General features: G+C 70.3%; 46 protein-coding genes and 1 tRNA gene (2 of these 47 cut by a window edge). 23 read left to right on the forward strand and 24 right to left on the reverse strand.

Annotated elements, in window-relative coordinates:
- The 3 genes from IPH07_33530 to IPH07_33540 all read left to right on the forward strand — a co-directional run.
- Positions 1 to 88: the end of a hypothetical protein gene (locus tag IPH07_33530; protein MBK6922360.1), read on the forward strand. It extends 695 nt beyond the left edge of the window; 88 of the gene's 783 nt are visible here — the last part of the coding sequence; its start codon lies off the left edge, out of view; its stop codon occupies positions 86 to 88.
- 93 nt (positions 89 to 181) lie between these two features.
- Positions 182 to 886, forward strand: coding sequence for a cupin domain-containing protein (locus tag IPH07_33535; protein ID MBK6922361.1), 705 nt, complete (start codon positions 182 to 184; stop codon positions 884 to 886).
- 268 nt (positions 887 to 1,154) lie between these two features.
- Positions 1,155 to 2,912, forward strand: a complete 1,758-nt coding sequence (locus tag IPH07_33540) for a hypothetical protein (protein MBK6922362.1) — start codon at positions 1,155 to 1,157, stop codon at positions 2,910 to 2,912.
- Positions 2,913 to 2,936: 24 nt separating this feature from the next.
- Here IPH07_33540 and IPH07_33545 read toward each other — a convergent pair whose 3' ends face one another.
- Positions 2,937 to 3,326 carry a TraR/DksA C4-type zinc finger protein gene (locus tag IPH07_33545; GenBank protein ID MBK6922363.1) on the reverse strand — a complete coding sequence of 130 codons (390 nt, stop codon included), beginning with the start codon at positions 3,324 to 3,326 and terminating at the stop codon, positions 2,937 to 2,939.
- Between the two features lie 255 nt (positions 3,327 to 3,581).
- On the reverse strand, positions 3,582 to 3,770 hold the full coding sequence (locus IPH07_33550) for an Rdx family protein (protein MBK6922364.1): 189 nt from the start codon (positions 3,768 to 3,770) through the stop codon (positions 3,582 to 3,584).
- A gap of 436 nt (positions 3,771 to 4,206) precedes the next feature.
- Here IPH07_33550 and IPH07_33555 point away from each other — a divergent pair, with 436 nt between their 5' ends.
- On the forward strand, positions 4,207 to 5,301 hold the full coding sequence (locus tag IPH07_33555; GenBank protein ID MBK6922365.1) for an FIST C-terminal domain-containing protein: 1,095 nt from the start codon (positions 4,207 to 4,209) through the stop codon (positions 5,299 to 5,301).
- 61 nt (positions 5,302 to 5,362) lie between these two features.
- On the opposite strand, the gene IPH07_33560 is transcribed toward IPH07_33555, so the two are convergent.
- On the reverse strand, positions 5,363 to 6,232 hold the full coding sequence (locus IPH07_33560; GenBank protein ID MBK6922366.1) for a sigma-70 family RNA polymerase sigma factor: 870 nt from the start codon (positions 6,230 to 6,232) through the stop codon (positions 5,363 to 5,365).
- Positions 6,233 to 6,329: 97 nt separating this feature from the next.
- Between IPH07_33560 and IPH07_33565 the strand changes: the two genes are divergently transcribed.
- Positions 6,330 to 8,807 (forward strand): serine/threonine protein kinase, encoded by a 2,478-nt coding sequence (locus tag IPH07_33565; protein MBK6922367.1) that lies wholly within the window; start codon positions 6,330 to 6,332, stop codon positions 8,805 to 8,807.
- Between the two features lie 51 nt (positions 8,808 to 8,858).
- Here the strand turns inward: IPH07_33565 and IPH07_33570 are convergent.
- The 3 genes from IPH07_33570 to IPH07_33580 form a co-directional block, all read right to left on the reverse strand.
- Positions 8,859 to 8,932 (reverse strand) — tRNA-Asp (locus IPH07_33570).
- A gap of 89 nt (positions 8,933 to 9,021) precedes the next feature.
- On the reverse strand, positions 9,022 to 9,990 hold the full coding sequence (locus IPH07_33575; GenBank protein ID MBK6922368.1) for a class I SAM-dependent methyltransferase: 969 nt from the start codon (positions 9,988 to 9,990) through the stop codon (positions 9,022 to 9,024).
- Positions 9,987 to 10,961, reverse strand: coding sequence for a glycosyltransferase family 2 protein (locus IPH07_33580; GenBank protein ID MBK6922369.1), 975 nt, complete (start codon positions 10,959 to 10,961; stop codon positions 9,987 to 9,989). Before IPH07_33580 ends, IPH07_33575 begins: the two co-directional genes overlap by 4 nt.
- Before the next feature lie 155 nt (positions 10,962 to 11,116).
- On the opposite strand from IPH07_33580, the gene IPH07_33585 reads away from it, so the two are divergent.
- Positions 11,117 to 12,505 (forward strand): phenylacetate--CoA ligase family protein, encoded by a 1,389-nt coding sequence (locus IPH07_33585; protein ID MBK6922370.1) that lies wholly within the window; start codon positions 11,117 to 11,119, stop codon positions 12,503 to 12,505.
- A 9-nt stretch (positions 12,506 to 12,514) separates the two neighbouring features.
- Positions 12,515 to 14,413 (forward strand): asparagine synthase (glutamine-hydrolyzing), encoded by a 1,899-nt coding sequence (asnB, locus tag IPH07_33590; protein MBK6922371.1) that lies wholly within the window; start codon positions 12,515 to 12,517, stop codon positions 14,411 to 14,413.
- On the opposite strand, the gene IPH07_33595 is transcribed toward asnB, so the two are convergent.
- From IPH07_33595 to IPH07_33610, 4 genes are all read right to left on the reverse strand, one after another.
- Positions 14,370 to 15,350 (reverse strand): hypothetical protein, encoded by a 981-nt coding sequence (locus tag IPH07_33595; GenBank protein ID MBK6922372.1) that lies wholly within the window; start codon positions 15,348 to 15,350, stop codon positions 14,370 to 14,372. The genes asnB and IPH07_33595 overlap by 44 nt on opposite strands.
- 322 nt (positions 15,351 to 15,672) lie before the next feature.
- Complete coding sequence (locus IPH07_33600) at positions 15,673 to 17,865, reverse strand: hypothetical protein (GenBank protein ID MBK6922373.1); 2,193 nt, start codon at positions 17,863 to 17,865, stop codon at positions 15,673 to 15,675.
- Positions 17,862 to 19,325, reverse strand: a complete 1,464-nt coding sequence (locus tag IPH07_33605) for a hypothetical protein (protein ID MBK6922374.1) — start codon at positions 19,323 to 19,325, stop codon at positions 17,862 to 17,864. The genes IPH07_33600 and IPH07_33605 overlap by 4 nt, the downstream gene beginning before the upstream one ends.
- 204 nt (positions 19,326 to 19,529) lie before the next feature.
- On the reverse strand, positions 19,530 to 19,691 hold the full coding sequence (locus IPH07_33610; protein ID MBK6922375.1) for a hypothetical protein: 162 nt from the start codon (positions 19,689 to 19,691) through the stop codon (positions 19,530 to 19,532).
- Positions 19,692 to 19,977: 286 nt separating this feature from the next.
- On the opposite strand from IPH07_33610, the gene IPH07_33615 reads away from it, so the two are divergent.
- The 3 genes from IPH07_33615 to IPH07_33625 all read left to right on the forward strand — a co-directional run bounded on the left by IPH07_33615 (position 19,978) and on the right by IPH07_33625 (position 21,930).
- Positions 19,978 to 20,880, forward strand: coding sequence for an FHA domain-containing protein (locus IPH07_33615; protein ID MBK6922376.1), 903 nt, complete (start codon positions 19,978 to 19,980; stop codon positions 20,878 to 20,880).
- A 1-nt stretch (position 20,881) separates the two neighbouring features.
- Positions 20,882 to 21,409 (forward strand): GNAT family N-acetyltransferase, encoded by a 528-nt coding sequence (locus IPH07_33620; GenBank protein MBK6922377.1) that lies wholly within the window; start codon positions 20,882 to 20,884, stop codon positions 21,407 to 21,409.
- Between the two features lie 107 nt (positions 21,410 to 21,516).
- Positions 21,517 to 21,930, forward strand: coding sequence for a hypothetical protein (locus IPH07_33625; protein ID MBK6922378.1), 414 nt, complete (start codon positions 21,517 to 21,519; stop codon positions 21,928 to 21,930).
- A 54-nt stretch (positions 21,931 to 21,984) separates the two neighbouring features.
- On the opposite strand, the gene IPH07_33630 is transcribed toward IPH07_33625, so the two are convergent.
- Both IPH07_33630 and IPH07_33635 read right to left on the reverse strand, forming a co-directional pair.
- Complete coding sequence (locus IPH07_33630) at positions 21,985 to 22,467, reverse strand: hypothetical protein (protein MBK6922379.1); 483 nt, start codon at positions 22,465 to 22,467, stop codon at positions 21,985 to 21,987.
- 71 nt (positions 22,468 to 22,538) lie between these two features.
- Positions 22,539 to 23,561 (reverse strand): histone deacetylase, encoded by a 1,023-nt coding sequence (locus IPH07_33635; GenBank protein ID MBK6922380.1) that lies wholly within the window; start codon positions 23,559 to 23,561, stop codon positions 22,539 to 22,541.
- A gap of 201 nt (positions 23,562 to 23,762) precedes the next feature.
- Between IPH07_33635 and IPH07_33640 the strand changes: the two genes are divergently transcribed.
- Complete coding sequence (locus IPH07_33640) at positions 23,763 to 25,094, forward strand: aspartate kinase (protein ID MBK6922381.1); 1,332 nt, start codon at positions 23,763 to 23,765, stop codon at positions 25,092 to 25,094.
- Positions 25,095 to 25,119: 25 nt separating this feature from the next.
- Here the strand turns inward: IPH07_33640 and IPH07_33645 are convergent, their stop codons facing one another.
- The gene (locus IPH07_33645; GenBank protein ID MBK6922382.1) at positions 25,120 to 26,028 is read right to left on the reverse strand and encodes a sel1 repeat family protein; all 909 of its coding nucleotides are present in this window, start codon (positions 26,026 to 26,028) and stop codon (positions 25,120 to 25,122) included.
- A gap of 221 nt (positions 26,029 to 26,249) precedes the next feature.
- Here IPH07_33645 and IPH07_33650 point away from each other — a divergent pair, with 221 nt between their 5' ends.
- The 3 genes from IPH07_33650 to IPH07_33660 all read left to right on the forward strand — a co-directional run bounded on the left by IPH07_33650 (position 26,250) and on the right by IPH07_33660 (position 30,451).
- A complete protein-coding gene (locus tag IPH07_33650; protein ID MBK6922383.1) occupies positions 26,250 to 28,241 on the forward strand; it encodes a glycogen debranching enzyme family protein in 1,992 nt (663 codons plus the stop codon).
- A gap of 78 nt (positions 28,242 to 28,319) precedes the next feature.
- On the forward strand, positions 28,320 to 28,946 hold the full coding sequence (locus IPH07_33655; GenBank protein MBK6922384.1) for a hypothetical protein: 627 nt from the start codon (positions 28,320 to 28,322) through the stop codon (positions 28,944 to 28,946).
- Complete coding sequence (locus IPH07_33660) at positions 28,943 to 30,451, forward strand: Tim44 domain-containing protein (GenBank protein MBK6922385.1); 1,509 nt, start codon at positions 28,943 to 28,945, stop codon at positions 30,449 to 30,451. The genes IPH07_33655 and IPH07_33660 overlap by 4 nt, the downstream gene beginning before the upstream one ends.
- A 26-nt stretch (positions 30,452 to 30,477) precedes the next feature.
- Here IPH07_33660 and IPH07_33665 read toward each other — a convergent pair whose 3' ends face one another.
- A complete protein-coding gene (locus tag IPH07_33665; protein MBK6922386.1) occupies positions 30,478 to 32,028 on the reverse strand; it encodes a right-handed parallel beta-helix repeat-containing protein in 1,551 nt (516 codons plus the stop codon).
- 292 nt (positions 32,029 to 32,320) lie between these two features.
- On the opposite strand from IPH07_33665, the gene IPH07_33670 reads away from it, so the two are divergent.
- A complete protein-coding gene (locus tag IPH07_33670; protein MBK6922387.1) occupies positions 32,321 to 34,660 on the forward strand; it encodes a catalase in 2,340 nt (779 codons plus the stop codon).
- 113 nt (positions 34,661 to 34,773) lie between these two features.
- On the opposite strand, the gene IPH07_33675 is transcribed toward IPH07_33670, so the two are convergent.
- The 5 genes from IPH07_33675 to IPH07_33695 all read right to left on the reverse strand — a co-directional run bounded on the left by IPH07_33675 (position 34,774) and on the right by IPH07_33695 (position 43,135).
- Positions 34,774 to 36,642: a hypothetical protein gene (locus IPH07_33675; protein ID MBK6922388.1), complete on the reverse strand. Its 1,869-nt coding sequence runs from the start codon at positions 36,640 to 36,642 to the stop codon at positions 34,774 to 34,776.
- The gene (locus IPH07_33680) at positions 36,639 to 37,448 is read right to left on the reverse strand and encodes a UbiA family prenyltransferase (GenBank protein ID MBK6922389.1); all 810 of its coding nucleotides are present in this window, start codon (positions 37,446 to 37,448) and stop codon (positions 36,639 to 36,641) included. The genes IPH07_33675 and IPH07_33680 overlap by 4 nt, the downstream gene beginning before the upstream one ends.
- A gap of 100 nt (positions 37,449 to 37,548) precedes the next feature.
- Complete coding sequence (locus IPH07_33685) at positions 37,549 to 40,407, reverse strand: serine/threonine protein kinase (GenBank protein MBK6922390.1); 2,859 nt, start codon at positions 40,405 to 40,407, stop codon at positions 37,549 to 37,551.
- A 155-nt stretch (positions 40,408 to 40,562) separates the two neighbouring features.
- Positions 40,563 to 42,470, reverse strand: a complete 1,908-nt coding sequence (locus IPH07_33690; protein ID MBK6922391.1) for a hypothetical protein — start codon at positions 42,468 to 42,470, stop codon at positions 40,563 to 40,565.
- Between the two features lie 68 nt (positions 42,471 to 42,538).
- On the reverse strand, positions 42,539 to 43,135 hold the full coding sequence (locus IPH07_33695) for a hypothetical protein (protein ID MBK6922392.1): 597 nt from the start codon (positions 43,133 to 43,135) through the stop codon (positions 42,539 to 42,541).
- A 243-nt stretch (positions 43,136 to 43,378) separates the two neighbouring features.
- Between IPH07_33695 and IPH07_33700 the strand changes: the two genes are divergently transcribed.
- The 3 genes from IPH07_33700 (at position 43,379) to IPH07_33710 (ending at position 46,949) form a co-directional block, all read left to right on the forward strand.
- Complete coding sequence (locus IPH07_33700; GenBank protein ID MBK6922393.1) at positions 43,379 to 45,904, forward strand: hypothetical protein; 2,526 nt, start codon at positions 43,379 to 43,381, stop codon at positions 45,902 to 45,904.
- A gap of 130 nt (positions 45,905 to 46,034) precedes the next feature.
- On the forward strand, positions 46,035 to 46,646 hold the full coding sequence (locus IPH07_33705; protein MBK6922394.1) for a hypothetical protein: 612 nt from the start codon (positions 46,035 to 46,037) through the stop codon (positions 46,644 to 46,646).
- 135 nt (positions 46,647 to 46,781) lie between these two features.
- Positions 46,782 to 46,949 (forward strand): hypothetical protein, encoded by a 168-nt coding sequence (locus IPH07_33710; GenBank protein ID MBK6922395.1) that lies wholly within the window; start codon positions 46,782 to 46,784, stop codon positions 46,947 to 46,949.
- Between the two features lie 74 nt (positions 46,950 to 47,023).
- On the opposite strand, the gene IPH07_33715 is transcribed toward IPH07_33710, so the two are convergent.
- On the reverse strand, positions 47,024 to 48,121 hold the full coding sequence (locus IPH07_33715) for a BON domain-containing protein (GenBank protein MBK6922396.1): 1,098 nt from the start codon (positions 48,119 to 48,121) through the stop codon (positions 47,024 to 47,026).
- A gap of 787 nt (positions 48,122 to 48,908) precedes the next feature.
- Here IPH07_33715 and IPH07_33720 point away from each other — a divergent pair.
- From IPH07_33720 to IPH07_33730, 3 genes are all read left to right on the forward strand, one after another.
- Positions 48,909 to 50,021, forward strand: coding sequence for a Gfo/Idh/MocA family oxidoreductase (locus tag IPH07_33720; GenBank protein ID MBK6922397.1), 1,113 nt, complete (start codon positions 48,909 to 48,911; stop codon positions 50,019 to 50,021).
- A 39-nt stretch (positions 50,022 to 50,060) separates the two neighbouring features.
- Entirely contained in the window at positions 50,061 to 50,495 is a 435-nt protein-coding gene (locus tag IPH07_33725; GenBank protein MBK6922398.1) for a plasmid stabilization protein, read from the forward strand.
- 150 nt (positions 50,496 to 50,645) lie between these two features.
- Positions 50,646 to 51,821 carry a PAS domain-containing sensor histidine kinase gene (locus IPH07_33730; GenBank protein MBK6922399.1) on the forward strand — a complete coding sequence of 392 codons (1,176 nt, stop codon included), beginning with the start codon at positions 50,646 to 50,648 and terminating at the stop codon, positions 51,819 to 51,821.
- Positions 51,822 to 51,869: 48 nt separating this feature from the next.
- On the opposite strand, the gene IPH07_33735 is transcribed toward IPH07_33730, so the two are convergent.
- Together IPH07_33735 and IPH07_33740 are read right to left on the reverse strand one after the other, a co-directional pair.
- Complete coding sequence (locus IPH07_33735) at positions 51,870 to 52,604, reverse strand: hypothetical protein (protein ID MBK6922400.1); 735 nt, start codon at positions 52,602 to 52,604, stop codon at positions 51,870 to 51,872.
- A gap of 58 nt (positions 52,605 to 52,662) precedes the next feature.
- Positions 52,663 to 52,812, reverse strand: a complete 150-nt coding sequence (locus IPH07_33740) for a hypothetical protein (GenBank protein MBK6922401.1) — start codon at positions 52,810 to 52,812, stop codon at positions 52,663 to 52,665.
- 884 nt (positions 52,813 to 53,696) lie between these two features.
- On the opposite strand from IPH07_33740, the gene IPH07_33745 reads away from it, so the two are divergent.
- Positions 53,697 to 54,584, forward strand: coding sequence for a DUF2293 domain-containing protein (locus IPH07_33745; protein ID MBK6922402.1), 888 nt, complete (start codon positions 53,697 to 53,699; stop codon positions 54,582 to 54,584).
- A 15-nt stretch (positions 54,585 to 54,599) separates the two neighbouring features.
- On the opposite strand, the gene IPH07_33750 is transcribed toward IPH07_33745, so the two are convergent.
- Both IPH07_33750 and IPH07_33755 read right to left on the reverse strand, forming a co-directional pair.
- On the reverse strand, positions 54,600 to 55,847 hold the full coding sequence (locus IPH07_33750; GenBank protein ID MBK6922403.1) for a hypothetical protein: 1,248 nt from the start codon (positions 55,845 to 55,847) through the stop codon (positions 54,600 to 54,602).
- Between the two features lie 274 nt (positions 55,848 to 56,121).
- Positions 56,122 to 57,432 (reverse strand): hypothetical protein, encoded by a 1,311-nt coding sequence (locus IPH07_33755; GenBank protein MBK6922404.1) that lies wholly within the window; start codon positions 57,430 to 57,432, stop codon positions 56,122 to 56,124.
- Between the two features lie 74 nt (positions 57,433 to 57,506).
- Here IPH07_33755 and IPH07_33760 point away from each other — a divergent pair, with 74 nt between their 5' ends.
- Positions 57,507 to 57,671: the 5' portion of a serine/threonine protein kinase gene (locus IPH07_33760; GenBank protein MBK6922405.1), read on the forward strand. Its footprint extends 2,412 nt past the window's final position; 165 of the gene's 2,577 nt are visible here — the first part of the coding sequence; it begins with the start codon at positions 57,507 to 57,509; its stop codon lies off the right edge, out of view.

Consider the following 57,671-nt stretch of genomic DNA (forward strand, 5'->3'; position numbering starts at 1 on the left):
GTCGCTGCAAGAGATGCCGCCGATGCGACTCATGCGATGGGTCTACCGCCGCGTGGCGCGGGGCGCCGAGGACGTCGGCTTCGGCTGACGATCGGCATGAAACCGCGCCGTCGCGAGCGGCAGCACACGCGCGCGGGCTTGCCACCGACGCCGTCGCTTTGATAACCAACGACGAACGATCATGCAGCTGCTGCTGGAACCACGCGACGGGGACGTCATCGATGCGACCTCGACCATGTACCCCAGCAGGCTCGTGGTCGTGCGCGGACGGCGGGAGCTGGGGCCTTCGACCTCGACCTTCTTCGGCTACGTGGTCGGCGGCAGCGGGCGCATGAAGGCCGGCAGCTTCGAGCTCTCGCTCGCGCCCGGCACGTTCTTCTGCGCGCCAGGACCGGTGCAGGTCGAGATCGACGGCATGGCGGTCGCGATCGAGCGGCTCGGCTATCGCGGCCTGCCGACCGCCGGCGTCATCGAGGACACCGGCCGCCTGACGTACATCGACGGCTGCTCCGACACCATCCTGGTGTCACCGCCCCGCCAGGGCGATCCGGTGTTCAACTTCCTGCACTTTCCGCCGGGCATCCAACAGACCGTGCACTCGCATCCGTCGATCCGCCTGGGGGTCGTTGCCCGCGGCGAGGGCCATGCGTTCGGTCCCGCGCGAGCCGACGGTCGCCACGGCGCGCAGTGGCAGCAGCCGCTGCGGCCCGGGGCGGTGTTCCTGCTGCATCCCCACGAGCTGCACGCGTTTCGCACCACCGGTGACAGCGGCGAGCACGACGGCAACGAGCACGGCATGGACGTCATCGCCTACCACCCCGACTCCGACTGGGGCCCGACCGATGGTGTCCACCCGATGTTGAACCGCACCTATCGCGGCACGTGACTCGGGCGCCCGCTGCGGGCAACCGTGATAGGCTGAACGGCTGGAGGCCTCATGCGCCGACTGGCTCTGTTGTTCCGCGGCACCTCGCTGTCCCCCGCCCTGCTCGCGTTGATCTCCGCCTGTGCGGGCTCCGATGCCGGCGACAACCCGGCGAGCTTCGGGCCCGGCACCGCGAAGCGACTCGTCGAGCGACGACTCGTCCGTCGACGGCGATTCGAGCTCCGATGGCTCGGCATCGATGACCGGCGATCCGACCACGTCGACCACGATGACGACCACCACCGCCGACGACACCAGCAGCGGCGAGTGCATGGATGGCGAGACCCGCGATTGCTACTCCGGCCCCGCGGGCACGCAGAACGTCGGCATCTGTGCCGCCGGCACCGAGTCGTGCGTCGGCGGCATGTGGTCGGGGCAATGCATGGGTGAAGAGACGCCCGGCATCGAGATGTGCAACGGCGTCGACGAGAACTGCAACGGCATGACCGACGAGGGTCTGAACGCCGGCGCCTGCAACACCGGCTTGGCCGGCCCCTGTGCCACCGGCGTCAGCATGTGCACCGAGGGCGCGATGATGTGCGTGCCCGATGTCGAGCCCGTGGCAGAGGTCTGCGGCGACGGCATCGACCAGAACTGCAACGGCACGCCCGACGACGGCTGCATGATGTCGTGCCCGTTCGTGTACGGACACGACGGCCGACGCTGGCACTACGAGGGCGCGGTCGGTGGCGCGAGCCTGATCGGTCGCCCCGAGCAGGTCGAGCGTGGCCGCGGCAAGCGCGTCGAGTTCGCGCCGCTCGCGGTGCCGCTCGCGAGCGCGGCGGTGCAGCGCGACCACGACGGCCGCGGTCGCGCGCGCGCGCTGCTGCTGGTCGGCGAGGACGAGATCGCCTACGTCGATCGGCTCGCGCTGGCAGTGGTCGAGCACGCTCGAGGCACCGAGGTCGTCGCGAGCTCGGCGCTGCAGTGGTCGGCCTCGCAGCGGGCCGAGCGAGCGCCGTTCATCGCGCTACCCACCGCCGGCATGCGCACCCCCGATCACGCGAGCTGGCGCGGTCGTGTGGACGTCACCGAGGCGATTGCACGCCGCGACGATCATGCGGTCGCCTTCGACTGCGCACACGAGAACTTCTACGAACTCGACTTCGGCGAGGTCGAGCACACCGACGCCGCCATCCACCTCGTGGTCGACGGCTGGAAGCTCAAGCACGAGCGCGCGCTCGGGCCCGATGTGCGCCGCCGCCGGCCGTTCGTGCAGGTGCAGCGGGCCGACGGTGCGTGGCACACGGTGATGCAGGTGCCTTCGCCGCGTGGCGATCGCAAGACCGTCGCGATCGATCTGTCCGCGGTGCGCTTCGACGGACCGCGGTACCGCGTGCGCCTGTGGACGGGTACCCACGAGGGTGGGCTGGCGATGTGGTACGTCGATCGCGTGCGCCTGTGCGTCGGAGCCCCGAGCCCGGTGCAGGTGGCCTCGCTGTCGCCCGCGAGCGCGCGCCTTCACTTCGCGGGCGCGCCCTCGGGCCTCGACGACGGCGACCGCGCGCAGCCGCGGTGGAACGTGCCCGACGGTCGCGGCGAGCTCACCGACGCGCAGTGCACCTACGGCGACTTCACGGCCTACGGCGAGGTTGCGCCGCTGCTGGACCGCGCCGACGACTGCGTGGTCGTGATGCGCAGGGGCGACGCCATCGAGCTGGAGTTCGAGGGCATCGCAGCGCCGGACGAGGGCCGGGTGCAGACGTTGTGGCTCGACAGCGAGCTGCTCTACAAGCCACGGGTCGTGCCGGGCACCACCGGCGACTCGTCGCTGACGCGCAACGTCGGGCCACTGCCGCACCGCGGCATGGGGCACTACCGCGGCGACGCACCGCCGCGCCGCGATCTCGCCTATCTCGCCTATCAACGGCGCTGGAACACGCGGCGGTACGAGCCCGGCTCGACCCACTGGGGCGAGTCGCGCCACAGCCAAGGCGCACGGCGACGTGCGGTGGTCACCGCCCTGGCGGTGCCGCTCGCGGCCTGACACCGCACGCCCGCGCGCCACGGCCTAGCGATAGTCGGTGAGGTGCTTGCGAGCTCCCGCGCGGCCGTGCTCCCGCTCGTCGGCCTGCTGACACTCGATGCACAGGCGCGCCCACGGCATCAGCTCGAGTCGACGACGCCCGATGGGCTCCTCGCAGGTCTCGCAGGCGCCGAACGACTCCGGGTCATCGTGCATGCGCTCGAGCGCGGCCTCGATCTCCCGCAGCTGCTCGGCGCGCGTGCGGTTGCGGTTCGACGCGATGACCTGGGCCATCTCCGCCAGGGGTTGCGCGTCCTCGTCGATCTTGCGCGCCGGATCGATCTCTTGCCCGAGCTCGAGGTCGCCGCCGGCTCGTAGCGAGTCGCGCATGCCGCGGAGCCGCGCTTCGATGGTCTGACGCAGCGCGTCGTCCATGATCGGGCGCGTAGCATACCGTGTAGGTGCACCCCACGCACGGGCCCGGCGGCGTCGGTGGGCCCGTCGACTTCGCGGGTCCAGGCGTTCGCTGCGAAAATCTGCCGCGGTCAGGGCGCCACGCAGCGCGCCGAACCGGTGGCCACGACGGGCCGACGCGGTTCGTCGATGAGGGTGGTGCGGCGAGCCGCTGGCCGGCGCGGCGGGATCCATGACGACGACCCCTCATCACGCCGGCACCTGCGCCGGCTCGCCTCACGCCGGCGCATTGCGGCGAACGCGGGCGGCGGCTTCGCCGATCTCTCCTGGTTCCGGAAAGCGATGCTGCTCGTGCTTGCTGAACACGCGTTCGTTCGCGACGAACACATCGAAGATGCCGCGCGCGCCCTCGACGAGCTCGATCCGCAGATCGTCACCCAACGCTGCCTTCAACTCGGCGACCACACGGGTCGCCTGCGGCAGGTAGTTTCACTTCACGCAGTAGATGATGCGGACGTCCATGACGGCAATGTTAGCCCAGCCGCCGCCGCGACGATGAATCCCACCGATCGGGCCGCGCAGCCGACAATCTGAAGCAGACCTTTCGCGCCGTGACGGTTGCATCGCACGTCGATGTTACGCCCGTGCTGCGATCATCGTCGTGCGTTGGCTCGGGCGCGCGGCACGACTGCGCGACGATGCGTGCCAAAGTGCCACGCCGCCGCCTTCAGTCCCAGCGCGCTTCCGCACTCGCGCATGCACGTGCGCTCGGGGCGAACGGGGTCACGTTGACCGGCCAGTTGCATCGCATAAGCTGTGAACACTTCGAGGTGCCATGGACATCGTGAGCGTCGGACCTGTGAGTGGAGGACCTGATGCGCTGCGACGCGAGTTCGCAGCCGTGGGCTCGCGCGTGGACGGGCCCAAGCTCGCCATCGTGTACCTTCCCTTCGATGTGGATCACGCGGCGTACCTCGCGGCCGCGAGCGAGGGCATCGGCGGGCCCGTCGTGGGCGCGACGACGGCCGGCGCCGCGTTCACCGAGCGTGGGTTCAGCACCACCGATCCGGTCGGCGCAGTGCTGTCCGGCCGCGGCTTCTCGTACTCGATCAGCGTCGCCTCCGATCTCTCGCGTGATCCCGCGACCGCCGTCCGCACCGCCGCGCGACGGCTGGTCGACGCCGCCCATCGCACCAGCGCGCGCAGCCAGGTGCTGCTGACGTTGGCCGACGGGTTCGCCTGCGATGGCGAGGTGCTCTACGGCGCGTTGCAGCAGAGCGTCCCGCCGCACTGGCGAATGCTCGGCACCAACGCTGGCGGCGGGCAGCACCTGCGACAGGCCTACGTCTTCGCCGGCCGCGAGATCCTCCGCGACGCCGCGATCCTCATCGGCCTGTTCTCCGACGCGGCGCCTTCGCTGGTCGCCCACCACGGCTGGCGCGGCGTCGACGGCAGCGCCGAGATGACGGTCACCGAGGTCGAGGGCAACATCCTGCGTCGGCTCGACGATCGCCCGGCGCTGGAGGCCTACCGCGCCGAGCTCATCCGGCTCGGCTGCATGCGCGACGGCGACGACTTCATGAGTGTCACGGCGACCCACGAGCTCGGCATGCGCACGATGTTCGGCGACCAGCTCAAAATCCGGGCGGCGATGGCCGTGGGTGAAGACGGCGCGATCAAGCTCGCGAGTGCGATCCCCGTCGGCGCGAAGGTGTGCATCGCAACCGCCAGCGCCGACGAGCTCATCGAGGCCGCGCGCACGTTGTCGAGTCGCGCGCTCGAGCCCTTCGAGCGCCAGGCGCTACACGGCGCGCTGGTGTTCGACTGCGGCGCGCGGCTGCAACGCCTCGGTGCGCGCTACGGCGAGGAGGTCACCGCGTTCTCGGGTGGTCGCCACTTCCCGCTCGTCGGCGTCGCCGGCTACGGCGAGATCGCCAAGTTCGCGGGCAGCATCGACGGCTTCCACAACGCGACCGCCGTGATGGCGGTGTGGTGAGCGGGGCCGCGGGCGCCGACACGACCGACCACCGCTGCCGATCTGCTCGGGCTCCAGCGCGTCATGCCGGCGGGCGGGCGGCGAACAGCCGCGAGAGGCTGAGGTCGAGCTCGGAGTCGAGCAGCTCGACGATGCTGTCGATGCGATGCCGTTCGGCTCCGATCGCGACGCCGAGATCTCGACGCATCGACGCCAACAACGCCTCGCGCACGCGGGCGACGCGTCGGGCGACCGTGGCGCGATGGGTGCCGTAGAGTCGGCCGAGCTCGTCCAGCGTGAGACCATCGAGGAACTTGAAGCGCAGCAGCGCGCGGTCGTCATCGTCGAGCGCGGCGACGGCATCGTCGAAGGCCTGCTTGAACTGCGCGTGGTAGCGCTGCCGCAGCCACGACAGCTCGGGCTCCGAGGTCGCCCCCGACCGCGACGGTAGCGACGCCACGGCGCGGTCCAACGGCGCGCGACCGCGACGACTGGAGATCGCGACACGCACAGCCGTCGTCCGCACCCAGTTTGCGAGCGCGCCGCGGCCCGAGTACGCCGCGATCCTCGGGCTCGGCCCGACGAACAGCCGCGCGCGCACCAGCTGGGCGCTGTCGTCGACCGCCGCGGGCGCGACACCGGCGCGGGTGAGTGCGAGCGCGATGTCCTTGCCGTGCTCGAGCTCGAACGCCCGCAACGCCGCCGCATCACCACGCGCACACGCAAGCGCGAGCGTCAGCTCGGCGGCGTGCATGCCCGCGAGCTCGGCGGGCTCTCGCGCGTGCGTCGCGAGCGCCTGCAACAACGCCGGCGCGTCGAACAGCTCCGGCCAGCGCGCGCGTGCTGCCTCGCACAATGCACGCAGCCGCTCGCCGAGCGCAGGGTCCCCGGTCCAGCGTTCGCGCTGTTCGACCGCGATCCCACCCACGAAGCTCTCGATCAGCGGATCCAAGGCTTGCCCGGCTCTCTGGCCGCAGTGTCGCACTCCCGCCGCGCAACGTGTAGACGCTGCCGCCGCCACGGGCCAAGCTCCCTGGCGGAGCGAGGGGTTGTCGCAAGCGACGTGCATCGACGACGAAGGCGCGCTGGCACTGCTGGAGCAGCGCGTCGACGACACCACGCGCCGTGCGTGCCTGGCCCACGCCGCAACGTGCCCCGAGTGCCGCGAGCTGCTGGCCGAGCTCGCACGAGTGATCGCGACCGCGGGCCCCGACTTGCCGGCGGCGGAGGACCGCATCGGCCCCTACGCCCTGCGCCACCGGCTCGGGCGCGGTGGCATGGGCGAGGTCTGGCTCGCGCGCGACGATCGGCTCGCCCGCGACGTCGCGATCAAGCTGCTGCGACACGTCGATGGCGGCAACGAGCGCGTCATTCGCGAGGCGCGGATCCTCGCGCGCATGGTCCACCCCAACATCGTGGCCATCCACAACGTCGGCAGCTCGCCGCTCGGGGTGTGGATCGCGATGGAGCTGGTCGATGGCGAGACGCTCGCGACGTGGGTGCGCGGCCGTGGGGCGCACGAGATCCTCGCCGCGTATCGACAGGCTGGGCTCGGGCTCGCGCACGCCCACCGCAGCGGCGTGGTGCACCGCGACTTCAAGCCGCACAATGTGATGATCGGCCGCGACGGTCGCGTGCGCGTGCTCGACTTCGGGTTGGCCGCCATGGTCGGCGCGCCGGCCTCGGCCGCGAGTGCCTCGGGCCCCGGCGAGACCACGCTGAGCGCCCGCGGCGGGACGCTGGGATACATGTCGCCAGAGCAGCTGCTCGAGCAGCCGAGCACACCCAAGAGCGATCAGTTCGCGTTCTGCGTGGCGTTGTGGGAGGCGCTCACGGGCTCACGACCCTTCGTCGGCGACTCGCCGGCCGCGATCGCGATGGCCACCCTCGAGGGCCGGCCGCAGCGGCGGGGTCGGCTGGATCTGGCCATCGAACGCGCGCTTCGACGCGGCCTCGCGCGCGAGCCGAGCGAGCGCCACGCCGACATCGACGCGTTGCTGGTCGCGCTCGCGCCCCCGCGTCGTCGATGGCGGCGCGGCGCGATCGCGACCATGGGCGTCGCGTGTTGTGCATGGTGGGCGTGGCCCAGCGCGCCCGCGTGTGAGCGCACCGCGATGGCCTTCGACGCGCGCACGCGGGCCCTCGCAGCCCGCGCCCCCGATCACCCGCTGCTGGCCCACGCCCGCGCGTGGGCCGACACCGCGCGGGCGAGCTGCGCGGCACCACCGGCGCTCGCGCAGTGCGTCGAGGAGCGTCGCGCCGAGATCGAGGTTGCGCTGGCACGGGCCGAGGACGGCGAGCCCGCACCGGTCGTCCTGGCCGCGGTGCTGCCGATGCAGCGCTGCGACGAGCCCTCGAGCGTCGCACCGTCGGCGAGCCTCGATCCCGCCCTGACGGAGGAGATCGCAGCGTGCAGCCGACGCGTGGCGACGTTGCGGGCGACCATCGCGAGCGACCCCCATGGCGACCACGAGATCGCCGCGCTGGCGCTGGTCGAGCGCGCCGATGCGCTGGCGTGGCCACCGCTACAGGCGCGCGCACGCGCCTTGCTCGGACAGCACGCGTCGAAGCGCGAGGACTGGCATCGAGCCGCGGAGGCCTTCGAAGCCGCGTACCACCTCGCGCGCGAGGCCGACGACACCGACACCGAGTTCGACGCGGCCTTCGGCATGATGCCGGTCTACCAGCACCTCGCCGAGCCCGAGCTCGGGCTGGTGTGGGCGCGTCACGCCGAGGCTGCGCTCGCACGGTTGTCCGACCCGCTTCGACGCACCCGCTGGCTCAAGCTGCGCGGCGAGCTGCGTCAGACCGTAGGGCGGCTGGACGAGGCCGAGCTCGACCTGCGTGAAGCGGTCGCGACCATGCCCGCCGACGCCCCCGACGAGGACCGCGGCACCGCGACGGCGCTGCTGGCCAACCTGCTCGCCGCACAGTGGCGCTGCGAAGAGGCGGTGCCGCTCTACGACGCGGCGCTCGCCCAGGAGCTGCCCGCCTATGCGCGCACGCTGGTGATGAACGGGCTGGCGGTGTGTGCCGTCCAGCGTAAGGACTTCGAGACCGCCGAGCAGATGTTCGCCGGCATCATCGACGAGGCCGAACGCGGGGGGCTCGGTGCCCACGTGCAGCTGACCGCGAAGTCGAACCTCGCGATCGCCTACGGCGAGCAGAAGCAATACGGCCGCGCGCTGGCGCTGCTGCACGACATCTGGCAGATGCCGCTGCTCACCTCCCTCGATCGCAACGAGGTCGAGGTCAATCTCGCGCTGTACTACCTGCGCAGTGGCGACCATGGGCGTGCGGCATCCTGGGCCCTGCGGGTGCTCGAAGACCCCGCCGCATCGCCGCGCATGTCGGGGAAGGCGGCCTGGACGGCGAAGGAAGCCCTCGTCGCGATGCATCAACGCGGGCGTGCGTACGCGGTGTGGCAGCGCAGGGTCGCGCTCGACCTGGCGCAGGGCGACCTCGAGGATCTGCCCGACGACCTACTCGCGTGGCTCGAGCTCGCCGACGCTGCGAGTGCGTCGTAGAAAAGGCGAAGCCCCCGAGACCTTCGATCTCGGGGGCTTCTCTTTCCCTTGCGGGGCGGACGGGACTCGAACCCGCGACCTCCGACGTGACAGGCCGGCGTTATAACCGACTTAACTACCACCCCATGCGTGGGGTCGGGAGAATCCGCGAATCAGGCCGACGCTGTCAAGGGGGATTTTGAGCGCGTGCTCGCGGGCGGTGACTTCGGCCCGATCACGCCCGCTGCGCGATGGCGACCAGGTTGGCGCCCCAGCGCGCGTCGGGCCCGGCGACCCGGTCGAGCATCGGGTCCAGCGCGTCCAAGCCCCGCAGCACGCTGGCGCGCAGGCCCCCTGGCGCCCGCTGCTCGCGATCGCAGCGGGCCGCAGTGGCACCGACCGAGGCGGTGCGGCGGCGAGGGGCGAGCGCCCTCACCGCGTCCACCGCGGTCAGCAGCGACGCCATGACCGTCGTGGCCCCCTGGGGCTGACTCCACAGCGTCCGCACGCGCAGGCCGCCCTGCTCGAGCACCGCGCGCAGGCTGTCGCGATCGAAGAAGCACACGTGATCGCCGAGCTCGAGTGGGCGGTAGCGCTTGCCCCACAGGCCCCGCGCGGCGTCGTCCCAGTTGGGCACCTCGATCACCGCCAGGCCGTCGGCCGTCAAGTGCCGCGCGATGAAGCGCGCGACCGTGACGGGTCGCTTCATGTGCTCGAGCACGTGGGTGATGGTCACGAGATCGAAGCCGTCGGCGCGGGCGTGCACGCGTGCGTCGTCGTCCTCGAGATCGAGATCGTGGATGACGTGCTTGGCGGCCGCGAACTCGCGCGCGCCCGGGGCCCGCTCGACCCCCTCGGTGCGCCACCCGAGCGCCTGCAGCTCGTCGAGCAGCAGCCCGGTGTTGCAGCCCAGATCGAGTGCACGCGCGCCGGCGGGCGGCTCCGCGATCACGCCCTCGGTGAGCCGGTCGTACAGCGCAATCGAGCGCTGCTTCCGGCGACGATCGACGCCGTCGTGGGTCGCCGCGCGCAGGCCGTAGCCGGCGTCGAGCAACATCGGCGGATGGTGTCCGAGCGAGTGCACCAGCCCGCAGCGATCACATCGCGCGAGGTCGAAGCACCCGCTGCCGTCGCCCAGCACCGGCGTCCGCGCGGCGCTGCCACAGGCCGGACACTCGTGGACCAACACCGCCTGCGCCGTCATGTGCCCTCGTGCTCCTCGCGCTCGAGCTTGCGACGCCAGCGCTCCTCGTAGATGAAGAGGTCGATCATCAGCGGGTACCACAGCGACTGCATGCCGGCGTACATGAGGCCGGGCAGACCGTCGAGCCAGGCATGCTGCGCCACCACCGTGCGACCGAAGTGCACGAACGGCCGCAGGAACAGCGGCAACTTGTTGTAGGCCCAGCGCACGCCGACCGTGCGGCCGGCCTTGGTGCGCAACGAGAAGCCGTCGAGCCCGCGACGGTGATCGTCACCGTCGACGAAGTGTCGCGCCTCGCGCTGGGCGTAGCGCACGTGCTTGCGGAACCACTCCGCCAGCGGCTTGTGATCGTCGTGGCGTAGCTTGGCACCCAGACGGGTGACCCGCATGTGGCGGTCGTCGACGCGCTCGTTGGTGCCGCGGGAGAATCGCGCGACGTCGGGCCGCATCAGCCGCAGGATCGAGGCCCCACCGAAGCCACCGTGCTCGAGCTCGCGGCCCAGCACCACGAACGTGAGCCCGACGTAGCCGCCGTCGAGATCGTCGCGGGCACAGGCCTGCTCGATCGCCCGCCACAGCGCGGGCGTGATCTCTTCGTCGGCGTCGAGGAAGAACACCCAGCGGTAGCGCGACTGCGCCTGCTCGAGCGCCCAGTTGCGCTGGCTGGCGTAGTCGACGAATGCGTGCTCGTGCAGCTCGGCACCGGCCGCCCGCGCGAGCGCGACGGTGCGATCGCGCGAGCCCGAGTCGACCACCATCACCGGCGCACGCCCCTGCACCGAGGCGATGGCCTTCTGGATGTTGGCCTCTTCGTCGAGCGTGAGGATGATGATCACCAGGGGCTCGCGGGCACCCGCGTCGGACGCAGGCCCGCGCTCACCGACGTGGGCCGAGCCGTCGTTGGCCGAGGCCTCGGACGGGCGCGCGGCCGTCGAGCCGTGGTGCGGAGGGAGCAGTGTCGAGATCGTCATGGGATCGCGAGCCGGCGCAACTTCGATCGAACTACGTGCGCAGCATAGCACGACGTGAGGGTGCCGCGTCGGGCCGTGCGCGCGCGTGGTCCCGCCGGCGCCGTCGACACTCGCACCGCCACCGGAGTGCCGAGGTGCTATGTTGCGTTCTGACGATGGCGTTGGACCTCGCGGACGTGTACCGCCGATCGCCGGTATGGGCGCAACATGTGATGTGCTCGGTCGAGGGCTTCCGCCTGCGTCGGCTGCGGTTTTCGGCCGATTTCGAAGAACGCCTCGCGCAGGCAAGGATTCGCAGCGGCTGGACCATGGCGCAGCTACAGGCCCACCGTCTGGTGCGCCTGCGGGCGATGCTCGTCCATGCGCAGCGTCACGTTCCGTACTGGCGCGACGTGTTCGCGAGCTGTGGACTGCAGCCGGCCCGCATGCAACACGCCGACGAGCTGACGGTGTTGCCGCTGCTCACCAAGGACATCGTCGTACGCGAGAGTCCGCGACTACGCGCAGGCGAGCTGCCCCACGCGGTCTTGCGCACGCCGGTCGAGCTACACACCAGCGGCACCACCGGCTCCGGACTCGAGCTGGTGGCCTCGGTCGAGGCGCTGCGCGAGCAGTGGGCGACCTGCTGGCGCTACCGCGAGTGGCACGGTCTGCGTCGCGGCACCTGGTGCGCCACGCTCGGCGGACGCGTCATCGTGCCCGCCGACGAGCGGCGTCCGCCGTACTGGCGCTTCAACGTGCCCGGTCGACAGCTGCTCATGTCGGGCCACCACTTCGGGCCCGCGACCGCGCCGGCGTACCTCGAGGTGCTGCGTCGCCATGAGATCCCGTGGATCCACGGCTATCCGTCGATGGTCGCGGCACTCGCCGACGCGGCGCTCACCACCGGCGCGCAGCTGCCCGCACTGCGCTGGGTGACGCTGGCCTCGGAGTCGGTGAGCGCTGGCCAGCGCCGACGCATCGTCGACGGACTCGGCGTGCAACCACGCGAGCACTACGCCCAGACCGAGTCGGTCGCGAACTTCAGCGAGTGCCCGCTCGGTCGCCTGCACGTCGACGAGGACCACGCGATGGTGGAGTTCATCCCGCACGGCCACGACGGCGGGCAGGCGTTGCACCGCGTGATCGGCACGTCGCTCGACAGCTGGCACCAACCCTTCGTGCGCTACGATCTCGGCGACCTCGTGGTGCTCGACCATGCGCCCTGCCCCTGCGGCCGTCCGGGCCGCATCGTGCTCGACGTCGATGGCCGCCGCGAAGACCTGGTCGAGCTCGCCGACGGGCGCCAGGTCGGGCGCGCCGGCGAGATCTTCAAGAAGCTCGAGTTCATCCGCGAGGCGCAGATCCGCCAGCGCACCGCCGGCGAGATCACCGTCGCGTTGGTCCCCCGCGGTGCTTGGACCGCCGCACACGAGGCCGAGCTGCGGGCCTCGGTCGACGCACGGCTGGGCAGCGACACCCGCATGCACGTCGAGCTGTGCGAGCAGCTGCCGCGCACGGCCTCGGGTAAGCTCCGCCATGTCGTTCGCGAGGGGAACGACTAGGCCACCGTCATGTGCGGCATCACCGGGATGATTCGGACCGGCGGCAGCGTCGACGCAGCGCTGCTCGATCGCATGACCGACAGTCTCGCCCACCGTGGCCCCGACGGTCGCGGCGTGCACATCGGCGACGGCTTCGGCTTCGGACATCGGCGGCTCGCGATCATCGATCTCTCGACGGGCGCGCAGCCGATGCACAGCGCCGACGGGATGCTGTGCATCACCTTCAACGGCGAGATCTACAACTACATCGAGCTCCGTGCGCAGCTGATCCGTGCCGGCCACCGCTTCGAGACCCACAGCGACACCGAGGTGCTGCTCGCGGCCTACCGCGAGTGGGGCGACGAGATGTTCGGGCACCTCGATGGCATGTTTGCGTTCGGGCTGTGGGACGCGGGACGACGGCGGCTGCTGTGTGCCCGCGATCATCTCGGCGTCAAGCCGCTGTACTACGCCGAGCAGCGCTCGCCGCTCGAGGGCGACACACCGCTGTCGTTCGCATCGGAGCCCAAGGCACTGCTGCAGTGCCCGTGGGTGTCGCGCGAGCTCGACCCGGTCGCGCTCGACGCCTACATGGATCTCTTCTACGTGCCGCCGCCGTTGTCGATGTTCCGCGGCGTGCGACAGCTACCGCCCGGCTCGGCGCTGTCGTGGTGCGATGGCAAGCTCGCGATCTGGCGCTACTGGGACGCGCCACCGACCATCGACGAGCGCCACGACCTCGAGACCTGGGCCGAGATCGTGGAGCCGGTGCTCCGCGACGCGATCGTCATCCAGACCCGCAGCGACGTGCCTCTGGGCGCGTTCCTCTCGGGTGGGCTCGACTCCTCGACCATCACCGCGGTGCTGGCCGAACACGGCAGCGCGCCGGTCTCGACCTTCTGTGTCGGCTACGGCGACGAGGGCAAGAGCTACGACGAGCGGGAAATGGCGCGGGTGGTCGCTCGGCACTTCGGCACCGATCACCACGAGGTCGTGCTCGACATCGACGTGCTGCAGGGTCTCGAGGCGATGGTGCGCGGCTTCGACGAGCCGTTCGGCAGCCCGACTGCGCTGCTGTCGTCGGCGCTATCGAAGTTCACCCGTGGCAGTGTGACCGTCGCGCTCGCCGGCGACGGTGGCGACGAGCTGTTCGGCGGCTACCCCCGCTACCGCGGCATGATGCTGTCGGAGCGCGTGTCGGGCCTGCCCGAGGGCGTCTACAACGCCGGCGAGCGGCTCGCCCAGGGCCGCGAGGCCGCGGTCGCACGCAGCTATCGACGGTGGGCTCGCCAGTTCTTCGCCGGCGCGGCATTGCCCCCCGCCGAGCGCTACGCCCGCTGGGTCGGTTACACCAGCGTGGCCGAGCGCGACGGCATGTACACCCCGGCCTTCCGTGAGCGCATCGTCTCGGCGGGCCGCGTCGATCCGGTCGCAGCGTGCTTCGCCGGGCCTGCCCACGGCGATGCGGTCGAGCGCGCCGCCTATGCCGATCTGCACGGCTTCCTGCCCGAGAACGTGCTGCGCGGCTCCGATCGCATGAGCATGGCCTGGGGTCTCGAGCTGCGGGTGCCGCTTTGTGACGTGCGGCTGGTCGAGCTCGCGATGCAGATCCCCTCGCGGCACCGCGTCGGCGCGCTCGCGAGCAAGCGCGTGCTGCGACGCATCGCCGAGAACCTGCTGCCCAAGCAGATCCTCGAGCGCAAGAAGCTCGGCTTCAACGCCCCGCTGGGCGTGTGGCTGCGCCGAGATCTCGATCGACTGGTCTCGCAGTGGCTCGCACCGGAGCTCGTGCGCGCGCGGGGGTGGTTCGACGCCGACGCCGTCACCCGGATCGTGCACGAGCATCGCGAGGGGCTGCGAGACCACGGGCTGCGGCTGTGGTCGCTCATCGCGATCGAGCAGTGGCACCGCTGCTACGGCGAGGCCTAGTCGCTCGTGGTGGCCTGCTGGCAGGCTCGAGCACTTCGAGCTGCACGAGCGCATCGACCAGCACGCTCACGCGCTCGACGTGGGCAGGATCGACGCGCAACGGCGCCTCTGCGGTAGCGTGAAGGAGCTCCGCGATCGAGAACGGCACGCCCTCGGTCGCCAGCATCCATCGACTCGGATCGACGAGCGTCGGACCGAGCTCGACCTCGATGTCGTCGCAACACAGGGAGCATCCGCCCCCCTCGGCGACCTCGATCCTGGCGTTCGCCGCGTGGCGAAGTCGGAACTGCGTCGAGCTCGCGGGAAGGTGGGCGAGTCGGGAGCTCGTTGCGCGTTCGATGACCTCGCGCACGTCCAACGACTCGACCAGCGCGTGCAAGCGATCCACGGCGGCGGCGAGCTCCCGATGCGCGTCCGACCGTGCTCGCCCCGGCAAGCCGAGACCGACCGCCGGGCGACGCAGCCGCGGATCTGCCGTCAGCAAGGAGGTCATCGCGCGAGCCAGCAGCCGCGCCCACGAGTCGGGCTGGAACATGAACGACACCGAACACGAGACGGTGTCACCGATCGCTCCCGTGCGATGCCACATGCCACTCGGGACGAACATCGCGGTGCCTGCCACGAGACGAACGCTTCGCGGTGTGTCGAAGGCCGAGCAATCGAAACGTCGCGGCCCATACTCGGGCGGCGACAGCCCAGGCAAACCATCGAGCGGACCACGGACTGGTTCGTCGGGGTGTCCTGCACGATGGGGGTGTCGGACATCCGGGTTGTCCGCGAGCTGCCACTGCTTGGAGCCCACCACCTGCGCGACGATCACGTCGGCACCATCGAAGTGCCAGCCATAGGCGTCGCTGGCACCGGGCGGCGAGTAGACGATCCGGGTCGTGACGATCGACGCGGGGAAGCCGAGTTCGCGCGCCAGATCAGCACCCACGTTGGCGAGCGGCGGGTGGATCTCGGCGTGCGCGATCTGGATGCTCTGGCCGTCCTCGAAGCGCCGCAGCGCGTCGTCCCGCTCGAGCTCGTGTCGCGTGACGAGCCGCCCCTGGGCATCTGCCGCGAATGACGAGAGGGTGCAGCGGCGGTCCAGGCAGGGCAGCAGCTGAGCCGGGTCATGCGGGAGCGCTGCGAGTGGTCCGAGCCGCAGGGGGTCGCCTCGAACCCCAACGACCTCGCGTCGAGCCAGGCGTGGAGCAGTGCATCGACGCTGATGCCGGGCAGTACGTCGCCGATTCGCAAGTGCCGCATGGGGGACCCTAGTACACGGTGCCCGCGTGGTCGCGCGGAGCGAACATGGCGAAGCCGAAGATCGAGGTGCTCGCGGACGGCTGCGGCTCGCGCCAGTGCTCGACTGCCGTCCCTCGGTAGAGCACGGCCTCGCCGGGCTCGAGCCCGATGGCGACATCACCGGCGGCGCCGCGAAGCCACAACGGCCACAGCGGAGCATCGGGTGGCGACGTGACGTCGTAGGCGATCGAGACGTTCCAGGTGCAGCCTGGCCGATCGGTGTGTCGGAGTAGCTCGGCACGCTCGCCGTAGATCCGCACGTAGCACAACGTGGGTCGAACCTCCTCGTCGACCATCGACGAGATGATCGGGACCAGCTGGTGCTGCCAGAAGCGGGTCGCGACCTCGAAGTGAATGCCCAGGTGACCGAGATACCGGTGCTCGCGGTGGAATGCCCCCGCGCGAGCCAGGCCCTCGAGATGGCGGCCGAGTCCCTGCAGCTGCGGGCGGTTCAGCCACCGCGGGAGGCGTGCGTAGCCGAAGCTGCGGTAGTGCTCGCGCGCAACCTCGACCTCGCGGCGCCACTGCTCGCTTCGCCGCTCGCGATCTCCGGGCGCGAGCAAGATGCCCGCCTCGCGCAACATCGCGATCTCCGATGCGTCGAAGTCCCACGCCCGCGGTCCCGAGGCCCACAGCGAGTCGAACCGCGCGGCCTCGCGCGGGGCCGCGCGGTAGGGCGCCCACATGCCGCTGCCCGGATCCCTGACCCACGCCGTCGGTCCGTGGGGAGCGAGCCGCAACGCGAACCCGAGCGTGGTCGCGATCTGTGGCGGCACGTCGGGGGTCGTCTGCACCACGTGCTCGGGATTGACGGCGAACTCCGTCGACTCCGACAACGCGGTGGCCCCTGACGGCCGTGCGCCGATCTCGGCCACCCAATCCTGCGAGACCTCGGTACCCAGCGTCGGCGCGTCGCCGAGGACGCGCCGAAGTGCCGGTCGAGTGCGGATCCGTCGGGCGATCGCGAGGATGTCGGCCCTGCCTCGCTCGACGTCCTCGGCGTCGAAGACTGCGGCGACACGGGCAAGCAGCGCGTCCTCGTCGCAGCCGTCGAACAGGCCTCGCAGCAAGATCTCCGAGACGGGGTCTTCGGAGAGAGCGAGTGGGTCACGCAGTTGACCGAGCCAGCCCCACAGGACCTCGTCGATCGCGTGCTCGGGGTAGAGCTGCCCGAGCAGCGCGCGCATGCATGCGCGGTCGGGAACCAGCATCAGCAGGAACAGTGCGAGCCGCTGCTCGGGGTTCACGTCGGTGCGCACGCTGAGCAGCGAGTGCCGCTCGTGGACCCGAGTGATCGCCGCTTCGATGCGCAGCATGACGTCGCCGTGCACGGTGCGACCGCTCTCACAGAGGTCGGCGAGCATCGCCGACGGCACACCGAGCGCTGCGGCCCTCGCGAGCAGCTCGATGGATGCGGCGAGCGGCGACTCGCGGATCGCGACGTCGAGGCAAGCCTCGATCGCGAAGGGCGCGAATCGTCGCGGCACCTCGGCCAGCGCCCGGTATCGGAGCCGTTCGCGGGGCGTCGGCGGCCGACGCACGTACGCGACGCCCGGCGGAAGGATGGTCCACTCGGGTTGGCGCGCCGTCGTGCGCACGAGCACCGTCGCCGCGGCCGCGTCGAGCGTCATGCACTGACACGCGAGTGGTGCGGTTCGCACGATGCTTCGCAGGTCCCCCGGCGTCAGGACCTCGGCGCCGGCCCAGCTCAGCTCACCGAGGCGGACGTCGGCGTGCTCGCGCGCGACCTCGGCGAAACGCCATTGGGCGCGAGCGATACGTCCCTCGACGACCGCGAGCACTCCCGTATCGTGGCGCTCCACCAGCTCGGTGGTCTGCTCGAACCACAGCTCCGCCTCGATCTGGAGGCCATCTGCCGCGTAGAGCTCCACCACGATCCCATCGCCTTCGGCGGCGGACGAACTCCCGTCGGAGAACACGAGGTGGGCGAGACCGCGACAGAACCCGATCCCGGTCGTGGGTGTCTGCACGAGCACGTCGTGGGCGATGTCATCGAACGCCGCCTCGGCCCGACCCGCACGGGTCCAGCGGCCGTCGATCCTCGCCGCGACGAGCTGGGCCCATGCGCGTACCGCCGCGGCATCGTGCGCGGGACCGAAGGCGTGCGCGCGCGCGGCCGTGAGATCCCAGGGAGCGCTCACGGTGCCTCCGCGATCGAGCGAAACAGCGCGAGGTTCTGCTCCAGGCGCGGCGAGTCTGGCCGGAGACGGGCACACGACTCGAGCAGCGCGAGCGACGTGTCCAGATGACCGTCGGTGACGGCGATCGCCTGAGCCAGCAGCGCGACCCCGCATTCGTGGTGATCCTCGTCCCATGAGGTCAGGTCGTGCCGCGACAGCAACGCACGCGTGCGTTCGTACTTCCCTGTGCGGTTCCAGAGCGAAGCGAGGTTGCAGATGTGATAGGGGCTGACCGGCTCGAGCTCGGCGGCGCGCGCGAGCGATGTTTCACCACGCACGTCGTCGCCCGCGGCGACGAACGCACGACCCATCAGCGAGTGCGCGGTCGCGAGGTACGGGTCGATCTCCCGGGCCCGCTGGGCAGCGAGCAAGGCTGTCTCCGGACGGCCAGCCGCCAGCTCCCAACGGGCCCAATCCATCGGGTAGTACGGATACGTGGGATCGAGATCGAGCAATCGCCGATAGCTCACCTCCGCACGTGCGGCGTCCCCCAGCGCCCGCAGGCAGAGGATGCGGTTGTACTCGAGCACCGAGTGGTGCAGATCGACCTCGGCGCCCGCGAGTTCACGCAGACGCGCGATCCCCAGATCGAGCGATGCGAGCGCCTCGCGAACTCGCCCACGCTTGAACCATACTAGCGCGAGGCCGTTGCGGTTGAACACGCGACGAAACGCGAGCTCCGGGTCGCGATCGGAGGGGTCGAGGCCGACGATGATCTCGTACGCCTCCTGTAGATACGCCTCGCCGCGATCGAGGTCGCGAAAGCTCGAGGCATGGTGGCGAATCGCGAGCATCGCGAGCGAGTAGCAGGCCCGCGCGCGGTCGAGCGGCTCGGCGTGGGCGTAGACCCGCCCGAAGTGGTACTCGGCCTCGAACGGCCGCAGCGTGGCGTTGGCCGCGACGCCGAGCAGCATCTCGACCTCGACGTGGAACCGCTCGCGGGCAAGTCGACGCGCGAGACGCTCGCTCGTGTGGTAGTCGCCGACGTACGTGCACGTTCGCGCGGCATCGAGGACTCGCACGAACTCGTCGTCGGTCAGCGGCCGCTCGCGCAAGCATGCGCTGGCGACCTCCGCCTCGCGCCGCCCGGCGGGGTCGTCCGACGCCGCCTCGACCTCGGCAGTTCGCGAGAACGTCATCTCGATGCGACAGCTGGGGAGGTGGTGACCAAGCGCATGGAAGAACAGCGCGGTGCCCTCGTGGATGTGCTCGCAGCCCTCGATCTCGATGCGATCGAGCCCACGGCAGGCGTGCTTGCTCGCTGCCGCGAGTGTGAACAGACGCTGCCGCACCAGCGGCTCGGTGAAGTAGCGCAGCTGGGTGTCGACGGTCGTCGCATCGGTGAGGTGGGACTCGGCGCGAACGTCCTCGACGCCGCCATCGGTCCCGCGGACCAGCAGGTGCGCAACCTGTTCGGGCACGCTGCTCGGGCGGTACCCGACGCGATCGAGGAATTCGCGGACCGGGGCGAACTCGAAGGGGGTTCGACGACAACGGACATGCATGGAGACCTCGACGACGCGGCACCCACACCACGGTGCGGCCAAGTTGGGGTCGCGCCGTGGATCGCGGCGTGCGATGTGAAGTGTGCGGACGGACAAACCCGTCCGCACGAGGTTGGCGAGCTACCGCCGACTCGGCGGGACCGTGTACATCAGCGGGCCGCCAGGCTCGAGCGGCGTCGACTGTCCGACGCCACCCTTGATCTGGGTGAGCTGCTCCAACGTCAACGATCGCTTCGTCGTAGGCGCCGGCTCCGGTGCCGGCTTCTTGTCTTGCTTCGTCATTGTTTCTCCTCGAGGCCGCCGAAGCGTCCGAGAATTCGGAACGCACCATGATGAGTAGGGCCGACCTCGCGCGCGGTAGACCTGCGGATCCGCGCTTCGATCACCCGCGGGGCCCTCGCACCGTCGCAAGACGACGAAGACACCACCCTTGGAAGGGAGCGTCGGTGCACGCAGCGCACGGCCCTGGCCTTGCGGCTCGCACGCACCCTCCGCACGCGCGGGCCAGTCGCGGCGGCGCTCGTCGTGCTGGCGCTGCTCGGGTGCCCGCTGCGGTACCCTCGAGGTGGTGGCCGATCCCCACGACGACGACGATGACGACGACGTTCCCCTGCGTGCCCGCGCGGTGCCGGAGGTCGAGGTCGACGTCGACGCACTCGCGGCCGACCTGCAGACAGCGGCGTCACGGACGCCGGCGTACGACGACATCGACCTCGGCGGCGCCCGCGACGACGAACTCGACGGCGGCGATGACCTCGAGGACCTCGAGGCAGAGTTCGAGGAGCTCGATGAGCTGCTCGAGGCCGTCGAGCCCTCCGAGGCCTCCGAGCCGCCCGAGGAGGCCACGCAGCCACGTCGGCTCTACCTCGCCGTCGACGGTCGCCTGCACGTGGTGTCGACCGAGCGCTTCGTGATCGGCCGGGTCTCGAGCCAGTGCGACCTGACCATCGTCGACGCCAACATCTCGCGCCAGCACTGCGCGATCGAGCGCCGCGACGGCCTGTTCTTCGTGGTCGATCTGGGCAGCACCAACGGCATCATCGTGGACGGCATGCGCGTCGACGATCACCCGATCGCCGACGGTGAGGTGCTGGTGCTGTCGGGGCACCGAATCGTCTGCAGCTTCGAGCCGCCCGAGCTCGAGGCCGTCGCAGCGCCGCAGCCGATGGCAACGCCGGTTGCCGTGCGTCCGGCAGTGACCGCCCGCCTGTCACCGGTGTCGCCGGCGACCCCCGAGGCCTTCGTGGCGACGCCCACCGCCGCCCGCGCGCCGACGCCCGTGTCGATCCCCGCGGCCACACCCATGGGCTTCGAGCAACGCGTGGAGCAGCAACTCGCCGCGATGGCCGCCCAGCTCGCCGCGCTCACCTTCGCGGTGCAGCGCCTCGTCGAGCAGGGTGAGTCGCTCAAGGGCGTCGAGGCGCTCGCGCAGGTGATCCAGCGCCGCTTCGAGCAGAGCAAGCGCGGCTAGGATGATCGAGGTTCGCGCGATCGATCGTTCCCAGGAGCACGCCGGCGTCGCGGCGATCGACACCGCATTCGAGACCTCGACCATCTACGAGCTCGCGATCGAGTCGACGCGGCTGGTCCTGCGCGAGATGGCGCTGGCGACACCGCACGTCAAACGCTACCCCATCGCAGAGGTGTTCGAGCCGTGGTCGTCGTGGGAGCACGGCTTCGTGGCGTGCGACGGCGAGACCATCTGTGGCTTTGCGGCGGTCGAGTACGTACCGTGGCACCGACGACTCGTGCTCTGGCACCTGTATGTCGATCGTGCGCGCCGACGCGAGGGCATCGGCCGCGCGCTGCTCGAGCACGTCGAAGCCCATGGCCGCGCCTGCGGCGCGACACGGGTGTGGCTCGAGACCAGCACCGTCAACGTGCCTGGCATCGTCGCCTACGCGCGCCTGGGCTACACGCTGTGCGGCGTCGATGCCCACTACTACGAGAACACCCCCGTCGCCCACGAAGCAGCGGTCTACCTCAGCAAGCCGCTGTAGCGCGCAGCGAGCAGCTCGAGGTCTTCTGCGCTGCCGGCCTCCTGCGGAAGGTGTCCCTGCCCGCGCCATCGGGAATGCCGAGGGCGCGCGACGGGTGGTGATGCAGGATGTCATCGCCTCCGCATGCCGCCCTGGATTCGAAGCGACGTGCACTGGAGGAGCTGAGGAGCGCGGACCTCATCCTCCTCGGGGTCGGCACCGGGTCTGCAGGTGTGCCACTGTCGGGGATGATCGGTCGGTGGTCGCTGCTCGACTGGTTCACGGGCGACTCGGTGAGCAATGAGATCGCGGCGGCGCAGACCCACGTCGACGGCGCGGTACTCGAGGCCCAAGCCCACCTCCGCCGCGCGCTCAGCCTGGTGAACGGTGAGGGCTGGACGAACGGTGTCGCCAACGACGGCAACCAGCTGCTGCTGCACACCGCGGTCGGCCTGCGACGGGCGACCCGCGAGTTCTTCGATCGGATCCTCGCCAACGATCCGCAGCTGCAGGCACAGGTCGCCCCGCTCGGCGAGTGGTAGCCACGGTCGACGCCGCGACGTCGACCGTGCTGATGACCTTCGCGACAGCGGCCGCTACTGGTGCTTCTCGCCCGCGACCTCGATGAGCGCATGGAAGCCGTCATGCACCTTGGTGAACGCGGCATCGAAGCTCGCACGATCACCGGCGCACACCGTCTCGAGCTCCTTCACGGACGCCGTGAGCGCGGCGGCCTTGGTCTTCCACGCGTCATCCTGGCCGTTCGCGGCGGCCGGCACCGGCTCGGCCTCGATCGCCGCGGCCTTGCCCGCGAGATCGGCCGACGCCGCGCAGGTGTCCGCGACGCGCTTCTCACCGGCGTCGGCGTGCCACAGCGGCGACAGCACGTCGTGGAAGTTCTTCACACCGCCCTCGAAGGCGTGCTGATGGGCGGGCTCGCCCTGATGTTCACCCTGGTGCTCGCCCTCGGCACCGGCCGACGCGGTCGCGGCGGTGTCGTTGGGCGTGGTGGTGTCCTTCTTCGAGCAGCCCGCGAGGGCCACGGCGACGACGAGCAAAGTGGAGAGGCGGTGCGTCATGCGGCACCCAGTACCCGCCGCGGGCGGCGAGCGTCAAGCCGCCACGGCGCGCAAAAACACCACCGTGGCGGTCAGAGCTTCCAGAACCGCTGCTGTCGCTGTTGGGCCGCACGCAGATCCTGCTCCGCGCGACCGCTGGTCCGGCGGTCGTTGGTCGGTGCCACGGCGCCGGCAAGCACGTCAATGCAGGCGTGCACGCTCTTGGCCAGGCCCGCGAGGTCGTAGCCGCCCTCGAGCGTGAGCACCATGCCGATCTCGCGGCGCTTGGCGAAGCTCTGCAGCTTGCCACAGAGGTTGGCGAAGCCGTCCTCGGTGAGTGCCATGCCACCCAGGGGGTCGTCGCGGTGGGCGTCGAAGCCGGCCGACACCAACACGAAGTCGGGGTCGTACTGCTCGGCGATGGGCAGTACCAGCTCGTCGAACACGCGCGCGTAGTCGCCATCGGCGGCGCCGGCCTGCAGCGGCACGTTCACGGTGTGGCCCAGGCCCGCGCCGATGCCGACCGCCGAGGTGTCGCCGGTGCCGGGGTAGAGCGGGAACTGATGCAGGCTGCAGAACAGCACCGAGTCGGTGTCGTAGAAGATCGACTCGGTACCGTTGCCGTGGTGGACGTCCCAGTCGACGATGAGGATGCGCCGCTTGAGATGTACCGCGCGCGCGTGGGCGGCCGCGACCGCGACGTTGTTGAACAGGCAGAAGCCCATCGGTCGGCCCGCGACCGCGTGGTGACCGGGCGGGCGCACCAGCGCGAACGCGTTGCCGACGTTGCCGGCACACACCTCGTCGACCGCCTGCACCGCAGCGCCGGCCGCCAACGCAGCTGCGCGCACGCTGCTCGGTGACACGTGCGTGTCGGGATCGAGGCTGCCGTACTGTCCCGCGAACGCGCCGACGCGAGCGATGTGCTCGAACGTGTGGACCCGCGCGATCTGTTCTTCGGTCGCGGGCTTGGGCGCATCGATGCGCAGGTGGGTGGTGGTTCGCAGGCTCAGCATCGCCTCGATCGCGCGCAGGCGATCGGGTCGCTCCGGATGACCGGGACCAGGATCGTGTTCGATCATCCGGTCGTCGTAGAGCAGGAGCGTCTCGAGCATGCGCAACTCCGGCGAGCCGACCGGGCTCGCACGACGCGAGCCCAGACACCGCCGCCGAGCATAGCGGCACAGCGTGGGAGATCGCAGCCCCGTCGTGGCGACGTTGACGAACGCGGCCAAGCCCCGGAAACTCCGGCCGTCGTCGCCTGGCCCCCGCGGTCGCGAGAGGGCACCGCGCGCAAACGACCGGAGCAAGCATCCATGATCGTCATGAAGTTCGGCGGCAGCTCGGTCGCCAACCGCGAGCAGATCGAGAAGGTCATGGCGATCGTCGCCGCCCATCAGCCGCGTGCGCCCATGGTCGTGGTGTCGGCGCACAAGGGCATCACCGACGCGCTGATCGACGCGGCGCGTGCCGCCGCCAGCGGTGTCGATGCGGGAGAGCGCGTGATCGCGAAGCAGAGCGAGATCGCATCGTCGCTCGACTGCTCCACCGATCTGCTGGCGCCGCTGTTCGCGGAGATGCGTGATCTCCTGCGCGGCATCCGGCTGGTGAAGGAGCTGAGTCCCCGCAGCCTCGACTACATCTCGAGCTTCGGCGAGCGCATGTCGAGCCGCTGCATCGCCGACTTCTTCGCGCGCAACGGCCTGCCTTCGCTGTCCTACGACGCGTGGGACCTCGGGTTCGTCACCGACGCGAACTTCGGTCGCGCGCGGCCGACCGCGGGCTTCGAAGCGCGGGTGCGCGAGGCCGTGAAGAGCAAGATCCCCGCGGGGATGGTGCCGGTCGTCACCGGCTTCGTCGGCATGAACGAACGCGGCGAGATCACCACCGTCGGTCGCAACGGCAGCGATCTGACGGCGAGCCTGTTCGGCGCCGGGCTCGGGGCGCAAGAGGTGCAGATCTGGAGCGACACCGACGGCGTGATGTCGGCCGACCCGTCGGTGGTCCCGACCGCGCGCAGCATCCCGACCATGCGCTTCGACGAGGCCGCCGAGCTGGCCTACTTCGGTAGCCGCGTGCTGCATCCGGCGACGTTGCTGCCCGCGATGGGCAGCGACATCCCCGTGCGGGTGATGAACACCAACCGGCCTGGGCACCCCGGCACGGTCATCACCGGCAAGAGCAGCGACGCCGCCGACGGCCCGATCGTGACCAGCATCGCCTACAAGGAGCGCCAGGCGGTGCTGACCCTGGGCTCGCTGCGGATGTTCGAGCAGGTCGGCTTCCTCGCCGAGGTGTTCGCCGTCATCGGCCGCCACCACGCCGACATCGACATGATCGCGACCTCGGAGGTCAGCGTGTCGATCTCGAGCTACAACGTTGCGGCGCTCGAGTCGGCGATGGAGGAGCTGCAGCGCTTCGGCCAGTGCCAGCTGCTGCGCAACAAGACCATCATGTCGATCGTCGGCCAGCGTCTGCCGCACACCCGCGGCATCGGAGGTCGCATCCTCGAGTGCATCGCCGAGGCCGGCGTCAATGTCGAGATGATGACCTTCGGGATGGGCAGCATCAACTTCACGGTGGTGATCGACGACGCCGACATCGCGAAGGTCGTGCCGGTGCTGCATCGCCGCCTCTTCGAGGCGTGACGCAGCCCGGCTGGCACGGCGAGGGCTACTTGGTGGCCTTCGCGTCGGCCTTGCCGTCCTTCGCGTCGGCCTTCGCCTCGACCTTGCCGTCCTTCGCGTCGGCCTTCGCCTCCGCCTTGCCGTCCTTCGCCTCGGCCTTCGCCTCGACCTTGGCGTCGGCCTTGGCGTCGGCCGGGCAGGCCTCCTTGTGGCCGAGTCCGCAGGCCTTCTCCTTCATCGCCACGGCGCCCTTCTTGTCCTTCTTGCCGCCGAGGCCCTTCTCCATCGCGAGGCCGAGGTTGAAGCAGCCGACCGCATCGCTCGCGTCGCAGGCGGTCTGGAACGCCGCGCGGGCCTTCTTCGCGTCCTTGGGCCCGCCCTCGCCGAGCATCATGAGGCGCGCCTCGGACACGCATGCCGGCATCTGGCCCGACTGGCACACCTGCGCGTAGAGCTCGCGCGCCTGGGTCTTGTCCTCGGGCGTGCCCGTGGTCTCGAACGAGCTCGCCGCGGCGTGGCACTCGTTCATGTCACCGGTCTCGCACGCCGTCAGGTGCAGCTCGCGGGCGGCCTTCGGATCGGCCGGCCCACCGACGCCCGCGTCGAGCATCGCGGCGTAGTAGGTGCAGCCGATCTTGTGCCCGAGCGCGCAGCCCTTCTCGTAGAACTCGCGCGCCTTCGCGGCGTCGGCCGGACCCTCCTTGCCCTGCTCCCACATCACACCGACCGACGTGCAGATGTCACCCTTGCCACCGTCGCAGGCCTCGGTCTGGAGCGTGCGCTGGTCCTTGGGCTTCTCGTCCTCTTGCTTGTCGTACATCCCGGGGGCATCGGGATCCGTGGTGGGCGAGATGGTCGTGGCGGTCGCATCGGGGTCGACGGTGCTGGTGTCCTTGTTCTTCGAACACGCGATGCCGACCAGGCCGATGCACAACGAGAGCGCGAGACGCTGCATGTCCTGCGGTCTACCGCCGTGCCGCCGCGCGAAGCAACCGCGAAGCGCGATGCGGCGCGAAACCCCGCGCGGCCGACCGTCCGGCCACGCGCACCGGTACGGGCGCCCGGGCCGGCACGATCCCCAGACACCCGAGCGGAACCGCCACGGGGCAGACGTGTACGTACGCTTGGCGTAACCTCGGTGTGCCGCGCCGCATCGTCGGACGCGATGGAGACCGGATGCGCACCGTCATCGATCGCGCCTTGCTGCACCTCGAGCCCGGGCAGCACCAACCCGCACGCGACATCGGTGGCGTCGAGGCGGCGACGTGCGAGTGGCTCGAAGCCGACGGCCTCGGTGGCTTCGCCTCTGGCACGGTGCTCGGCGTCCGCACGCGCCGCTACCACGCCGCGCTGTTGGTCGCTGCGCAGCCACCCACCGATCGTTTCGTGCTCGTGCAGGGCCTCGAGGCCTGGCTCGAGACCGACACCGGTGTGTACGCGCTGAGCTCGAACCTCTACGACGGCGAGGTCGTGCACCCCGACGGCGTCGCGCATCTGCGCGAGTTCCGACACGACCCGTGGCCGCAGTGGCGCTACGACCTGCCCGACGGCACGCGCATCGTCGCCGAGCTGTTCGTGCCGCGCGGGCTCGCGATGGTGGCGTGCAGCTGGACCCGCGAGGGCGGTCGCGGCACCGCGTTCCTGCGCGTGCGGCCGATGCTCGGGCCCCGCGACCCCCACGGCCTGCACGTGATGAACGACGACCTCGTCGAGGGCGTGGCGATGCGGGACCGTCGCGTGATCTGGCGGCCCTACGAGGGCGTGCCCGCAATCGAGGCGCTCTGCTCGGGCACCTACGAGCACGCACCCGAGTGGTTTCGTCGGGTGCTGTACCTCGAGGAACGCGCGCGCGGCCTGCCCGATCGCGAGGACGTGTTCTCGCCCGGCGAGTTCACCTTCGAGCTGGGCAACGAGCGCGCGGAGCTATTGCTCGGCACGACCGCCGCGATGGACGGACTGGCGGGTGAGCCCTCGGCCAAGGCCGCGGCCGCGCAGCTGCGCACCCGCGAGCTCGAGCGCCGCAAGCACGCACTGTTGCGGGCGCGCGACGCCTACGTGGTGCGCCGCGGCGAGGGGGCCTCGATCATCGCAGGCTACCCATGGTTCGGTGAGTGGGGCCGCGACACTTTCATGGCGATGCGTGGGCTGTGCATCGCCACCGGCGCGCTCGACGAGGCGGCGGGGATGATCGACGCGTGGGTTGCCGAGGTCAGCGAGGGCATGGTGCCCAACCGCCTCGCAGAGCGGGGCAGCACCCCCGAGTACAACTCGGTGGACGCTTCGCTGTGGTTCGGCATCGTGGTGTGCGAGCTGGTCGCGGCGTTTGCCAAGGCCGCGCGTCCGCTCGAGGACGCACGCCAGCGCGCGTGGCTGTCGGCGGTCGACGCCATCATCGACGGCTTCACCGCCGGGACCCGCCATGGCATCCGCGTCGATGACGACGGCCTGGTCGCCGCCGGCGAGCCGGGCCTGCAGGTGACATGGATGGACGCCAAGGTCGACGACTGGGTGGTCACGCCGCGCATCGGCAAGCCGGTCGAGGTGCAGGCGCTGTGGTGCAATCTGCTCGCGCTCGCGTCGGTGCACCGGCCCGAGCTCGCGGCGCGCTGCGAGCTCGCGCGGGCATCGTTCGGCAAATTCGTGAACGACGAGCGCGGCATCCTCTTCGACGTCATCGACGTCGACCACCAGGCGGGTCGCACCGACGGCAGCTTCCGGCCCAATCAGATCTACGCCGTCGGCGGTCTGCCGCGCGCGGTGGTCGACGGCGCGGTCGCACGCCGCATCGTCGACGCGATCGAGCGCGAGCTGCTGACGCCGATCGGACTGCGCTCGCTGGCCCCCGGCGACCACGGTTACGCGCCGCGATACCTCGGTGGCATCCGCGAGCGCGACGGCGCCTATCACCAGGGCACGGTGTGGCCACACCTGATGGGCGCGTTCGTCGATGCCTGGCTGCGCGTGCACGGCCGCACCCGCTCGAGCATCTCTGAGGCGCGCGAGCGCTTCTTGGCGCCGCTGCGCGAGCACCTCGGTCATGCCGGCCTCGGCCACGTGTCCGAGATCGCCGACGCCGAGGCGCCGCACACCCCCCGCGGCGCGCCGTTCCAGGCCTGGGGCCTGGGCGAGCTGATCCGCATCGAGGCGCTGCTCGCCGACGACGCGTGACCACGGCCGTGGGCGACAGCCGGGCGCCGAGCCGATCCGCGAGAGATCGGCGATGATGGTCGCCGCGACGACGCTGAGATGGCACATCCGTTCACCACCGACACCGCGCGTCGACGCCTGCAGGCGGCCGCCGACGCGATCGAGGCCCGCAGCAGCGCAGAGGTCGTCATCGCCGTGCGAGTCGCCGCCACCGACATGCGAGCGGCGGCACTGCTGGGCGGCACCGCGTGCTCGTTCTTCGGCCTGCTGGTCTCGCTGTTCGCACCGCCGGAGTTCTCGCTCGCGTCGATCGCCGCGCTCGACGTGGCGTGGTTTCTCGTGGGCGTGCTCGCCGTGACGGCGATGCCGGGGCTCGCCCGTCTGCTGAGCGCCGAGGCCGGTCTCGTGGCGAGGGTGCGCGCCGCGGCCCGGGCGTGCTTCGTCGAGCTGGGCGTGCACACGACCCGCGGTCGTACCGGGCTGCTGGTGTTCATCGCGCTGCGCGAGCAACAGATCGTCGTCGTCGCCGACACGGCGATCGATCGCGGCCGGGATCCCGAGCTCGCCCGCGCACTCGCGGCCATCGAGGCCATCGGCCACGAGGTCGGTCTGACCGAGGAGGCCCTCGGCACGCTCGAACGCGGGCTCGAACGGCTGGGCGACGTGCTGCACGAACGCCTGCCGCGCGCAGCCGACGACGTCGACGAGCTGGGGGCGTGGGGATGAGTCGCAAGCGGCTCGCATCGCTCGCCGCGCTCGCGATCGTCGTGCTCACCTACGCCGCGACCGCGTGGGCACGGCCCGGCGGCGGCCACGGCTTCGGTGGCGGTGGTGGTGGCGGTGGCGGTGGCGGTGGCGGTGGTGGTGGTGGCGGCTTCAGCTCGCATTCGTTCGGCGGTGGTCACTCGGGCGGGGGCGGCATGGACCTCGGCTGGACCCTCTTCGTCATCGCGGTGGCGATGATCGTGGTGCTCGTGGTCCCCATCGCGAGCGGCCGCATCGTGGCGCAGGGCGCCGACTGGAGCAGCAGCACCGTCGACACGCTGGCGCAACCGCCAACGCCGGGCCTCGATCGCGCGGAGCTGGCGCGCTTGGCCCGGCACGATCCCAATCTCTCCATCGTTCTGCTCGAGGACTTCGTGCAGGAGCTGTACGTGCGCGCGCACGAGGCCCGTGCCGACGCGGCCTCGCTGGCCCTACTGGCACCCTACATCGACCCGAAGCAACGCGATGCCTTGCTCGCCCGCAATCAGGGCCCACTGCTCGCCGTCCGCGACATCGTCGTGGGCGCGTCGGACCTCGCGAAGCTCACCGTGCTGGACGCACGCGCGCTGCTCTCGGTCGACTTCACGGCAAACTACACCGAGCTGCTCGCACACGGCGACACGCAGCAGCGCTACTACGTGCGCGAGCGTTGGACGCTCGAGCGCAGCCTGAACGCGAAGAGCCGCGCCCCCGACGAATGGCGCGCCTTCAACTGCCCCAAGTGCGGCGGACCGGTCGCGCTCGCCCACGAGCGCGCGTGCGAGTACTGCAACGCGCCGTTCGAGCGCGGCGACCACGAGTGGTTCGTCGTGGGGATTCGGGTCGAGGAATGCAACGTCTTGCCGCCGCAGCTGGGCGGCTACGCCGAGGAGGTCTACGGCGGTCCGACCATCGTGGATCCATCGCTGCCGGAGCACCTCACGGCGCTCGAGATCGAGGATCCTGCGTTCGATCCCGAGGCCTTCGATCGCCACGTGACGATGGTCTACCACCGGCTCAACCAGGCCTGGAGCTCGCTCGACTGGGCCGCCGTCCGCCCGTTCACGACCGATCGCTTCTGGCTGGCGCAGACGTACTGGATCGAGGCCTATCGCAGCCAGGGGCTGCGCAACCGGATGGACGAGGCTTCGATTCGGCGCATCGAGCTGACCAAGGCCACGCGCGATGCGTTCTTCTGGGCGTTGACCGTGCGCGTGTTCGCGTCTGCAATCGACACGACCGTGCACGAGGCCACCGGTCGCCGCGTCGGCGGCAACGGCAGCGCTCGCCGGTACAGCGAGTACTGGACCTTCATCCGCTCGGTCGGTCGCCGCGCCGCGACGACCGACACCCCGGTGTGTCCCAACTGCGGCGCGGATGCCAAGGTCGGCATGGCCGGCAACTGCGACGCCTGCGGTGTGAAGCTCACCGGCGGCGCCTACGACTGGGTGCTCAGCAAGATCGAGCAGGACGAGGTCTATCGCTAGACGACGCGGGCCCACGCGCCGCGGCTTCAGGGCCGCGGACCGTAGGTCGGCAGCTCGTCGCCGAGCTCGTACGCGCCGAGATCGGGCGCGGCGCCGTCGTGGGCGAAGCCCGGGATGACCGCACCGGCATCGACCGCGACCGAGCCGGCCGCCAGGCGTAGGTCGGGCGCCGCGGCGGCGGGGAACGCTGCGCTCGGCACCGCGACGGCGGCAGCGAACACCGAGGCGTCGATCTCGATCGCGTGCACCTCGGTGGTGTTGGCCTGCAGCTCGGCGAGGCTGCTGAATGCGGTGCCGCCGAGGTCGCCGGTGAACATGCCCGCGGCAGAACCGTAGCCGTCGTAGTCGAGATCGAACTGGGTGATGGCGGCGAGGTCGATGACGTCGCCCTCGCCGTTGTCGTAGCCGGCGTAGGTCGCCCCCGGGCCGCCGAGGAAGAGGTTGTTGCGGAAGTGCTGCCGCGCGAACACGTCCTCCGTGAAGGTGCTGAGTGCATCGCCCATCTTGACGACGGTGTTGTGCCAGCCGACGTCACCGATGCTGCCGCGCTGCAGCTTGAAGGCCTGGAACGCGGCGTTGTAGATCGCGTTGCGCACGAAGTAGCTCGGCCCCCCGAGCGCGGGCTGCGACGAGATGCCCATGAACACGTTGGTCAGACGATTGCCGATGACCCGGCAGTCGTGGAAGCAGAAGTCGGCCTCGATGCCGTCGTCGGCCCCCTCGGAGATGTCGTTGTAGAGCACGTCGATCGACCACTGATCGATCGCACCGTCGTCCTCGATGAACGAGATGCAGTCACGGAAGCCGCGCACGCGGTTGTGCTCGATCACGTGACCGGGGCCGGTGACCTCGATGCCCTCGCCGATGTTGTCGCCGTCGACGCCGAGCGAGCCCTCGGCCCAAACCGTCGCGCCCTCGACGAGGTTGTCGGCGATATAGAGGTTCTCCGAGCGGGTCTTGGTGACGATGCCGTCGCCCTCGGTGATGACGTGGTTGCCGATGAACGCGAGGTCGAGCGCATCGTTGAACTTGATCTGCCCGTGGACCTCGAGGCCCTGCACGATCACGTGGGCACGACCATCGAGGCGCACCTCGCCGTCGACGACGACCGCGCCTGCGGCACGCACGACGATCGGCGCGTCCGCGGTGCCGTCGACCGGGAACGTGAAGCTGGCGTAGGTGCCGGCCGCCAGCTCGAGCACGTCGCCGGGCTGGGCCGCGGCGGCCGCGGCCGCGAAGCTGCCGGGATCGACCGCGATCACCGGTGCACCCGGCATCGCCGCGGGCACCGGCCGCGTCGACGCGGTGAGCGTCCGGATCTCGCAGCCGCCATCGGGATCCGACAGCGCCAGCTCGACCTCGTAGGCGGTGCCCGGCGACAGCCCGAACACGGTGCCGACGTGGCGATTGGGCCACTCGAAGCCCTCGAGCGCACCGGCCGGCGTGCGACGCAGCGGCGTGCCCTCGTGCCAGCTGCCGCCGGGCTCGCGCCAGCGCACGGTGACGACGCCGTTCTCGTTGGTGTCGCCGTCGACGAGCCACTGCACGGTGAGATGTTCGAGGGTCGGCGACGGCAGCGTCGCCTCACCCGGTGTGGTACCGAGCGCATCGACGGCGTCGCCGATGCCATCGCAATCGGGCGGCGGTGGCTCGGTGGTGTCGCCGCTACTCGCATCGGCGCTGTCGCTGCTGTCGCCGATGGTGCCGTCGGTGCCCGCGGTCATCGTGCCGGCGGTCATCGTGCCCGCGGTCATCGTGCCCGCGGTCATCGTGCCGGTGCCGCCGCTGTCGGCTGCGTCGTCGCCGTCAGGGTCGCCGCGGTGACACGCGAGCAGGAGCAGCACGCCGAGGGCGAGATGGCCGTAGGTCATGCCCGCATTGTCGCAGACGCTGGCCACTGCGCACGTGCGCACGCGCTCGGACGGGCGCCTGCGCCCTGCTCCGGCGCGATTGAGCATCGCACCTCGCGGCACCTCACTTGCAGCGGGCGCGCCCGTGCCCGCGCGAACGACCCCGAAGAAAGCCGCCAAGACGTCCACCGCCCCCACGCGCAAGCGCAGCGCGGGCAAGCCCGCGGCGTCGAACGAGCGCGGTCGCAAGGCACGCGTCGAGAAGGCCACCGAAGGTCGCGACGCCCTCGGTCGTGGCGGTGAGCTCCACCAGGCCGCTCGTCCGGGCGGTGTCGTGCTCACGACCAACCAGGGCGTGGCGATCGCGGACGATCAGAACTCTCTCACCCTGGGCGAGCGGGGCCCGACGCTTCTCGAGGACTTCGTGCTGCGCGAGAAGATCACGCACTTCGATCACGAGCGCATCCCCGAGCGCATCGTGCACGCGCGCGGCTCGGCCGCCCACGGCTACTTCCAGCCCACCAAGTCGCTCGCGCACCTGACCCGCGCCGCGTTCCTGCAGGATCCCGAGGTGCGGACCCCGGTGTTCGTGCGCTTCTCGACGGTCGCCGGCGGCGCGGGCTCGGTCGATCTACCCCGCGACGTGCGGGGCTTCGCGGTGAAGTTCTACACCGAGGAGGGCAACTTCGATCTGGTCGGCAACAACATCCCGGTGTTCTTCATCCAAGACGCGATGAAGTTCCCCGACCTCGTGCACGCGGTGAAGATGGAGCCCGATCGCGGCTTCCCGCAGGCGGCCTCGGCCCACGCGACCTTCTGGGACTTCGTGTCGCTGATGCCCGAGAGCATGCACATGCTGATGTGGGCGATGTCCGACCGCGCAATCCCGCGATCGCTGCGCTTCATGGATGGCTTCGGCATCCACACCTTCCGTTTCATCGACCACGCCGGGCACGCGACCTTCGTGAAGTTCCACTGGCGTCCACGCCAGGGCGTGCAGTCGGTGCTGTGGCCGGAGGCGGTCGCCATCAACGGCGCCGACCAGGACTACCACCGCCGCGACCTGTGGCAGGCCATCGAGCGCGGTGACTACCCGGAGTTCGAGCTGGCGATCCAGTCGTTCGACGAGGACTTTGCCGAGCGCTTCGAGTTCGACGTGCTCGACCCGACCAAGCTGATTCCCGAGGAGCTGGTGCCGCTCGAGGTCATCGGCAAGCTGGTGCTCGATCGCAACCCCGACAACTTCTTCGCCGAGACCGAGCAGGCCGCATTCCACCCCGGCCACGTGGTGCCGGGCATCGACTTCAGCAACGACCCGCTGCTGCAGGGCCGGCTGTTCTCGTACCTCGACACGCAGCTGAGTCGCCTGGGCGGGCCCAACTTCCACGAGCTGCCGATCAATCGCCCGCGGTGCCCGATGCACAACTTCCAGCGCGACGGCATCGCGCGCATGGAGGTCGCCACCGGTCGCGTGAACTACGAGCCCAATTCGCTGGCGACGGATGGCCCGCGGGAGAGCGCGCGCGGCTTCACCAGCCACCCCGCCGAGGACGGCCCCCACAAGCTGCGTGTGCGGCCCGCCAGCTTCGCGGATCACTACAGCCAGGCGCGCCTGTTCTGGCGCTCGATGTCGGAGGTCGAGCAGCGCCACATCGCGTCGGCATTCGCGTTCGAGCTCGGCAAGGTCGAGGTCGTCGCGATCCGGCGGCGCATGCTCGGCCACCTCGACCTGATCGAGCCCGCGCTCGGCGAGGCCGTCGCGGGCAAGCTCGGCATGCGCGGCGAGGCCGAGGTCATCACGCCGGCGCGCGAGCCGATCGATCTCCCGCCCGCGCCGTCGCTGTCGATGCTCGGCCGCGGCGCGCCGACGCTGTCGGGCCGCAACGTCGCGGCGCTCGTGGGGGATGGCTGCGACGCCGAGCTGCTGGGCGCGCTGCGCGACCGGCTCGAGCAGGCCGGCGCCGTGCTGACGATCATCGCGCCGCAGGTCGCCGGCGTGCACGACGATGCCGGTGATGCCATCACGGTCGACGAGGCACTGCTCGGCGCACCGTCGTGCCTGTTCGACGCCATCGTCGTGTTGCTGCCCGGCGACGCCGCGCTCCCGCCCGATCTCCGCGCCGCCGCGACCGCGTGGATCCGCGATGCCCATACCCACTGCAAGGTGATCGGCCTTGTCGATCCGCGCTGGCTCACCGCCGCCGGCGTCGCGAAGGACGACGGCGTGATCGGCCTCGAGGGCAAGCGAGACATCGCGGCCTTCGTCGAGCGTGCGGGGGGCCTGCGAGTCTTCAGCCGCGAGGGCGCCCGTGACACGAAGCCGGCCAAGCGCGGCGCTCGGCCCCGAAGCAAGGCTTGATGCATCGCACCGGGCTCGCGCCGCGCGATCGACAACCGGCGGGTTCGTGGGAGAACACGATCGCGTCGAACCACACGTCGAGCGTCGGGCCCTGGGGATACGTCTCGTCGGTGCTACCGCGGCCCACGGGGGATCTGCGGTGGTTGGATCACCCGCGCTTGGCCCACCGGCGGCAGCTCGAAGCGCCGCAGGCCCTGCTTGGTGGCCTCGAGGAAGACCAGCTCGTCGCTGTCGAGCCGCTCGCGGAAGCGAAACGAGACCGCCTGCGGACCCTCGTTCTCGGGTGCGCGCAGCACCGTGGCACGGAACACGCCGACGTCGATGACCTCGCCCTCGTGCAGCGCGTCCTTGGGGTTGCGGAACAGCGCCTCCTGGAAGTCGACGTGGATGAAGGGCCCGATCGCCGACAGCTCGATGGTGTGATCGTCGAGTGTCCGCACGAGATGACGACGGATGTCCATGGCGAGCGCATGCCACGACTCGGGCAGCGGACGGCCGAGCATGTCCATGGTCGCGAGGCCGTAGATGCCGGTGACGAGATCGGGTGTGGTCAGCACCATCACGTGACGGCCACGCAGGTCGATGGCGTGCACGTCCGGGCTGTCGAAGAACTCGCGATGGGCCTCGCGTACGTCGGCGAGCGCGGCCAGCTGCATGCGCACGAACAGCGCGTCGCCGACCACGTGCTCCCACAGCAGCGGCACCACCAGCAAGCTGGTGCCGAGGCGACGCAGCAGGTGCCCCGCGCGACGGCTTCGCCACATGCGGACCAGCGCCACCACGACCGCGGCGAAGAAGGTCGCACCGCCGAGGCTGGGGATGCCAATCGCCCGCGTCGCTGGCGGGATCGCAGCCAGCGGCAACAACCCCAGCAAGCTGCCCCACACCAGCCACGCCACGCCACGGCGCTCGCGCGGCGTGAGGTACGAACGACATGCCCGCCACAGGAACGTCACCACCAGCACGGTGACGATTCCGGCCAGCCACGCGTGCCGCCACGATCGCGCGGGGGGATCGAACTCGATACCGCGGAACACCGCGGGCGGGATCCCCGTCCAGCCGTAGCGCAGCCACAGGCGCTCGGTCTCGCCGGGCAACCCGATGAACACCTCCGAGGCCATGCGCAGCAATCGGTTCGCGAGCTCGTAGACGAAGGTGCTGGTGTCGGTCAGCGGATCGACGTAGGTCGTGGCGCCGTAGACCCCGCAGCCGATCGCGACATACGCGATCGCGAACGCCACCGCGATCACGCCGGCCGGCAGCATCGCAACGATGCGCGCGCGCCAGCCGTCGCGGGTGTAGAGCAGCTCCCACACCAACAACAACGCCAGCACGCTGATCGCGTACTCACCGGCCGCGAACGCGGCCGCCCACAGCAGCAGCTCGATCGCGACCAGGCGGCCCGCGCGGCCTCGCAGCCGCCAGCGCGCGTGCACGAGCAGCGCCGCGTAGCCGAACACCGCCGAGATCAACGCGCAGCGGTTGGCCAGCCAACTCGCCGTCCAGGCCAGCGGCTCGTCGATCGCGACTGCGACCAACGCGACCACGGCGATGCGTCGCCCGACCGAGCCGGCGAGCATGCGCCACGCCCCGTAGAGCATCGCGGCCATCCACGCGAACGAGTGCACATGGGGCCAGATCGAGTCGCGCGGCAGGTACTTGGCGTCGACGTACACGAACAGGCTCGATAGCGGCCGCAGGTGCGCGAAGCGGAAGTGCGGCACCGTCCACCACGGCAGGCTGCCCTTGGCGGTGTGGACCGCGGTCGCGGCCGGATCGTCGAGCGCGAAGAAGTACAGGCCGAAGGGCGACTTGGGGCCGAACAGGCCGTCGACGTAGGCGAGCTGGAAGAGGTCGTCGGCAAGCGGCCCGAAGCGCAGCGCCGGTGCGTAGAGGATCACCGCACCGACGATCACCAGCGCGAGCACGACGCGATCGACGACGCGCCAGCGCGCCAAGCTGACGGGGCGATGCGCACTCACGGGAGCTCTCGCCATACCACGACGCATGCCAGGAGGAACGAGATGCCCGACAGCAGGCGCAGTCGGTTCCACACCCGCGGGATCGGCCGATCGCGCATCGGTGTGACGATCGCCACCACCGCCGGCAACGCCACCCACAGGCCGAAGTGCATCAGCGCGTGCAGGGCCGCCAGTGCCGCGAGCACGCGCGCCATCGCCATCGTCGCCGGCACACCGAGCGCGACTGCGGTGGTCCGCACGCCGCGATCGCGATCGACCTCGACGTCGCGCAGCACCTGCACGCACTCGAAGACCCCCGAGAAGAGCCCCAGCAGCAGCACCAACGGCAGCACCTGCGGCAGCCGCTCGCTCGGCACGCCGACCAACGGCATCGCCATGCCCCACGCCATCATCGCCGCGACATCGAGCAGCGGCTTGCGCTTGAGCACCGCCGAGTAGGCCCAGCAGACCCCACCGCCGAGCAGCAGCGGCAGCCACAGGCCCTCGCCCTGCCACCACGCCCACCCGAGCAGCACCGCGAGCAGCCACAGCTGCACCCGCAACGCAGCGGCGCGATGCGACAACAGGTACTCGGTCTTGCCGCGCTCGCGACCATCCGCGTCGAGATCGGCCGCGCCGTCGCAGAAGTCGTTGTTGAGGTAGACCAGCAGGTTCAGCGCGAAGCCGAACGCCAGCCGCACCGCCACCGCGCCGGTCGACAGGCCCAGCACCAGCGCCAGCGCCAGCGCGCCCGCGAGGTTGGCCATCTCGAGCCGACGGAGGCGATAGCTCGCGACGTCGAGGAGGATCTGGATCTCGGCGCGCACGCGAGCGGGTGCGGGATGGTCCCACGGAATGCGCGGCCGCGGAAGTTGGCCGCCGGCCTCGCCCGACGCCCGCGCGCCGGGTCGAGCCGGCCCGCGTCCGTCAGCGCTGATGCTCGGCGCGCCACTTGGTGGCCTCGTCGCGCGCGGTGGGGTAGCCCTCCTGCGCCTTGGCGTAGCCGGCGATCGCATCGTCGGCCAGGGTGATCGCGCGACCGCGATCGCCTCCGCCGTCCCACAGCGCACGGGCCAGCGCAAACTGGGCGTCGGCGCGATCGACCGGATCGATGTCGCTGCCGCGACGCAGCGCCACCGCGCGCTCGAGCGGCTCGATCGCGCGGGTCGGCGCATCGAGGGCCAGCTGCGCCAGCCCCACGCCGGTCAGCGGGTACGCGAGATCGGGGTGCTCGCGACCGAGCGCCTGCTCCGAGATGCGCAGCGCCGTGGTGTAGTTGGCCAGCGCGTCAGCAGCCTCGCCGTTGTCGTACTGCACGCTCGCGAGGTTGTTGTAGCCGCGCCCGAGCTCGGGGTGGTCGGCGCCGAGCGTGCGCTCGAACAGCCCGATCGCGACGCGGTACTCGGCCTTCGACCGCTCGCGCTGCCCGGCCTGCTTGGCCAGCTCGGCCATGTTGAACGTGAGGCGCGCGATGTTGGGGTGCTCGTCACCGAGCTTCTCCCGCAGGATCTCGCGCGCGCGGCCGTAGTGGTCGAGCGCTTCGTCGAGCCGTCGCTCGGTCACCAGCGTGTTGGCGACGTTGTTGAGCGAGAACGCGACCTCGGGGTGGCGAGGCCCGAGCGAGGCCTCCTGGATCGCCAGCGCCCGCTCGTAGCGCCCCTTGGCCGCCGCGTACTCGCCGGCCTCGAACTCGATGCTGCCCAGGTGCGTCAGCGTGCGCGCGACGGTGGGGTGCTGCGGCCCGTAGCGCACCTCGATGATCTCGATCGCCCGCAGCACGTGCTCGCGCGCGCGACCGATCTCGCCGCGGGCCGCGAGCGTGCGCGCGAGGTTGACCAGCGTGCTGCCATCGACCGCGGCCGCACCCAGGGACTCGCGCAGTGCCAACGCGCGCTCGTGCAGCGCCTGGGCGGCCGGGTAGTCGCCTTGGTCGTGGGCGATCATGCCGCGGGTGCTGGCGAGCTCGGCCTCGAGATCTGCGGGCTCACCGATCCTGTGCAGCGCGACCTCGGCGTGACGGGCGTAGTCGGCCGCGGGCCCGTGCTGCGCCTTGGTGTGACCGGCCGTGTACAGCAGGCCGATCCACGCCCGCGCCGCCAGCCCATCGTCGCCACCGGCCGCGGCGGCATCGGTCGCGCGTAGGTACGCCGCGATCGCGGGGTCGGGCTCGCCGCGACGGCTCTCGATCTCCGCCGACAGGAGCTCCGCCTCGGCCAGCAGCGGCAAGTGGCCGATCGCGGCGGCCTCGACCACCAGCGGCACGACCGCGGACTTCGCATCGTCGTAGCGACCGGCCCCCAGCAGCGCGGCCACGCGACTCGCCTCGGCGTTAGCGGCCTCGATGCGCTGGAGGACGGCCGGATCGGTCGGCATCGTCGATGCGCCGGCGCCGGTGGTCGCGGCACACCCATCGACCGCGGGCAGCGACAGCATCGCATCGACCGCGCGCTCACCGACCGCAGCATCGGCCGTCGCCAGCACGTCGACCATCGCCGCCAACCCCTGTCTGCGACGTTGCAGGCAGCTGATCTCGCGGTCGAGCTCGGGGCCGTCGTCCGGCTGCGCCGCCGCCATGGCCTCGCAGTTCGCTCGCTGTGCAGCGAGCAATGCGTTGGCGTAGTCGTCGAGCCCGGACAACACCGAGCTGGTGGTCGCGTCGGCATAGCTCGGCGCGGTGGCGGTGAGCGCCCGCGCGACCTCGTCGCGGCGGGTCGGATCCCAGATGCCGTCGAGCGCCGCGTCGACCCGCGTGCACGCGCCGTGATCGCTGCGCGAGCGCACCACCGTGGCCGAGAGCGCCGCAGTGCAGGCCAGCACGCCTGCGCCGATCGCCAGCCGTCGACGCGCAGGCCGAGGGTCGTGGGCGAGCGCGTCGACCAGCGCCGTCATGCTCGCGAAGCGCTGCTCGGGCGCGGCCGCGAGCCCGCGACGCAGGGTGCGACGCAGGTGGGCCGAGACCCCGCGCCCCGGCGGCATCTCGCGCAGGTGTTGGCCGTGCTTGGCGGCGGCGAGCTCTTCGACCGAGTCGCCCGCGAACGGGCGCTGGCCGAACACCGCCTCGTAGAGCGCGACGCACAGCGCGAACTGATCCGAGGCCGGCACCGCCTGCCCACCGTGCTGCTCGGGCGCCATGTACAACGGCGTGCCCAGCACCCAACCCGACAACGTGAGCGCGGCGATCTCGTGGCTGGTGCCGGTGGTCGCCGCGGTGCTCATCGCCTCGGGGGTCGAGTCCTGCGCGTCCGGTGGCCGCGCGAGCCCGAAGTCGAGCACCAGCACACGGCCGGCGTCGGCGCCCGCGCCGATCATGACGTTGTCGGGTTTGAAGTCGCGGTGCACGAGGCCGGCACCGTGGGCCGCAGCGAGCCCGCGCCCGGCGGCGATGAAGCAGCGCAGGATCTCCTGCTGCGATCGCGGTGCATCGCGCAGCCAGCGTCGCAGCGTCACGCCCTCGACGAACTCCATCGCCACGTAGACACGACCGCCGATGCTGCCGACATCGTGCACGGTGATGACGTTGGGATGCGACAACAACGCCATCGCCTGGGCCTCACGCAGCAGGCGCGCCCGCGCGATCGCGTCGCGGTCGGTGCCGAAGTCCCGGGCACGCAGCAGCTTGATCGCGACCTTGCGATCGAGGCGCTCGTCGTGGGCCAGCAGCACCACCCCCATGCCACCTCGACCGAGCGTGCGCTGCACGACGTAGCGACCGATGCGCGCGCCCGGCTCGAGGCTCGGCGCCTCGCAGGCAGGCTCGTCGAAACGCGGCGTGCGATCGTCGTCCACGGCATCGATCATACGCCGCGTCCGGCATCGACTGTTTCGGGGATTACGTAGCACCTCGACGGCGGGCGCGGGCGCGCGGTGCGATCGCGTACGCAATGATCGCCCGCACCGCGGGCGCTCGCGCGACCACGCGCGCCGAGCAGGCGCGCGATCGATCAGTAGCGCTGCACGATCGCGAAGTCGGCCGGGTGCGGCGCCGGTACCCGGAAGAACCCCACCGGGTCACCTTCGACCGCCACCGGCACCATCTCGCAGCCCGGCTCGCAGTGCAGCGTCGGCGCGGGATGGAACTTCACCAGCACATCGACCTTGGGGTCGGTGCCGCGCACGACGATGCGGTTGGTGGTGACCTCGAGCGTGCCGCGCGGTGGCTCGAGCAGGTGCGTCGCCGCCTTCACCTTGTAGAAGCGAAACGGTGGCAGCTCGGCGACGCGCTGAAGCGCTTCGTTCTTGTCCCACCACGGCGTCACCTCGCGCGACGACGACACCACCACCCAACGGATGCCGTAGGTCTTCGCGTAGGCCTCGAGCTCGGCGGCCGGGATGATGCCCTGGGGTCGGCGGCGCAGGATGTTGGCCCAGCTGTGCTCGAGGTTGCGCCAGATGAAGCCGCCCATGATCTGCGCGTCGGTCTTCCACGCCAGCTGCTCGCCCCAGCTCCAGCCATCGACGAGCCAGCGGCCCTGCCCGTCGTCGTGCGCGCTGACCCACTTTGCGACGTCGTCGCGGTGCCAGTTGGCGTAGCTGTAGTCGACCGGCGCGACGTGCCCGAGCGCCGAGAACCACACCTTCTCGCCGTGGGGCAGCGGTCGCACGTCCGGCAGCGAGCGCGCGGTGAAGTAGAGCACGTCCTGGGCGATCCACAGCGTGGTTCCGATGCCGAGCACCGCCGCGGTCCGCCGCGCGGCGATCGGCCAGCTGCGCCACGACTTCGCACGCCACTGCGCGTGCACCCACGACGCGGCCGGGATCGTCGCGAGCAGACCGAGCGGCGCGACGTGGCGATACGGCTGCACATGCGACAGCGGCGTGCCACCCCCGAAGTAGGCGATGAGCGCGAGCACGATCATCGTCAGCCCGATCGGCAGCGCCTTGGCGTCGCCGCGACGCCACCACGCGACCACGCCGAGCGTGCCCAGCACGATCCACGTGATGCGGATCGTCGCGCGGGTGGCGACGATGCCCGTGACCGCGGGATCGTCGAGCAGGTTGAACAGGTCGTAGAGCACCGCCGCCAGGCTGCGATCGCCGAACAGCGACGAGTCGAGGATGTAGGACCACCACTGCGCGGCGACTCGCAGCCACCACAGGTTCATCGCGACCGTGAAGATCGCCATGCCCCACACCGCCAGGTGACCGCGCCGATCGAGCTCCCGTGCCCCCCGCACGTAGACCACCGCGAGCGGCGTGACCAGCAGCAGGAACGAGTACGGGTGCACGAGGTGGCACACACCCATGAGCAGCGCCACGCCCACGCCCCGGACGAGGCCGCGCCGCTGCCACCAGCGCAGGAACAACGCCAGCGGCAGCAGACACATCCAGCTCGCGGTCGCGTACGCGAGCATGCCGACGTACCAGCACCAGTGCAGCCACGAGTCGAACGCCCACAGCAGCACCGCGGCGGCGGCGGCCAACAGCGCGGCGTTGCGCTGGAGGTCGAGCCAACGCGCCGCGAGGTAGATTGCGGGCACCAGTCCGACGTGGGCGAACACCACGAACAGGTTGAACGCCAACGGCTGCGACACGCCGACCTCGGTGAGCAACCACGTCCACGTCGCCCAGCCGATGTTGTCGGCCTCGAAAATCGTGCCGGTCGGATAGCCCGCGACCAGCCGCGGGTCCCACACCCAGTGGCGGCGCCACGTGTGCAGCCCCTCCACCATCCGCCAGGTCTGGTGGATGTGCGTGTCGAAGTCGAGGCCGGCGACCGGTCGCGGCTCGAACAGCTCGGCGCCGCCGAAGTAGCGCAGCACCCACAGCTGCGCCGCCATCACGGCTGCAAACGCGAGCACGAAGCGCAGCGAGGGTCGACGCCAAGTCGTTGCGGTCGCAGGCTCGCTCAAGTCCGGGCGGCAGCGTAACACGTCCACCGCGCCGCCCCCAAGGCCGGGCTCGGGTGACGCCTCCGACGTCAGTCGATCGGCAGATCGCCGTCGTCGCCCCCGCCGCAGGTCGAGTATTCACGACCGGTGCACTCGACGAACTCGTGGGGCCGCCGGATCGGGATGTGCCACCACTGCTGCCCGGTCTGCAGGTCTTCGCAGATCTCGAGGCTGCAGTTCGAGCACGAGTTCTGGCACACGATGTCGTCCACGATCTCGGCATCGACTTGGTAGCAGTTGTGCGGCGGCCACCACGGCCCCGGCGGGATGTCGAAGCTGGGCGCGGCGGGGGGCGCTTCGACGGTGAACCGCGTGGGCTCGGGCTCGCCGACATACGGTGTCCACGGTTCGAGGTCATGGAAGTCGCACTGCCACACCAACTCGTAGGTACCGGTGTAGAAGCGACAACCCTCCTCGTACGAGCTGGCACAGGCCGCCGCCGGCTCGACTTCGCCGTGCAGCTCGTCGCTCGCGCTGGGCTCGTCGACGGCGTCGCGAGTTCGCAGGTCGACGTCCTCATCGAGCTCGATCTCCGGCGCCGGCGCCACGTCGTCGAGGTCTCCATCGTCGTCGAGATCGCAGCTCGCAGCAAACCAGAGCATCAAGAGGATTCGTGACTTGGTCATGACCTGCTGACTCGCGAGGCGTCCAGCTGATCACGCGATCGTGCGATGACGTCGGACCCAGCCGCGATCGCGATCGAACGGCCATTGCGCGCGGGCGTTCGTCCCACGGACGAGTCACCGATGACGGATTCGCCCGGTCGTGGGCATTGCTCGCAGGACGAAGGCCGGAACGCGGTCGGGCGGACGCGTGGGCGTCCGCTGTGGGCGAGCAATTGGACGCGCGGGTGCGCGAAGGAGGCGAGCGTGGCGGTGGACAACAAGCTGATGGGTACCTGTCTGGTGTTTGCGATGGTGGCTGCGTGCGACGACCCGGGCGACGCTGGCGGCGATACCGGCGAGGTCGACGCGCGCGCAGGCCACCATGCACAGGGGCAGGTGTGCGAGCCAATCGACCTCGATCCGCGTCGTGCGATCTTCGAGACCAACGTCGCAGTGCTCGAGCCGTTCACGCTGCGGGCGGTGCTCCACCACGCGGCCAAGAACGCCGGCTATCGGGTCGATGCCGATGACGCCTACCAGCGCCTGATCGACACCTACGCAACCGCGGCGCAGGGTCGCTTCGATGGGCAACACTGCGACGACGAGCAGCCCGATCCATCGTTCACCGATCCGAACCTGCCGTGCGGCCTGCTGGGCTGCGATCAGGAGTTCTTCTGCGCCGCCCACGAACCCGCGTGCTTCTCGTGCGCGGCCGACGGGCATGCGTGTCAGCCCAGCACCGGCCTCGACCCCGGGGTGCACGAGGTGTGCGGGTTCGGACCCGACGGGCTGGAGCTGTGCAGCTTCGACGGACGTCAGGTGACCGACTGCGTACCAGCGCCCGAGGGTGCGTGCGACGACGCAGGCTGCGACTCGCTGGGCTGCGATGCAGTGACGCTGTGCGACACGAGCTTCGAGCTGTGCATCACGTGCACGGCCGAGCTCGACCAGTGCCGAGTCGATCAGGGCGTCACGGACGAGCCCGTCGAGACGGTCTGCCGCGACGTCGACGCGTGCCAGTTCGACGTCGATGCCGGCACGGTCTCGGGCTGCGAGCCCGACCCCGCGTGCGAGCAGGCGCAGTGCGGCGCGCTCGGCTGCGATCAGCAGTTCTTCTGCACCACCGACTTCAACTTCTGCTTCGCGTGCAGCGAAGACCTCTTGCAGTGCGAGCTCGACGGGCAGGCCGTGCCGTCGCCCTCGCAGGTGTGCAACTTCTCGACCAACGAGGTGTGCGAGTTCTCGGACGGCACCGTCGGATCGTGCGCCACCGACACCGAGGGCCTGTGCTTCGGTGGCGGCGGTGGCGAGGGCGGGACGACCGACGCGAGCGACACGTTCACGAGCTTCGGCTTCATCTCCGATGGCGAGGCCGGGGGCTCGGAGGTCGGCAGCGAGGTCGGCGGCGACTTCACCGGCACAGGCGGTGTAGAGGGCAGCGCCTCGGCCACCGCGACCGGTCCCGGCGACGGCTCGGCCACCGCGACGAGCGACGGCGGCAGCTTCGGTGACGGCACGAGCTTCGGCAGCACCACCACCTTCGGCGACGGCGGCAACGACGGCGGCGGCGCGGGATTCGGAGCGATCGACGGCTACCCGCTCGAGTGCCCGCGCGCCGAGGCCGACCAGATCGACAACATCGACGCGTGGTTTCCGATCTCGATCAGCAACCGCTTCGACCACGCGCCCGAGGACGGCGCCAACTGTGGCCAGCAGCGCATCGTATTCGCCAACAACGCGCAGAATCGCATGTTCATGATCTTCGAGGCGGTGATCCCCAACCCGAACCCGGGCTGTGGCATCGAGGCGTGTCGCCCCGTGGTCGAGTTCTGGGCCAAGATGAACGACATCACCGACGTCGATGTGCGACGGCGGCAGCTGAAGAAGGCGTTCCTCACCGGCCACCCGAAGCTCGAGGCCGCTGGCTTCGGACCGTTCATCGACGCGCGCAACTTCGCGTTCGGCACCGGCCAGGTGCGGACGAACAACTTCGATCAGGGCCCATGGACCCTGCGCGAGTACAAGCTGGTCGAGCAGCCACGACCAGGCAAGAAGTCGCTGATGCACGCGGCGCAGGTGCCGGTGACGTACAGCCCGATCGGCGATCACTTCAATGACGCGCTCGAGACCCCGCTCGGGCCCGAGTGTCGCGAGAGCTTCCTGGTCGCGATGGAGGGCCTGCTCACTGATGAACCCGACGCGATGAGCTTCCCGATCGACCCGATGTGTCGCGCCGCCGAGAGCCGTGACGACGGCGTATCGGACTTCGCCCAGCAGCTGGTGCTCGGCACCGGTGCGTTCGAAGCGGCCATCGAGGCCCGCCTCGACGAGCTCGGCTCGTCGCTGACGGCGATCGACATCGCGCAGCGGGCCCACTTCGCGGGCGCCTGCATCGGCTGCCACGAGCAGAGCAACGGCGCCGATCTCGGCAACGGCGTGGTCGCGCCGTTCTCGGCCGGCTTCACCCACAGTGTCGAGTTCTTCACCGAGGAGTGCTTCGACGGCGAGCAGTGCTTCGCGATCTCGGACGCACTGACGTCGAGCTTCCTGCCCCATCGCAAGGCGGTGATGGAGTCGTTCCTCGCGCAGACGCCGTGCCAGGGCCAGTGCTCGTACGAGCTCGAGTACGGGCCCACCAGCGAGCTCGTCGCCGGACCGATCGACGTGCGCCGCGCACTGACGCGCGACGGGCGACTCGACGTGCAGCGAATGCTCGAGCTCGAACGACGCACGCGTGCGGCCGGGGCCCAGCGCACGCTCGGCGGGCAGTCGACGCGCAGCGGCCACTAGCAGCCGGCGTGCGGGCCTGGACTCGCCAGCGCAGCACGCGTGGCACGTCGGGGGGACGGAGGCTCGCAAGGGCCCCGACCTCCGGACGTGCGCCATGGGGCACGCCCACCTGCTAGGCTGCGCAGCACCGATGTCCGGAGACCCATCGTTGCGATGTCGCTGCGGCTCTGTGCGGGGCCGCGTGGTCGAGCTGTCACCCGCGAGTTGCTCGCGCGTGGTGTGCTACTGCCGAGACTGCCGCGCGTACCTGCGGTGGCTCGGCGCCGACGCACTGCTCGATGCCTACGGCGGCACCGAGATCATCCAGCTCGCGCCGCGTCAGCTGACGATCGAGCACGGCGCGGAGCAGCTGCGTTGCGTTCGCCTGAGCGAGAAGGGCCTCATGCGTTGGTACGCCGCGTGCTGTCGCACGCCGGTCGCCAACGCGGTGTCTGGCAAGGTACCGTTCATCGGGGTCGCCAAGGCGATGCTGCCCGAGGTCGGCGACGCCGAGGTCGGAGCCGCGATCGGCATCCACGGCCGACTCGCCCCCGGTGGCTGTCCGCCCGGCGTGCATCCGCGGGGTCCGCTCGGCCTGGTGTTGCACGCCTCGCGACTGATGTTGCGCTGGTGGTGGCGTGGCATGGGCCAGCCGTCGGCGTTCTATGACGAGCACGCGCAGCCCCGCGTGGTGCCCGAGGTACTCGGTGCCTCGACGCGCACGTCGCTGGCCGAGCGGGATCGCATCGCGACCCCGGCTTGATGCGCCGCGAAAGCCGTGCCGCAGGCACGTCGCCACGGCGCACATGGTGACGCCCCCGCCGGCCACGTGGCGGCGGCGGCTCGGCGGCTGCCTTCGACTTCGTCGGTGCTCCACGGCTTGCATCGTGCTCGGACCATGAGCCGCGCCATCTGGAAGGGTCAAATCTCGTTCGGGCTGGTGCAGATACCGGTTTCCCTCGTCAAGGCTGAGGAAACCCACGATCTCGATCTGCACCTCGTCGATCGTCGTGATCGTGCTCCCATCGGGTACGAGTGCATCAACAAGAACACCGGCGAGCCGTGAACGGATGAATGGGTGGGGACCCGCGACGTCCGCGGACCCCCACCAGGTTCGTCTGCTCCCGCTACTGCTACGCGCTACGAGCGGGTGTCCGCGGCGCGCGACGAACTCGTGCTCGTCTGCGCCGCGGTACTGCCAGATGTGCTGGTCGCGTTGCGACCGCTGTTCGCGCCCGAGTCGCTCGACTGCGAGCCACTGGTCCGCAGCTGGTTGTGGCACTCCTTCACGCCACGGGCAGCGCACACACAGTCCTCGACCTGTCGCTTCACCGAGCGACCGCTGACGGTCCCCTTCAGCGTGACCTCGCCGTCCTTCACCGACACGTCGACGTCACTGGCATCGAGGCCCGAGTCCTCGAGCATCTCGCAGACGATCTCACGGACTCGATCATCGGATCGGGTGAAGTTCTTGGGGCTGTACGTCTGTCGCTGTTCGCCGCCCATGTTGCCATGGGAGCCCCGCCCGTACTCGCTGCCGCTGAAGCTGCCCTGCTGGCGTCCGCCGCCGAAGTCATCGCGGCCTCCCAGGCGCTCGCGATCGTAGCGACCACCGCCGAACCGGCTCCCGCCGTACTCGCTACCATAGGTGTGGCCATACGGGCCAGAAGGCCTCCCGGGCCAGTCGCCGCGCTCATGGCTGTAGTGCTGCGGGCTCGAATCGTACTGACGATGGTAGCGACCGCCATCCCACGGACTGTCGTCCATGCCGCGCCCAGCCGAGTAGCGGGCATCCCTGCCCGACGCCAGCGGTCGCTCGTCGAAACCACGCGACCTCCCGAAGTCGCGCGACCCGTAGTCGCGCGGACTGTACTCGCGCTGTCCATAGCTGCCGTCACGTGCACCCTGCCCGCGAGATCCGAAGTCGCGCTGCCACGGCTCGCGCTGCCAATCCTCGGGCTGCCACGATTCGCGCTGCCAGCCCTCGCCGCGCCACGGCGTACGCTGCCAGCCCTCGCCGCGCGAGACGTCACGCTGCCAGTCGTCGCGGTGTTGCCAATCATCGCGCGAGGTCCTCGAGTCATCGCGCGAGGTCCTCGAGCCCCAGCCCGGCGCGTCGTCGAATTGACCGCTGGCGCCCCGCTGATATCGACCGCCGTCGCGATACTCGGAATCGCGATACTCGGAGTCGGGATATCCCTCGCGACCGCCGCGGTCGAACTGCGGACGCGACCGCATCGATTCGTCCTCGTACCTGTGCTGATGTCGGCGTCCATTCATGTCGTGTGTCATGGCCTGTGCTTTCTCTGTCTGCCAGCCGGCGAGCGGCATGGGCGAGTCGTGGAGTCGTCGATATGAGCCCGCGCGAGCGACGCGGGAGGCAGTTTCAAGTGCACGCGCAGTCCAGGAGCTTCGAGGTGCTCTTCCACGAAGTGAACGAGGCGATTCAGATCCTCGGTCCATGCGAGGTCGCTTCGAGCGAGGCCCGGATTTGCAACCCCCGAGCCAAGCCGTCTCCGCGGATCGAGGGCGTTGGATGGGTATGCCTGCCGCGCACGATTGCCTCCTCTGGTCCTCCGGAGATCGCCGGAGATCGCCGCGTACAGCGACTTGCGTCGCGGGCGATTTCGCGCGATCGATTCGATCTGCACCGTGGCAAAGTCGTCAGCGAGAATCGTATGCGGCGGCGGACTTCGATCCGTCGACCACGATCGGCGCGGACGACCCGTCTGAGCGGATCCGCGGCAGGGTGGTGTGCAATGCGTGTGCCCCTTGGCCACGTCGGACGATGTGGCGTGCCGCTGGGCGTCGATCGGCTCCGATCCCTGCGCGCTCGCGCACGTCATGCTGCAGGCGTGATCTTCTTGTCGAGCCGCATCGAGTGCCATGGGCAAGTGTTCACGGCAAGCGACTGGGCAGAGATCAGCAGATGCCCCTATCCAATCGATCGGGGCTCGACGCTTTCGGGTCGCTGAATGACGACCTCGCTTGCGCGCCGGGCCGCGCGGCGCAGTCTGTCGACTCCATGTCCACGTCCGACAACGTCCGATTCGCCGTCGTTGGCCTCGGCCACATCGCTCAGGTCGCGGTGCTGCCGGGCTTCGCTCACGCCGAGGCGGCGCAGCCGGTCGCGCTCTTCAGCTCCGATGCCGCGAAGCGCCGCGCGATGTCGGCGCAGTACGGTGTCGATCACGCGTACGACTATGATGAGTACGATCGCGTGCTCGAACAGGGTCTCGTCGACGCTGTGTATATCGCCCTACCCAATCATCTCCACTGCACGTACGCAGTGCGTGCCGCGGAGCGTGGCGTGCACGTGCTGGTCGAGAAGCCGATGGCGGTCGATGCCACCGAGTGCTTGGCGATGATCGAGGCCGCCGAAGCAGGAGGCGTAAAGTTGATGGTCGCATATCGCCTCCACTTCGACCCTGCGAACCTCGAGGTCATCGAACTGGTCCGCAGGGGCCGGCTGGGCCGCCCGCGACTGTTCTCCTCTGTGTTCTCGCAGGTCGTCGTGCCCGGCAACGTCCGGCTGGTAGGGAGCGATCGCGGCGGCGGGCCGGTCTATGACATGGGCGTCTATTGCATCAACGCCGCACGCTACGTCTTTCGCGACGAGCCGACGCAAGTCGTTGCGCTCGCGGCGTCGGTTGATGATCCCCGCTTTCAGGGTGTTCCCGAGATGGTGAGCGCCACGCTTCACTTCCCCGGCGAGCGCCTCGCGACGTTCACATGCAGCTTCGGCGCGGCCGACAGCTCGCGCTACGAGATACTCGGCGATCGCGGGCGCCTCGTGATGGAGCCCGCGTTCGAGTACGCCGAGGGCCTCCGCTATGCGCTGCAAGTGCAGGACGCAGATCCGGAGGTACACAGGTTCGGCAAGCACGACCAGTTCGGGGCGGAGCTCCAGTACTTCAGCAAGTGCATCCTCGACGACCTCGCGATCGAACCGGATGGGCTCGAGGGCCTCGCAGACGTCAACGTCGTGCAGGCGATCCATCGCTCGGCACAGGAGCGACGTGCAATCGCCGTGCTCCCGGTGCAGCGAGAACGGCGGCCCGAACACGCTCAGGCCTACCAGCTGCCGCCAGTCCCCAAGCCCAAGACCGTGAACACCCGATCGCCCAGCGGAGATTGACCTGCCCGAGCGAACGACCTCGACGAGGAGAACGCCACCATGCCCCGCGGATCCAAAGACGCCTACACCGACAAGCAGAAGCGACAGGCGGAACACATCGAAGACAGCTACCTCGAAGAGGGTGTCTCGAAGAAAACCGCCGCGGCGCGCGCCTGGGCCACCGTCAACCGTCAAGACCACGGCGGCAAGAAGAGCGGGTCGGGCCGTGCCAAGCGGCGCACGACCAAGAAGACCGGACGCAAGACAGCAACGAAGAAGCGCCCGTCATCGAAGAAGCGTTCATCCACGAAGAAGCCCTCATCCGCGAAGAAGCCCTCATCCGCGAAGAAGCGTTCATCCGCGAAGAAGCCCTCATCCGCGAAGAAGCCCTCATCCGCGAAGAAGCGCCCGTCATCGAGGAAGCGTTCATCCGCGAAGAAGCGTTCATCCGCGAAGAGGCGCTCGTCCGCGAAGAGCCGCTCGGCTCACGGATAGGGCGCGACCCGCCGGACCTGTCCGGCGCTTCATCGGAGGGTGATCCCTGAGGCCTGACGGCTCGCTCGCGCGGGGGTGGATGGCGCGTCAGAATCTCCGCCGAAGCTGGCCGTGACTTCGCGCGCGGCGTACCCTTGGAACTCGCTGCTCATGGCCCTCACGACGACCAGCCACGACATGACACTGGCGAGACAGCTGGCCTGGCAGGCGGCGATCGTCGAATCGTGCCCTGACGCGATCATCGGCATCGATCTCGACGGGGTCGTCGTGAGCTGGAATGGCGCCGCGGCGCGATTGCTCGGGTACGCGTTCGCCGACATCGTCGGGCGACCGTGGCGAACGTTGCTGCGCACCCACTCGGGCGAGGAGCCCTGCGCGCGCATGGCCGACTTGCTCCAAGGTGCCCCTGGCAGCACCATCGAGTTGATCGATCGCACCGGCGCCCTCGTGGACGGCGTTGCGACGCTGTCGCCGATTCGCGATCGCTCGGACGCGACCATCGGCGCGTCGATCATCGTGCGCCCACCGGGCCGATGCGGGCCAACCGCCGACAACGACGAGTTCCTCTCGACGCTATCACATGAGCTGCGGGCGCCACTGCACGCGATACTCGGGTGGGCGCAGGTGCTGGAGCACTCGGCCACACCGTCCATGCGGCACGGACTCGCGATCATCGAGCGCAACGCGCGACTGCAGGCGCAGCTGCTCGAGGACCTACTCGACGTCGGGCGGGGGAGCTCGGGCAAGCTACGCCTCGAGATCGCACCGGTCGATCTCGGCACCATCCTCTCGGAGCGCGTCGACTCGATTCGGCCCGCCGCCGAGGCCAAGCGGCTCGAGCTCACGCTTCGAAGTCCTTCGTACCATTGTGAGGTGCTGGGCGACGCCACGCGACTGCAGCAGGTACTCTGGAACCTGCTGTCGAACGCGGTTCGGTACACTGCGCCGGGCGGCCGCGTCGAGGCTTCGCTGCAGGGTGGGCCAAATGGATTTCGAATCGAAGTGACAGATTCCGGTGTCGGCATCGATTCCGAGTTCCTACCGCACGTCTTCACCCGGTACGCGCAGGCGCATGCACCGACCGGTGAGCAGGGCGGTCTCGGGCTCGGCCTCGCCATCGCTCGACAGCTGGTCGAGCTACATGGAGGCACGGTCACTGCCGCGAGCGACGGCCCCGGCCGCGGCTCCACCTTCACGGTGACACTGCCGCGGGTGCCCGAAGCCCCGCGCCCGCGCATCGATCGACGCTCGAGCGCACCCGCGACCGTGGGCGCTCGAGCGTCGGGCGCCCACGGCCAGGCCCGCAGCCGCCTGCGCCCCGCGTGAGCGTTCGGCCGCTCCATCGCGGACGGACGCTGCGTGTTCATCCGCTGCTCAGCACAGGCCGATGCCGAGGTCGCAGACGCACACCATCGACACGCACTCGGCGGTGCAGCTGTCGGCCTCGCTGCAGCCGATGACGCAATCGCTGCCGCACGTCAGCGTACAATCGCTGCCGGTGTGACAGCTCTGATTGCAGCTCTCGGCGCAGTCGAACGTGCAGTCGCCACCATCGCAGCTCTGCTGGCAGTCCGCGCCGTTGCAGGTGAAGTCACAGGTCGCCCCGGCATCGCAGTCCTGCGGGCAGCCGCCGCCGTCGCAGCTGAACGTGCAGGTCGCCCCGGCCGCGCACTCCTGCTGGCAGCCACCACCCGAGCAGGCGAAGCTACAGACCTGACCGGAATCGCAGATCTGGCCGCACCCGCCGGCGGGGCAATCCTCGCCCGCACCGGTCTCGGCACCGGTGGGATCGGTGTCACCACTGTCGCTGGTGTCGGCGCCGGTGTCGGCGGTGGTGCCGGCGCTCGTGCCGGCGCTCGTGCCCGCGCTCGTGCCCGCCGTCGTCCCGGCGCTCGTGCCCGCCGTCGTCCCGGCGCTCGTGCCCGCCGTCGTCCCGGCGCTCGTGCCCGCCGTCGTGCCTGCGCTCGTCTGCGAGTCGCCGGTGTCACCGCCATCGTCGGCGTCGTCGCCGGTGGTCAACACGCAGCCGCCGGAGGGCACTGCAAGGCCGAGGGTGAGCAGGGCGGGGAACAGCAAGGAGTTCAGGGGAGCGCGCAGCTTGGATGACATTGCCGCGCGGTAGAGAACCGAGCGGGTCGAATCGATTGCGCCGCCGGTGTGGCGGCCGTCACGACCCGTCGCAGGCGAGCGCCTGGGTCGAGGGCTGCCACGGGTCGGGGGTCACCGTGAACACGCGCTGCGTGGCCTCGCGCGTGCGCAGCACCAGCTCGCGGAGCTCGTCGTCGTCGTAGCCCGCTGCGATCCAACGCGAGCGCATAGACCGTGCGCGCGTCATCGATCGCGACCGGCGCGACCCCGCCGTACCGCGAACCACCGAGGTCGTCCCACCGCGTGAGCTCGTCGCCGCTCTCGGCATCGATGATGCTCACCCACCGATCGATCGCGGACTCGTCGTACCTCGGCGAGACCGAGCCCTCGTCGACGCCACCGACTACGAGCCAGTGGCCATCGGGTGAGGCGACCGTCCCGATTCGGGCGAAGGGGAACCACCGCACCCACGTCGCCTCCGGCTCGTCCGCGGGTGTGCGGCACGCCAGCAGCCCGAAGAGGGCGACGACCGCGACACGCCGATCCTTCGCGCGCACGCAGCCATGGTCGCACGGCGCGTGGTCATTGACGAGCTGGCGGCGCTCGGGAAGCATCGAGCCATGACGACGGTGACGCAGCGAGCTCGGTGGTTGATGGTGTTCTCCCTGTCGCTCGCCTGCGAGCGCGCGGCCACGACGACGCCGGAGCCGGCAACGACGGCGACCGGCTCGGGCGCGGCCGCCAGCAGCAGTCTCGACGCCGAGCTCGTCGCCATCGCGCGCAAGCAGGGCGTCGCGCAGAAGGCCAAGCTGCGCGTCGACGGCAGCGGCAACCTGCAGAAGCAGTCGCTCTACCACAGCGATGCCGCCGCGGTGCCCGAGGCCGCACGCGCGCTGGTCGAGAAGCGGTGGCCGGGCGCCAAGGTGCGCGGCTACGAGTCCGAGCGCTACGCCGAGCATGGACGCGTCGACGAGATCGAGGTCACCACCGCCGAGGGTGCCGAGTGCGAGCTGGCCGTGAAGCAGGACGGCTCGACGCTCTACGAGGAGTGCCGCATCGCGCTCGACGCGATGCCGCCCGCGGTCGCGAGCAAGGTCGCGGCGCTGTTCCCCGATGGCAGCATCCACGAGGCCGAGACCAAGAAGGGCGAAGGCGTCGACGAGCTCACCATCGAGGTCACCGCCGGCGGCAAGGAGTACTACCTGCGCATGCGCCCCGACGGCGAGGTGCTCGCGAAGCTGCTGCGGATCCCCGCCGTGCTCGAGGTCCCGATCGACTGACGCGCGTCCCCACCGCGCGGCGCATTCGTCTACATTGCGGCCCGTGCCCGACCGCACCCGTGAGCTCCTCGTCGGACCCGCCCCTGATCGCCCGCGCACGAGCACCGGTGAGATCCTGCAGGTACCCGCGGGCTGGGAGCTGCTGCCGCCCGGCGATGCCGGCCTCACGCGGCGCGTGAAGGCGGCAGGTCCGACATGGACGATCCGCGAACCCAAGGGTCGCAAGATGTTCTCGCGCGGACTGTGGGCCCCGCGCGAGACCATCGCCCGCGAGCGCGCCAAGCTCGATGAGGAGCGCGCCGATCCACGTTGGGCGCAGCGCCTCGAGGCCGATCGCCGCCGTCGTGACGCCGCGCAATCGGAGTACGTCGAGACCTTCTTCGCGGCGGTCTATCGATTCCTCGCCTTTGCCGACCGCCACCGCGAGCTCGCCGCGTTGGTCGCCAAGGCGATCACCGATCACGCGGTGCCGGTCGGCAGCGGCACCGTCGCGCGCACGCAGCGGATCCCGATCGAGCGCCGCGCCGAGGCAGCGACCATCGCATGGCTGCGGCACCAGACCACCGCCTATGACAGCATGTCGATCCCGCGGGTCCGTGGCATGCGACGCGAGGTCCGGCGCCTGCTCGCCGAGCAATCGCGACGCGTGCTCGGTCGCTATCGCAGCAGCGAAGCGGTCGACGAGGCCACATGCGTGCTGCGACGCGCCTTGCGAGCGTGACACGCGGACGCAGAGCTACCCGACCGGTGGCGGAGGCGGCGGCGGCTTGTCGTGGCACACGCTGATCTCGAGGATCATGTACAGCAAGATGAGCTCCTGCGGATTCAACCCGGGGTGGGCGACGCTGGAGTTCTCGAAGGTGCTGTACATCATGCGGCCGCAGCCCCACTGACCGCTGATCGCCATGGGGCGGATCTTCGTCGGGTCGCTGCAGCTCGTGCACGGGCCCTCGACCCAGGTGTGGTGGCCGACGTCGACGTCCATGCCATCCTCGTCTTGCACGATGATCGGCGTGGTCGACTCGATGCCAGAGTAGTTGAGCTGCAGCTCGACGCTCGGCAGCGCGTTCAGTGTCGGGTTGCCGCCGCCGATGTCCTTCAAGCCAGGCGGCAGCGCCTGCAGCCACGCGAGCAGCTCGTCATCGACCACGCTGCCGTTCACGTCGTAGGCGGGCTGGATGTCCGGCATCCCCGGCGAGTGGAACTCCTGGTAGTCGGGGAACGGGGCCTCGATGTACTCGTTCGAGTGATCGGTGGCGTACCACTTGCCGCCGCCGGCCACGTAGTCGCGGATGTTCTGCGCGCGGAGGATCGGCACCGACGGCGCGCCCAGCCAGAACTTCGTCGCCGCGCAGGGCACGAAGATGATGTGGTACTGGCTCATGCCGATGAAGTCGTCCATGAACGCGCCCTGATCGGAATCCGAGATCAACGTGAACTGCTGCGTGCCGGGCACGAGCTCGCCGTTGGCGGACACCTCGCCGAGCCCGAACTTCGCGAGCACGTTGAACACGCGATCGGGATCGGTCTCGTACACCGCGATCTTGGGGATCCACATGCCCGCCGCGGGGTTCCATTCGCCGGGTAGGCTGCTCTGCTCGGCCGGCACCGGGTTGCCGCCCTCGACGACGTCGAAGTCGACGACGCGGAGGAACTCGCCCTTCTGCACCACCAGCTGCTGGCCGGGGCCCGCGGTCGCCGGCAGCGAGAAGCTGCCGTCGGGCTCGGTGAGCACGAACGGCGTGTCGCACGAGAGCTCGACGCACGACGAGCAGTAGACCTTGTCGGGCACCGGCTCGACCTCGTCGTCGGTGAGGTAGACCAGCGCGCCGCTGATCGGGATCTGCATGTTGGGCGCGTAGACCGTGCCCGTGAGCGTCGCGTTGGACCCGGGCAAGGGCGGGCAATCGTTGCCGCCCTCCTCGCCACCGCCGGTCACACCCCCCTCGCCGATGTCGAAGCGCTCGCCGGTGTCCACCCCGATCGGGCCCGTGCTCGGGCTGCTCCCCGCGGTGTTGGCCGTGACGCTGACCTCGACGGGATCCTCGCGCACCGTGGTCCCACACGCCCCAAGCGACAGGGACACGACCGACAGCAGTGGCACGGCGCGCATGGTGCCGGCCACGTTACCCCAGGGCGCCCCGCGGTTCCTGATCCGGCTAGGATTTCGTGTGGCGCTGGATGGGCTGAGGTGGTCAGGGACGCCGCGTCGGCGCGCAGGTTCGCGCGGCCGAGCGCGGCGGCCCACCCGCTGCGCGTCATAGACACGCGCAGAGGTTGATCGCGCCCGGCGACACACCGTAGGGACCCGCGTCGCAGTGGCTGATCGCGACCTTCGGGCCCCGCGAGTGCGCACAGACCGAGGCCGGACACACGCCGAACGGAACATACACGCCACACGTGTCGAGCGGGAGCAGCTCGATGACGTCCTTCACCACGCCGGCGCCACCGATGAGTCCGCCGAGGCCACCGTCAGGGCGGGGCGCCTTCTTCGCTTCGGCAGCGATGGTGGTCGCGAGCATCTGCATCGGTTCGGTCGTGCCGCGGCCCACGAACGCGTGGCTGCCGTCGTCGCCGCGAAACCACACGTCGCCGCAGACGGTCCGCATGTCGCCGCCGTCGAGTTCGTCGAGCAGCGATGCCGCGCCGAGGTTGAAGCGGTCGGCGGTCGTGAAGCTCGCGCCCGCGAAATCGATGGCAACGGTGAGGCCACCGGTGCTGTCGAGGGTTGCCGCTTCGTCGGCCGCGAGCCGTACACCGATGCGGAACTCGGGCAGCTCCTGCAGCGGGAACGCAACGGAGTACAGGTTCTCCGCGGGGTCGAAGTCGCCGGGCGTCACGACGATCTCCACCGCCGTCGTGCCCTCCAGCACGTCGACGATCGATGGCGTCCGCTCCTCGATCGGCGATGCCGTCATCGTGCCGAGCGCACCAGGACGCAGGACCCAGCTCGCCTCACCCGCATCGGCATACGGCAGTGCCGACTCGTAGTTGCCCGCCGTGTAGGCAGCGACCAGGTCGCTGCTGTCGACATCGCCATCCCCATCGAAGTCGCCCTCGGCCCAGCCGACCTCGCCATCGACGTCGGGCGACTCGTAGTGCCCAGACTCGAACATCGCGACGAGATCGTCCGACCCGAAGCGACCATCGCAGTTCGCATCGCCCGGCTGCGGTCGCAGCAGCGTGATCTCTGCATCGACGGAGCCAGACACCGTCACGGTGTGGTAGCCCGGCGCGACGCCGGCGTCGGGCAGGATGAGCGCGACGAAGCGCCCCGACCCGCTGGGCGCGAGCTCGAGCGGGAAGCCGTCGAGCGTCGCATCGAGCGCGAAGACGCCCGCCGTCTCCTCGACCGAGCCATCGAAGCCGACCGCCAGGATTGCGCCCTCCCCATGCGGGGTCCAGCAGTGCGGCGCGGCGAGGCGGCCGTCGAGCACGGCCGCCCAGGTCGCCGCAGGCGTCTGCGCCCGCGTGGGGTTCTCGAGCTCCAGGGCTGCGCGGGGACTCTCGTTGTCCGCGCAAGCAACGAGGACGAGCAAGGTCATGAGGTGATGTCGACACATGTTCATTTGCTTCCACCATCCGCGGCCGCCGGCCGCCATCGGGTTCGCAGATGGATTGCCGGTCGAGTCGAAACGGATGCATGATTTCGTGTGGTCGGGTGGGTGGCATGACGGGTGGTGATGGCGACGACGCGGCGTTCGGCCGTGCGCTGGGAGACGTGCGGCAACTCGAGCTCGCGGACGAAGCGACCGTGCGCGCCGAGCTGTTCGCGCGGATGGGCATCGCTCCGATCGCCCCGCGCCTC

The sequence above is a fragment of the Deltaproteobacteria bacterium genome (assembly GCA_016709225.1).
GTDB lineage: Bacteria > Myxococcota_A > Polyangia > Nannocystales > Nannocystaceae > Xiheibacterium > Xiheibacterium phototrophicum.

Excerpts from the sequence above, each read along its gene's own strand:
- IPH07_33640 (MBK6922381.1), top strand. The coding sequence starts at position 23,763 with ATGATCGTCATGAAGTTCGGCGGCAGCTCGGTCGCCAACCGCGAGCAG.
- IPH07_33670 (MBK6922387.1), top strand. The coding sequence starts at position 32,321 with ATGCCCGCATTGTCGCAGACGCTGGCCACTGCGCACGTGCGCACGCGC.
- IPH07_33720 (MBK6922397.1), top strand. The coding sequence starts at position 48,909 with ATGTCCACGTCCGACAACGTCCGATTCGCCGTCGTTGGCCTCGGCCAC.
- IPH07_33705 (MBK6922394.1), top strand. The coding sequence starts at position 46,035 with ATGTCCGGAGACCCATCGTTGCGATGTCGCTGCGGCTCTGTGCGGGGC.
- IPH07_33695 (MBK6922392.1), bottom strand. The coding sequence starts at position 43,135 with ATGACCAAGTCACGAATCCTCTTGATGCTCTGGTTTGCTGCGAGCTGC.
- IPH07_33620 (MBK6922377.1), top strand. The coding sequence starts at position 20,882 with ATGATCGAGGTTCGCGCGATCGATCGTTCCCAGGAGCACGCCGGCGTC.
- IPH07_33660 (MBK6922385.1), top strand. The coding sequence starts at position 28,943 with ATGAGTCGCAAGCGGCTCGCATCGCTCGCCGCGCTCGCGATCGTCGTG.
- IPH07_33650 (MBK6922383.1), top strand. The coding sequence starts at position 26,250 with ATGCGCACCGTCATCGATCGCGCCTTGCTGCACCTCGAGCCCGGGCAG.
- IPH07_33535 (MBK6922361.1), top strand. The coding sequence starts at position 182 with ATGCAGCTGCTGCTGGAACCACGCGACGGGGACGTCATCGATGCGACC.
- IPH07_33540 (MBK6922362.1), top strand. The coding sequence starts at position 1,155 with ATGACGACCACCACCGCCGACGACACCAGCAGCGGCGAGTGCATGGAT.
- IPH07_33745 (MBK6922402.1), top strand. The coding sequence starts at position 53,697 with ATGGCAGCATCCACGAGGCCGAGACCAAGAAGGGCGAAGGCGTCGACG.
- IPH07_33710 (MBK6922395.1), top strand. The coding sequence starts at position 46,782 with ATGAGCCGCGCCATCTGGAAGGGTCAAATCTCGTTCGGGCTGGTGCAG.
- IPH07_33545 (MBK6922363.1), bottom strand. The coding sequence starts at position 3,326 with ATGGACGACGCGCTGCGTCAGACCATCGAAGCGCGGCTCCGCGGCATG.
- IPH07_33645 (MBK6922382.1), bottom strand. The coding sequence starts at position 26,028 with ATGCAGCGTCTCGCGCTCTCGTTGTGCATCGGCCTGGTCGGCATCGCG.
- IPH07_33730 (MBK6922399.1), top strand. The coding sequence starts at position 50,646 with ATGGCCCTCACGACGACCAGCCACGACATGACACTGGCGAGACAGCTG.
- IPH07_33740 (MBK6922401.1), bottom strand. The coding sequence starts at position 52,812 with ATGCGCTCGCGTTGGATCGCAGCGGGCTACGACGACGACGAGCTCCGC.
- IPH07_33715 (MBK6922396.1), bottom strand. The coding sequence starts at position 48,121 with ATGCGGTCGCGTCCGCAGTTCGACCGCGGCGGTCGCGAGGGATATCCC.
- IPH07_33655 (MBK6922384.1), top strand. The coding sequence starts at position 28,320 with ATGGCACATCCGTTCACCACCGACACCGCGCGTCGACGCCTGCAGGCG.
- IPH07_33635 (MBK6922380.1), bottom strand. The coding sequence starts at position 23,561 with ATGCTCGAGACGCTCCTGCTCTACGACGACCGGATGATCGAACACGAT.
- IPH07_33580 (MBK6922369.1), bottom strand. The coding sequence starts at position 10,961 with ATGACGATCTCGACACTGCTCCCTCCGCACCACGGCTCGACGGCCGCG.
- IPH07_33755 (MBK6922404.1), bottom strand. The coding sequence starts at position 57,432 with ATGAACATGTGTCGACATCACCTCATGACCTTGCTCGTCCTCGTTGCT.
- IPH07_33735 (MBK6922400.1), bottom strand. The coding sequence starts at position 52,604 with ATGTCATCCAAGCTGCGCGCTCCCCTGAACTCCTTGCTGTTCCCCGCC.
- asnB (MBK6922371.1), top strand. The coding sequence starts at position 12,515 with ATGTGCGGCATCACCGGGATGATTCGGACCGGCGGCAGCGTCGACGCA.
- IPH07_33585 (MBK6922370.1), top strand. The coding sequence starts at position 11,117 with ATGGCGTTGGACCTCGCGGACGTGTACCGCCGATCGCCGGTATGGGCG.
- IPH07_33725 (MBK6922398.1), top strand. The coding sequence starts at position 50,061 with ATGCCCCGCGGATCCAAAGACGCCTACACCGACAAGCAGAAGCGACAG.
- IPH07_33625 (MBK6922378.1), top strand. The coding sequence starts at position 21,517 with ATGTCATCGCCTCCGCATGCCGCCCTGGATTCGAAGCGACGTGCACTG.
- IPH07_33575 (MBK6922368.1), bottom strand. The coding sequence starts at position 9,990 with ATGACGGCGCAGGCGGTGTTGGTCCACGAGTGTCCGGCCTGTGGCAGC.
- IPH07_33610 (MBK6922375.1), bottom strand. The coding sequence starts at position 19,691 with ATGACGAAGCAAGACAAGAAGCCGGCACCGGAGCCGGCGCCTACGACG.
- IPH07_33630 (MBK6922379.1), bottom strand. The coding sequence starts at position 22,467 with ATGACGCACCGCCTCTCCACTTTGCTCGTCGTCGCCGTGGCCCTCGCG.